Origin of the sequence: Pseudomonas sp. PDM25 (genome assembly GCF_019219045.1) — a bacterium.
Taxonomy (GTDB): Bacteria; Pseudomonadota; Gammaproteobacteria; order Pseudomonadales; family Pseudomonadaceae; genus Aquipseudomonas.
In genome coordinates this window covers 173,015-230,685 of record NZ_JAHUWL010000007.1, presented here as the reverse complement: position 1 = coordinate 230,685, position 57,671 = coordinate 173,015, and the positions used below count along the sequence as shown (strand labels likewise).

General features: G+C 60.3%; 42 protein-coding genes and 1 other RNA gene (2 of these 43 running past the window's edge). 25 read left to right on the top strand and 18 right to left on the bottom strand.

The features are described 5' to 3' along the window. From ccoG to KW848_RS15305, 8 genes are all read left to right on the top strand, one after another. Nucleotides 1-513 carry the 3' portion of a cytochrome c oxidase accessory protein CcoG gene (ccoG, locus tag KW848_RS15340; RefSeq protein ID WP_218537355.1) on the top strand. 903 nt of this gene lie to the left of the window's left edge, so the window shows 513 of its 1,416 coding nt (coding positions 904-1,416); its start codon lies beyond the left edge, outside the window; its stop codon occupies nt 511-513. A gap of 11 nt (nt 514-524) precedes the next feature. Continuing rightward, nucleotides 525-1,064: a FixH family protein gene (locus tag KW848_RS15335; protein ID WP_218537354.1), complete on the top strand. Its 540-nt coding sequence runs from the start codon at nt 525-527 to the stop codon at nt 1,062-1,064. Nucleotides 1,065-1,254: 190 nt separating this feature from the next. Next, nucleotides 1,255-3,705, top strand: coding sequence for a heavy metal translocating P-type ATPase (locus KW848_RS15330; RefSeq protein WP_218537353.1), 2,451 nt, complete (start codon nt 1,255-1,257; stop codon nt 3,703-3,705). 22 nt (nt 3,706-3,727) lie between these two features. Next, nucleotides 3,728-3,946 carry a cbb3-type cytochrome oxidase assembly protein CcoS gene (ccoS, locus tag KW848_RS15325; protein ID WP_111450612.1) on the top strand — a complete coding sequence of 73 codons (219 nt, stop codon included), beginning with the start codon at nt 3,728-3,730 and terminating at the stop codon, nt 3,944-3,946. Beyond that, entirely contained in the window at nt 3,939-4,622 is a 684-nt protein-coding gene (locus tag KW848_RS15320; RefSeq protein WP_033055657.1) for a sulfite exporter TauE/SafE family protein, read from the top strand. Before ccoS ends, KW848_RS15320 begins: the two co-directional genes overlap by 8 nt. Before the next feature lie 207 nt (nt 4,623-4,829). Then, nucleotides 4,830-6,212 (top strand): oxygen-independent coproporphyrinogen III oxidase, encoded by a 1,383-nt coding sequence (gene hemN / locus KW848_RS15315; RefSeq protein ID WP_192407584.1) that lies wholly within the window; start codon nt 4,830-4,832, stop codon nt 6,210-6,212. A gap of 131 nt (nt 6,213-6,343) precedes the next feature. Beyond that, a complete protein-coding gene (gene fnr, locus KW848_RS15310) occupies nt 6,344-7,078 on the top strand; it encodes a fumarate/nitrate reduction transcriptional regulator Fnr (protein ID WP_046047868.1) in 735 nt (244 codons plus the stop codon). A 79-nt stretch (nt 7,079-7,157) separates the two neighbouring features. Beyond that, entirely contained in the window at nt 7,158-7,706 is a 549-nt protein-coding gene (locus tag KW848_RS15305; RefSeq protein ID WP_111450613.1) for an adenine phosphoribosyltransferase, read from the top strand. Between the two features lie 140 nt (nt 7,707-7,846). On the opposite strand, the gene KW848_RS15300 is transcribed toward KW848_RS15305, so the two are convergent. The 5 genes from KW848_RS15300 to dnaX form a co-directional block, all read right to left on the bottom strand. Next, complete coding sequence (locus KW848_RS15300; protein ID WP_218537352.1) at nt 7,847-8,995, bottom strand: acyl-CoA dehydrogenase family protein; 1,149 nt, start codon at nt 8,993-8,995, stop codon at nt 7,847-7,849. A gap of 183 nt (nt 8,996-9,178) precedes the next feature. Then, nucleotides 9,179-9,781 carry a recombination mediator RecR gene (gene recR / locus KW848_RS15295; RefSeq protein WP_111450615.1) on the bottom strand — a complete coding sequence of 201 codons (603 nt, stop codon included), beginning with the start codon at nt 9,779-9,781 and terminating at the stop codon, nt 9,179-9,181. Nucleotides 9,782-9,846: 65 nt separating this feature from the next. After that, a complete protein-coding gene (locus KW848_RS15290; protein ID WP_218537351.1) occupies nt 9,847-10,881 on the bottom strand; it encodes an NADP-dependent oxidoreductase in 1,035 nt (344 codons plus the stop codon). Between the two features lie 309 nt (nt 10,882-11,190). Next, nucleotides 11,191-11,529, bottom strand: coding sequence for a YbaB/EbfC family nucleoid-associated protein (locus KW848_RS15285; protein ID WP_008028561.1), 339 nt, complete (start codon nt 11,527-11,529; stop codon nt 11,191-11,193). A gap of 67 nt (nt 11,530-11,596) precedes the next feature. Continuing rightward, nucleotides 11,597-13,690: a DNA polymerase III subunit gamma/tau gene (gene dnaX, locus KW848_RS15280; RefSeq protein ID WP_218537350.1), complete on the bottom strand. Its 2,094-nt coding sequence runs from the start codon at nt 13,688-13,690 to the stop codon at nt 11,597-11,599. Nucleotides 13,691-13,833: 143 nt separating this feature from the next. Between dnaX and KW848_RS15275 the strand changes: the two genes are divergently transcribed. Beyond that, nucleotides 13,834-14,583 (top strand): ABC transporter substrate-binding protein, encoded by a 750-nt coding sequence (locus tag KW848_RS15275; protein ID WP_218537349.1) that lies wholly within the window; start codon nt 13,834-13,836, stop codon nt 14,581-14,583. A gap of 142 nt (nt 14,584-14,725) precedes the next feature. On the opposite strand, the gene KW848_RS15270 is transcribed toward KW848_RS15275, so the two are convergent. Further along, on the bottom strand, nt 14,726-16,426 hold the full coding sequence (locus KW848_RS15270) for a bifunctional diguanylate cyclase/phosphodiesterase (protein WP_218537348.1): 1,701 nt from the start codon (nt 16,424-16,426) through the stop codon (nt 14,726-14,728). A gap of 283 nt (nt 16,427-16,709) precedes the next feature. Between KW848_RS15270 and KW848_RS15265 the strand changes: the two genes are divergently transcribed. Then, the gene (locus KW848_RS15265; RefSeq protein ID WP_008146799.1) at nt 16,710-17,024 is read left to right on the top strand and encodes a helix-turn-helix domain-containing protein; all 315 of its coding nucleotides are present in this window, start codon (nt 16,710-16,712) and stop codon (nt 17,022-17,024) included. A 182-nt stretch (nt 17,025-17,206) separates the two neighbouring features. On the opposite strand, the gene ffs is transcribed toward KW848_RS15265, so the two are convergent. From ffs to KW848_RS15235, 6 genes are all read right to left on the bottom strand, one after another. After that, nucleotides 17,207-17,303, bottom strand: an RNA gene (ffs, locus tag KW848_RS15260) — signal recognition particle sRNA small type. Nucleotides 17,304-17,449: 146 nt separating this feature from the next. Further along, entirely contained in the window at nt 17,450-18,616 is a 1,167-nt protein-coding gene (locus tag KW848_RS15255; RefSeq protein WP_218537347.1) for a putative zinc-binding metallopeptidase, read from the bottom strand. 172 nt (nt 18,617-18,788) lie between these two features. Continuing rightward, nucleotides 18,789-21,146: an NAD-dependent DNA ligase LigA gene (gene ligA, locus KW848_RS15250; protein ID WP_218537346.1), complete on the bottom strand. Its 2,358-nt coding sequence runs from the start codon at nt 21,144-21,146 to the stop codon at nt 18,789-18,791. A 183-nt stretch (nt 21,147-21,329) separates the two neighbouring features. Beyond that, nucleotides 21,330-22,184: a cell division protein ZipA gene (zipA, locus tag KW848_RS15245; RefSeq protein ID WP_111450622.1), complete on the bottom strand. Its 855-nt coding sequence runs from the start codon at nt 22,182-22,184 to the stop codon at nt 21,330-21,332. Between the two features lie 258 nt (nt 22,185-22,442). Continuing rightward, the gene (gene smc / locus KW848_RS15240) at nt 22,443-25,931 is read right to left on the bottom strand and encodes a chromosome segregation protein SMC (protein ID WP_218537345.1); all 3,489 of its coding nucleotides are present in this window, start codon (nt 25,929-25,931) and stop codon (nt 22,443-22,445) included. 2 nt (nt 25,932-25,933) lie between these two features. Further along, a complete protein-coding gene (locus KW848_RS15235; RefSeq protein ID WP_192407083.1) occupies nt 25,934-26,593 on the bottom strand; it encodes a GntR family transcriptional regulator in 660 nt (219 codons plus the stop codon). Between the two features lie 267 nt (nt 26,594-26,860). Between KW848_RS15235 and xdhA the strand changes: the two genes are divergently transcribed. The 4 genes from xdhA (at nt 26,861) to guaD (ending at nt 33,005) form a co-directional block, all read left to right on the top strand. Further along, nucleotides 26,861-28,315 (top strand): xanthine dehydrogenase small subunit, encoded by a 1,455-nt coding sequence (xdhA, locus tag KW848_RS15230; protein WP_218537344.1) that lies wholly within the window; start codon nt 26,861-26,863, stop codon nt 28,313-28,315. Next, nucleotides 28,308-30,707: a xanthine dehydrogenase molybdopterin binding subunit gene (gene xdhB, locus KW848_RS15225; protein ID WP_218537343.1), complete on the top strand. Its 2,400-nt coding sequence runs from the start codon at nt 28,308-28,310 to the stop codon at nt 30,705-30,707. Before xdhA ends, xdhB begins: the two co-directional genes overlap by 8 nt. Nucleotides 30,708-30,831: 124 nt before the next feature. Continuing rightward, complete coding sequence (xdhC, locus tag KW848_RS15220) at nt 30,832-31,677, top strand: xanthine dehydrogenase accessory protein XdhC (RefSeq protein WP_218537342.1); 846 nt, start codon at nt 30,832-30,834, stop codon at nt 31,675-31,677. Between the two features lie 23 nt (nt 31,678-31,700). Then, the gene (gene guaD, locus KW848_RS15215; protein ID WP_218537341.1) at nt 31,701-33,005 is read left to right on the top strand and encodes a guanine deaminase; all 1,305 of its coding nucleotides are present in this window, start codon (nt 31,701-31,703) and stop codon (nt 33,003-33,005) included. A gap of 177 nt (nt 33,006-33,182) precedes the next feature. Here the strand turns inward: guaD and KW848_RS15210 are convergent, their stop codons facing one another. Further along, nucleotides 33,183-33,947, bottom strand: coding sequence for a GntR family transcriptional regulator (locus KW848_RS15210; protein WP_008146364.1), 765 nt, complete (start codon nt 33,945-33,947; stop codon nt 33,183-33,185). Between the two features lie 359 nt (nt 33,948-34,306). On the opposite strand from KW848_RS15210, the gene KW848_RS15205 reads away from it, so the two are divergent. Continuing rightward, on the top strand, nt 34,307-35,500 hold the full coding sequence (locus tag KW848_RS15205; protein WP_192407075.1) for a benzoate/H(+) symporter BenE family transporter: 1,194 nt from the start codon (nt 34,307-34,309) through the stop codon (nt 35,498-35,500). 122 nt (nt 35,501-35,622) lie between these two features. On the opposite strand, the gene KW848_RS15200 is transcribed toward KW848_RS15205, so the two are convergent. Beyond that, nucleotides 35,623-35,967 (bottom strand): YggL family protein, encoded by a 345-nt coding sequence (locus KW848_RS15200; protein WP_007896965.1) that lies wholly within the window; start codon nt 35,965-35,967, stop codon nt 35,623-35,625. Nucleotides 35,968-36,200: 233 nt separating this feature from the next. On the opposite strand from KW848_RS15200, the gene dacB reads away from it, so the two are divergent. Further along, a complete protein-coding gene (dacB, locus tag KW848_RS15195) occupies nt 36,201-37,661 on the top strand; it encodes a D-alanyl-D-alanine carboxypeptidase/D-alanyl-D-alanine-endopeptidase (RefSeq protein WP_111450631.1) in 1,461 nt (486 codons plus the stop codon). A 133-nt stretch (nt 37,662-37,794) separates the two neighbouring features. Here the strand turns inward: dacB and KW848_RS15190 are convergent, their stop codons facing one another. Continuing rightward, on the bottom strand, nt 37,795-40,194 hold the full coding sequence (locus tag KW848_RS15190; protein ID WP_192407073.1) for a GGDEF domain-containing protein: 2,400 nt from the start codon (nt 40,192-40,194) through the stop codon (nt 37,795-37,797). Between the two features lie 142 nt (nt 40,195-40,336). Further along, the gene (gene rlmKL, locus KW848_RS15185) at nt 40,337-42,607 is read right to left on the bottom strand and encodes a bifunctional 23S rRNA (guanine(2069)-N(7))-methyltransferase RlmK/23S rRNA (guanine(2445)-N(2))-methyltransferase RlmL (protein WP_218537340.1); all 2,271 of its coding nucleotides are present in this window, start codon (nt 42,605-42,607) and stop codon (nt 40,337-40,339) included. Between the two features lie 530 nt (nt 42,608-43,137). Here rlmKL and rmf point away from each other — a divergent pair. Continuing rightward, complete coding sequence (rmf, locus tag KW848_RS15180; protein WP_003223300.1) at nt 43,138-43,353, top strand: ribosome modulation factor; 216 nt, start codon at nt 43,138-43,140, stop codon at nt 43,351-43,353. A 245-nt stretch (nt 43,354-43,598) separates the two neighbouring features. Here the strand turns inward: rmf and KW848_RS15175 are convergent, their stop codons facing one another. Further along, entirely contained in the window at nt 43,599-44,618 is a 1,020-nt protein-coding gene (locus KW848_RS15175) for a quinone-dependent dihydroorotate dehydrogenase (RefSeq protein ID WP_111450633.1), read from the bottom strand. A gap of 229 nt (nt 44,619-44,847) precedes the next feature. Between KW848_RS15175 and KW848_RS15170 the strand changes: the two genes are divergently transcribed. From KW848_RS15170 to cobA, 8 genes are all read left to right on the top strand, one after another. Then, nucleotides 44,848-46,059, top strand: a complete 1,212-nt coding sequence (locus KW848_RS15170) for a CmpA/NrtA family ABC transporter substrate-binding protein (RefSeq protein WP_218537339.1) — start codon at nt 44,848-44,850, stop codon at nt 46,057-46,059. A gap of 15 nt (nt 46,060-46,074) precedes the next feature. After that, nucleotides 46,075-46,650 (top strand): ANTAR domain-containing response regulator, encoded by a 576-nt coding sequence (locus tag KW848_RS15165; protein WP_074875038.1) that lies wholly within the window; start codon nt 46,075-46,077, stop codon nt 46,648-46,650. 341 nt (nt 46,651-46,991) lie between these two features. Then, nucleotides 46,992-48,203 (top strand): NarK/NasA family nitrate transporter, encoded by a 1,212-nt coding sequence (locus KW848_RS15160; RefSeq protein WP_111450635.1) that lies wholly within the window; start codon nt 46,992-46,994, stop codon nt 48,201-48,203. A gap of 7 nt (nt 48,204-48,210) precedes the next feature. After that, nucleotides 48,211-49,881 (top strand): bifunctional protein-serine/threonine kinase/phosphatase, encoded by a 1,671-nt coding sequence (locus tag KW848_RS15155; RefSeq protein WP_111450636.1) that lies wholly within the window; start codon nt 48,211-48,213, stop codon nt 49,879-49,881. 403 nt (nt 49,882-50,284) lie between these two features. Then, nucleotides 50,285-52,738, top strand: a complete 2,454-nt coding sequence (gene nirB / locus KW848_RS15150) for a nitrite reductase large subunit NirB (RefSeq protein WP_192407064.1) — start codon at nt 50,285-50,287, stop codon at nt 52,736-52,738. Beyond that, nucleotides 52,735-53,052: a nitrite reductase small subunit NirD gene (nirD, locus tag KW848_RS15145; RefSeq protein ID WP_074875030.1), complete on the top strand. Its 318-nt coding sequence runs from the start codon at nt 52,735-52,737 to the stop codon at nt 53,050-53,052. Before nirB ends, nirD begins: the two co-directional genes overlap by 4 nt. After that, the gene (locus KW848_RS15140; RefSeq protein ID WP_218537338.1) at nt 53,052-55,766 is read left to right on the top strand and encodes a nitrate reductase; all 2,715 of its coding nucleotides are present in this window, start codon (nt 53,052-53,054) and stop codon (nt 55,764-55,766) included. The genes nirD and KW848_RS15140 overlap by 1 nt, the downstream gene beginning before the upstream one ends. A gap of 10 nt (nt 55,767-55,776) precedes the next feature. Then, nucleotides 55,777-56,544: a uroporphyrinogen-III C-methyltransferase gene (gene cobA, locus KW848_RS15135; RefSeq protein ID WP_218537337.1), complete on the top strand. Its 768-nt coding sequence runs from the start codon at nt 55,777-55,779 to the stop codon at nt 56,542-56,544. A gap of 127 nt (nt 56,545-56,671) precedes the next feature. On the opposite strand, the gene KW848_RS15130 is transcribed toward cobA, so the two are convergent. Next, nucleotides 56,672-57,671, bottom strand: partial view of an OmpA family protein gene (locus KW848_RS15130; RefSeq protein WP_111450639.1) — the 3' portion only. The gene runs 35 nt beyond the window's last position; 1,000 of the gene's 1,035 nt are visible here — the last part of the coding sequence; its start codon lies off the right edge, out of view; it ends in the stop codon at nt 56,672-56,674.

Here is a 57,671-nt window from a genome sequence, read left to right as displayed (position 1 = left end):
GATGCCTGCGACAGCATCATGGACAAGATGGATTACCCGCGCGGCCTGATCAGCTACACCACCGAGCACAACCTGTCGGGGCAAAAAACCCATAAACTGCGCCCGCGCCTGATCGGCTATGCGCTGGTGCTGCTGACAATGATGGGATTGCTGGCGGGCGCGTTCTTCATGCGCTCATTGGTCGGATTCGACGTCAGCAAGGACCGCGTGCTGTACCGCGAGAACGCCGAAGGCCGGATCGAAAACGTCTACAGCCTGAAGATCATGAACAAAGACCAACGCGACCACACCTACGTGCTCGAAGCCGCTGGCCTGCCGGACCTCAAGCTGCAAGGCAAGCGCGAAATCAAAGTTGCCGCCGGGGAGATTTTCAGCCAGCCGGTTGAATTGTCCATCGCACCGGAAAAACTGCCGTCTAGCACCAACGAGGTGAAATTCATCCTCAAGGATGCCGACGACGACAGCATCCACGTTGAAGCCAAGAGCCGGTTCATCGGCCCACAAGTTCGTTGAGAGAAGTGATCATGCCCGCAGCAAATGCCGCAAGTCCCTGGTACAAGCACCTTTGGCCGTGGATCATCATCGCCATCCTGGCGTGCTCCGTGACCCTGACCTTGTCCATGGTGACGATCGCGGTGAACAACCCGGACAACCTGGTCAACGACAACTATTACGAGGCCGGCAAAGGCATCAACCGCTCCCTCGACCGTGAGCTGCTGGCGCAGACCCTGCTGCTGCGCGCCAGCGTTCATCTGGACGACGTGACCGGTGAAGTCGACCTGCGCCTGAGCGGCAACAGCCAACCGAAAACCCTGGAGCTGAACCTGATCTCGCCGACTCAGCCGGAGAAGGATCGCAAGATCACCCTGACACGCAGCGAAACCGAACAGGGCCGCTACATTGGCCAGTTGAACGACAAAGTCGACGGACGCCGTTTTGTAGAGCTGCTGGGCGTACAGGATGACAAGACCTGGCGCATGTTCGAAGAGGAACAGGTCAGCCATGACAAGGATCTGCTGCTGGGTGATGAACCGCTGCAAGGCGCCGAAGACCTGAAAAAATAAAGTCGCTATGTGGCGAGGGGATTTATCCCCGTTGGGCTGCGAAGCAGCCCCCTGCACTCTTCCAGTCATATTCTTGCTAACAGGTTTCACGACTGCTTCGCAGCCGAACGGGGTGGTGCGGCATTCCGATAAATCCCCTCGCCACAGAACCTGGCCCGGTTTTTACAATATTGTTTTCATGGCCACTTAGATGACCACCCAACTGACCTGCTACCACTGCGCCCTGCCCGTCCCGGCCGGCAGCCGCTTCACCGCTGCCGTCCTCGGTGAAACCCGCGAGTTCTGCTGCCCGGGTTGCCAGGCCGTGGCCGAAGCCATCGTGGCCGGCGGACTGGAAACCTATTACCAGCATCGCAGCGAGTCATCGGCCAACCCCGAAGCGCTGCCGGTGCAGTTGGTGGACGAACTGGCGCTGTACGACCGCGCCGACGTGCAAGCCCCCTTCGTCCGCCATGAAGGTGAACTGGCCGAAACCACCCTGTTGATGGAAGGCATCAGTTGCGCCGCCTGCGGCTGGCTGATCGAGAAACACCTGCGCGGCTTGCCAGCGGTGGCCGAAGCGCGCCTGAACCTGTCCAACCATCGCCTGCAGGTGCGTTGGGCCGATGCGCAACTGCCGCTGAGCCAGGTTCTCAGCGAATTGCGCCACATCGGTTACGCCGCGCACCCCTATCAGGCCGACCGCGCCAGCGAACAACTGGCCAGCGAAAACCGCCTGGCCCTGCGCCAACTCGGCGTGGCCGGGCTACTGTGGTTCCAGGCGATGATGGCGACCATGGCCACCTGGCCGGAATTCAACATCGACCTCAGCCCCGAGCTGCACACTATCCTGCGTTGGGTCGCGCTGTTTCTCACCACCCCGATCGTGTTCTACAGCTGCGCGCCCTTCTTCAAAGGCGCCATGCGCGACTTGCGCACCCGCCACCTGACCATGGACGTCTCGGTGTCGCTGGCCATTGGCAGCGCCTACATCGCCGGGATCTGGACCTCGATCACCGGCGTTGGTGAACTGTATTTCGATGCGGTCGGCATGTTCGCGCTGTTCCTGCTGGCCGGGCGTTATCTGGAACGTCGCGCCCGCGAACGTACCGCCGCCGCCACCGCACAGCTTGTAAACCTGCTGCCCGCCTCGTGCTTGCGCCTGAGTGCCGACGGCCAGAGCGAGCGGATCCTGCTCAGCGAACTGCGCGTCGGCGATCAGGTGCTGGTGCATCCCGGCGCGATCCTCCCGGCTGACGGCAAGATCCTCGACGGCCAGTCGAGCATCGACGAATCCCTGCTCACCGGCGAATACCTGCCGCAACCGCGCACGCCGGGTGATGCCGTCACCGCCGGCACCCTGAATGTCGAAGGTGCATTGACCGTGGAAGTCCTGGCGCTGGGTCAAGACACCCGACTGTCCGCCATCGTCCGCCTGCTGGACCGCGCCCAGGCCGAAAAGCCGCGACTGGCGGAAATTGCTGATCGCGCCGCGCAATGGTTCCTGCTGCTGTCGCTGATTGCCGCAGCCGTCATCGGCCTGATCTGGTGGGAACTGGATTCGGCACGGGCCTTCTGGATTGTGCTGGCGATGCTCGTTGCAACGTGCCCGTGCGCCTTGTCCCTGGCCACGCCGACCGCCCTCACCGCCGCCACCGGGACCCTGCACAAACTCGGTTTGCTGCTGACTCGCGGTCACGTGCTGGAAGGCCTCAATCAGATCGACACGGTGATTTTCGACAAGACCGGCACGTTGACGGAAGGTCGCCTGGCCTTGCGTTCGATTCGCCCGCTCGGCGCGCTCAACAGCGATCAATGCCTGAGCCTCGCCGCTGCACTGGAAAACCGTTCCGAACATCCGATCGCCCGGGCGTTTGGCCGGGCACCGCTGGCCGCCGAAGAAGTCCACAGCACGCCGGGGCTAGGACTTGAAGGGTTGGTCGGTGAACAACGCCTGCGCATCGGCCAACCGGGTTTTGTCTGTGAACTCAGTGGCGCTGCCGTACCATCGATGCCGGATGAAGCTGGCCAATGGTTGCTGCTCGGTAACAGCCAGGGGCCATTGGCATGGTTTGTTCTCGACGACCGTCTGCGTGCCGACGCACCTGCCCTGCTCGCCGCCTGCAAGGCCCGCGGCTGGCGAACATTGCTGCTGTCCGGTGACAGCTCGCCGATGGTCGTCAGTGTCGCTGCGGAACTGGGCATCGATGAAGCCCGAGGCGGCTTGCGTCCGGACGATAAATTGCAGGTCTTGCAACAGCTGCACAAGGAAGGCCGCAAGGTGTTGATGCTCGGTGACGGGGTCAACGACGTGCCCGTGCTGGCCGCCGCCGACATCAGTGTGGCGATGGGGTCGGCCACCGATCTGGCGAAAACCAGTGCTGACGCGGTATTGCTGTCGAACCGCCTCGACGCACTGGTCCAAGCCTTCAGCCTGGCGCGGCGCACCCGCCGAGTAATCATCGAGAACCTGCTGTGGGCCGGGCTGTACAATGGCCTCATGTTGCCGTTCGCCGCCCTCGGCTGGATCACTCCGGTATGGGCCGCGGTCGGCATGTCCATCAGTTCGTTGACCGTGGTGCTGAACGCCCTGCGCCTGACTCGCATGCCCAACACACCTGCGGTCAGCGCCACGCCAGAAACCCGTCCGCTGCCGGCCTGAGCCGCGCGGGCATGGAGTCAAGATGCCAGCTCTCTACGTGATGATCCCGGCCGCGCTGCTGATCGTGGCCATCGCCATTTACATCTTTTTCTGGGCAGTCGACAGCGGTCAGTACGACGACCTCGACGGCCCGGCCCACAGCATCCTGTTTGACGACCAGGACCCGAACCACAAGGCCGCGGTCGACGAAGCCAGCGGTCATCCGGTCAAACCGGACGACAAGGCGCCACCCCATGCTTGAGTTGGCACCGCTGCTGGTGTCTGCGGTGATCCTCGGTCTGCTCGGCGGCGGTCATTGCCTGGGCATGTGCGGCGGCTTGATGGGCGCCTTGACCCTGGCAATTCCCAAGGAGCAACGCAGCCGGCGTTTTCGACTGCTGCTGGCCTATAACCTGGGGCGAATTCTCAGCTATGCAACGGCCGGCCTGCTGATCGGTCTGGCCGGGTGGGCGGTGGCCAACAGCCCGGCGGCGATGTTCATGCGCGTCATCGCCGGTTTGCTGTTGGTCGCCATGGGCCTGTACCTCGCCGGTTGGTGGAGCGGCCTGACCCGCATCGAAAGCCTCGGTCGCGGCCTGTGGCGGCACATCCAGCCCGTGGCCAACAAACTGCTGCCGGTGTCGAGCGTCCCGCGCGCGCTGCTGCTGGGCGCGCTCTGGGGCTGGCTGCCGTGCGGGTTGGTTTACAGCACCCTGCTGTGGTCGGCGAGCCAGGGCAATGCGCTGGACAGTGCACTTTTGATGCTTGCGTTCGGGCTCGGCACCTGGCCGGTCTTGCTCGCCACGGGGTTGGCGGCTGAGCGGGTCACGGCGCTGTTGCGCAAACGTAGCGTGCGGATGACGGGCGGATTACTGGTGATCCTGTTCGGCATCTGGACCTTGCCCGGGCCGCATCAGCATTGGCTCATGGGCCATTAGATCGGCGGTGCTGCCTTCGCGAGCAAGTCGAATCGTCGCACCGCCGCTCCCACAGTTGACCGCGTTCCAATGTGGGAGCGGGCTTGCTCGCGAAGAGGCCCGCACCGACAACACAAATCCTGACCGTTGACGCAAATCAAGATGCCCCAGCGCCGCGCCCCCTAGACTCGCTGACATTGCCAGCCTATCCGGGGGAATGCCCGCATGATGCTCGACGCCATTCGTTGGGACACCGACCTGATCCGCCGTTACGACCTGGCGGGACCGCGCTACACCTCCTACCCGACCGCGGTGCAATTCGACGGTCAGATCGGCACGTTCGACCTGTTCCACGCCTTGCGTGACAGCCGTAAAGCCCTGCGCCCGTTATCGCTGTATGTGCACGTGCCGTTCTGCGCGAACATTTGCTACTACTGCGCCTGCAATAAAGTCATCACCAAGGACCGCGGCCGGGCCCAGCCCTATTTGCAGCGCCTTGAGCAGGAAATCCAGCTGATCGCCTGCCACCTCGATCCTGCACAGAAAGTCGAGCAACTGCACTTTGGCGGCGGTACTCCGACCTTTCTCAGTCACGATGAACTGCGCCAGTTGATGGCCCAGTTACGCAAGAACTTCAACTTGCTGGACGACGATTCCGGCGACTACGGCATCGAAATCGACCCTCGCGAAGCTGACTGGTCGACCATGGGCCTGCTCCGTGAACTGGGTTTCAACCGGGTCAGTATCGGCCTGCAAGACCTCGATCCGGCAGTGCAACGAGCAGTCAATCGCCTGCAAAGCCTGGAAGAAACCCGCGCGGTGATCGACGCTGCCCGCACGCTGCAGTTTCGCTCGATCAACATTGACCTGATCTATGGCTTGCCGAGGCAAACACCCGAGAGTTTCGCCCGCACGGTTGATGAAGTGATCAACCTGCAACCGGACCGCCTCTCGGTGTTCAACTACGCGCACCTGCCGGAACGCTTCATGTCGCAACGGCGCATCAACAGCGACGAACTGCCGACACCGGCGCAAAAACTGGAAATGCTCCAGGGCACCATCGAGCAGTTGACCAAGGCCGGCTACCGCTACATTGGCATGGACCACTTCGCGCTGCCCGACGATGAACTGGCGATTGCTCAGGAAGAATCGACCCTGCAACGCAACTTCCAGGGCTACACCACCCACGGTCATTGCGACCTGATTGGCCTGGGCGTGTCAGCCATCAGCCAGATCGGCGATCTGTATTGCCAGAACAACAGCGACCTGAATCAGTACCAGAACACGCTGGCCAGCTCTCAGCTGGCCACCAGCCGGGGCCTGCTGTGCAACGCCGATGACCGTCTGCGACGTGCGGTCATCCAGCAACTGATCTGCACGTTCAGCCTGGAGTTTGCCGCGATCGAACACGCCTTCAACATCGACTTTCAGGGTTACTTCGGTGAACTTTGGCCGCAGTTGCAGGGAATGGCCGACGACGGTCTGATCGAACTGGATAACGAACGGATCACCGTATTGCCCGCCGGACGATTGCTGGTGCGCTCGGTGTGCATGGTGTTCGACGCGTACCTGGAACAGCACAATCGCCAGCGGTTTTCACGGGTGATCTAGCCATCACCTCACTGGCCGGTCAGCGAAACGCTGACTTTACGACCCTGCGACAAAATCGCCGCGTGCCTGAATGTCCTCCCGTGGGTTACCCTTACGGCTTATGTGTGTTTTTTCCCACAAGGATTGAAGAAATGTCCGAGCCAGTAAAGCTGCGCGCTCATAGTCAGGCCCATTGCAAGGATTGCAGCCTGGCCCCTCTCTGTTTGCCACTTTCCTTGAATCTGGAAGACATGGATGCGCTGGACGAAATTGTTAAACGTGGCCGCCCGCTGAAAAAGGGCGAATTCCTGTTCCGCCAGGGCGACACCTTCGATTCTGTTTATGCAGTACGTTCTGGTGCCCTGAAGACCTTCAGCCTGAGCGATGGCGGCGAAGAACAACTCACCGGCTTCCACCTGCCGAGCGAACTGGTCGGCCTGTCGGGCATGGACACCGAAAAACACCCGGTCTCGGCGCAAGCCATGGAAACCACGTCGGTGTGTGAAATCCCTTTCGAACGCCTCGACGAACTGGCGCTGCAACTGCCGCAACTGCGCCGTCAGTTGATGCGCGTGATGAGTCGCGAGATTCGCGACGATCAACAAATGATGTTGCTGCTGTCGAAGAAAACCGCCGACGAGCGCATCGCCACGTTCCTGGTCAACCTGTCGGCCCGTTTCCGCGCCCGGGGTTTCTCGGCCAACCAGTTCCGCCTGAGCATGTCGCGCAACGAAATCGGCAATTACCTGGGCCTGGCAGTGGAAACCGTGTCCCGGGTGTTCACGCGCTTCCAGCAAAACGAACTGATTGCGGCTGAAGGCAAGGAAATCCATATCCTCGACCCGATCCAGCTCTGCGCCCTGGCCGGCGGCTCGCTGGACGGCTGATTTCGGCGATGGCGGCTGAGCGAAACGGTTCAGCCGCCGTTATACTGCGTCGTTTGCAGCCTGCCAGGACACCTCGACGATGGTCTTCGACTCCTTCGACATCAAATCCCTGATCCGCCCTGTGATCGACTTTCCCAAGCCGGGCGTGATCTTTCGCGACATTACCCCACTGTTCCAGTCGCCCACGGCCCTGCGCCTGGTGATGGACAGTTTCGCCCATCGTTATGTCGAGGCCGACTTCACCCACATCGGCGCGATGGACGCCCGTGGTTTTCTGATCGGTTCGATCCTGGCCTATCAGTTGAACAAGCCGCTGGTGCTGTTCCGCAAGCAAGGCAAACTGCCGGCCGACGTGCTGGCCGAGGGTTATGCGACCGAATACGGCGAAGCCTTCCTCGAAGTCCACGCCGACAGCCTGTGCGAGGGTGATTCGGTGGTGATGTTCGATGACCTGATCGCCACGGGCGGGACGCTGATTGCCGCGGCGAACCTGGTTCGACGCATGGGCGCGCGGGTTCATGAAGCGGCAGCGATCATTGATTTGCCGGAGTTGGGCGGGTCGCAGCGTTTGGAAGATATGGGGATTCCGACGTTTTGCCTGACGCAGTTTGCGTTGAGCGATAAATAAAGCAGCGCCTGGACTGACGCCTTCGCGAGCAAGCCCGCTCCCACATTGGCTCACTGTCAGACACAAGATTTGTGTACGCAGGAGATCCTATGTGGGAGCGGGCTTGCTCGCGAAGGCGTCAGCCGCAACACCGCAAAAACTCAAAGTCCCATCTGCTTACTGATGATCTCGTTCATCACTTCCCGCGTCCCGCCGCCGATCGACAAAATCCGGTTATCGCGATACAGCCGCTCCACCAGGCTCTCGCGCATGTAACCGAGGCCACCCAAAATCTGCACCGCATCCGTAGTAATCCGGTCAGCCGTGTCGGTAGCAAAATTCTTGGCCATGGAAATCTCTTTGATCACACTCTGCCCCGCCGCCATTTTCGCCGCCTGGCGGTAAGTGAATTCCCGTGACACCTCCAGCGCCGTGGCCATTTCGGCAAGGCGATGCTTGAGCACCTGAAACTTGCCGATGGGTTTACCGAAGGCTTCACGCTGGTGAGCCCATTTCAGGCTTTCTTCCAGCGCCAGTTGCGCGGTCATGTTGGCCATTAGCGCCAGCGCCAGGCGTTCGCTCTGGAAGTTGCCCATGATGCAGGCGAAGCCCATGTTTTCGGCACCGATCAGATTTCCTGCCGGCACCCGGCAATCGTCGAAGAATAGTTCGGCCGTGTCCGACGCCCACCAACCCATTTTCTTCAACTGACGGCCAACGGTGAAACCGGCCGTGCCCTTCTCGATCAACAGCAAGCTGATGCCAGCAAAACCCGGCGCACCGGTGCGCACCGCGACGGTGTAGAAATCCGCGCGGACGCCGCTGGTGATGAAGGTTTTGCTGCCGCTGACCCGGTAGACGTCGCCGTCACGCACGGCGCGGGTTTGCAGGTTGGCAACGTCGGAGCCCCCACTGGGCTCGGTCACGGCCAGGGCGCTGATTTTCTCGCCGGCGAGTACCTGAGGCACAACGCGATTGCGAACTTCGGGCCTGGCCCACTTGAGGATCGGCGGCAGGCCGATGTCCAGCGAGCCGAGCCCCGCCACCAAACCGCCGGAGCCGCAGCGCATCAGTTCTTCGCTGGCGGCGACCTTGGCGAACAGATCACCTTCATGGCTGCCACCCAGGGCTTCGGGATAACCGATCCCCAGAATCCCCGCCGCGCCGGCCTTGAGGTAAAGCTCGCGGGGAAAGCTTTCGGCTTCTTCCCACTGGTCGATGTCCGGCAAGATCTCACGCTCGACGAAACGTCTGACGCTGTCGCGGACCAATTGGTGGCTGGGGTCGAAGTATTCCTGAAAGGCAGGCATCGGCGGGCTCCACTGAAGGTTCAGCGAAGTTAACCGAGCGCTTGCTTGGTTTTCAACAGGATTGTGTGAATCAGGGAGACCGAAGCGCGCCCTTCGCGAGCAAGCCCGCTCCCACAGGGGTTTTGTGAACACCACAAATCCAATGTGGGAGCGGGCTTGCTCGCGAAGGCGTCAATTCAAACACTACAAAACGATCGGCTTACGCCCGGCAAACGAATGCGCCAGCGTCCCGCCATCCACCAATTCCAGCTCGCCACCCAATGGCACGCCATGGGCAATGCGTGAGGCGATCAGGCCTTTGTTGTTGAGCAACTGGGCAATGTAATGCGCTGTTGCCTCACCTTCCACGGTCGGGTTGGTCGCCAGAATGACTTCAGTGAACGTGCCCGCCTCTTCGATCCGCGCCAGCAGTTGCGGAATACCGATGGCTTCCGGCCCGAGTCCGTCGAGTGGCGACAGATGGCCCTTGAGCACAAAGTAGCGACCACGGAAGCCGGTCTGCTCCACCGCGTAGACGTCCATCGGCCCTTCCACCACGCAGAGCAAGGTGTCGTCGCGACGGGTATCGGCGCATTGCGGGCAGAGATCGTCTTCGGTCAGCGTGCGGCACAACCGGCAATGGCCCACCCCTTCCATGGCCTGGCTCAGTGCCGAGGCCAATCGTGAGCCGCCGCTGCGATCACGCTCGAGCAGCTGCAACGCCATGCGTTGGGCAGTTTTCTGACCCACACCTGGCAAAATTCGCAGGGCGTCGATCAGTTGGCGAATCAAAGGGCTGAAGCTCATGGGGAAAAGTCCGACAAAACAACGAGACGCGGTTTATACCCGCGCCTCTGTTTAGCGTCAATTACTCAGTCCTGGGCGACCCGCACAACCAGTTTGCCGAAGTTGCGCCCTTCCAGCAGACCGATGAACGCTTCAGGTGCCTGCTCCAGGCCATCGACCACGTCTTCGCGGAACTTCACCTTGCCGTCCCGCACCCACGGCGCCATGGCGCTGACGAATTCCGGCTGACGATCACCGTAGTCGTCGAACACGATAAAGCCCTGGATTCGCACGCGCTTGGTCAGCAGCGTGCGCTGCAATTGCGGCAGTCGATCCGGGCCGGTCGGTGCTTCGCGAGCGTTGTAGGACGCGATCAGACCGCAGAGTGGAATTCGCGCCTTGGGATTGAGCAGCGGCAGCACGGCATCGAACACCTTGCCGCCGACGTTTTCGTAATAGATGTCGATGCCCTCGGAGCACGCCTTGGCCAATTCATCGGCGAAATTCGGGCTCTTGTGGTCGATGCAGGCATCAAAACCCAACTCATCGACCACATAACGGCACTTGTCCACGCCACCGGCCACGCCGACCACGCGCAAGCCCTTGATCTTCGCTACCTGACCGACCACCGACCCCACCGCGCCGGATGCAGCCGCCACCACCAGGGTTTCGCCGGCCTTGGGCTGGCCGATATCCATCAGGCCCATATACGCGGTCATGCCGGGCATGCCCAACACGCCCAGCGCCATTGACGGGCTCGGCAGCCCGGACGGTACCGGAATGATGTCGCGACCATCGCTGAGGCTGTGGCTCTGCCAACCGGTAGAACCGACCACCAGATCACCTTCCTGAAACTTCGGATTCAGCGAGCGCTCGACCCGGCTGACAGCGCCACCGGTCATCACCTCACCGATCTCAACCGGTGCGGCGTAGGACGGCGCGTCGCTCATGCGTCCGCGCATGTAGGGATCGAGTGACAGGTAAAGGGTCTTGAGCAGCACCTGACCGTCGGCCAGGTCCGGCAGTGCAACGCGCTCCAGGCGGAAATTCTCCGGCGTCGGCGCGCCTGCCGGGCGGGACGCCAGGACGATACGTTGGTTGAGGGTCAATGCTTGTGGCATGTGAGCGTCTCCTTTGATCGATGAATTTGGCGGTATAGGGAGCAGACCGTTGTGACGATAGCGCGTTCGATGTTTCTTCAGCAGGACCGAGTCGACTTCTTCGCGAGCAAGTCGAATCGTCGCACCGCCGCTCCCACATTCGACCGAGTTCTCCCAGGGAAATGCGGTTAAAGGTGGGAGCGGCGGTGCGACGATTCGACTTGCTCGCGAAGACGGCCTCACTGCGACGCATTCCCATCAGCCAGAAACAAAAATGCCAGGCGCGATGCCTGGCATTTTTTTGTAGCCCATCCGAAGCGCTTTGGCGAATCAGAATGGCAGTTTCATACCCGGTGGCAGTTGCATGCCAGCGGTCATGCCGGACATTTTGTCCTGGCTGTTGGCTTCGATCTTGCGCACGGCATCGTTGACGGCGGCGGCGAACACGGCCTCCAGCATCTCTTTGTCGTCTTCGCTCAAGCCTTCGACCAGGCTTGGATCGATGGTCACGCGCTTGACGTCGTGACGACCGGTCATCACCACGGTGACCATATCGCCACCGGCTTTACCGGTGACTTCGGCGTTGGCCAGTTCTTCCTGCATCTTGGCCATTTTTTCCTGCATCTGCTGTGCCTGCTTCATCAGGCCGGCCATGCCACCTTTCATCATGGGAATCACCTCAAAAGTACTTGGATAAATACAGCGCCCGGCCCTTTCGGTCGAACACCTTCAGTTATTAGCCCTGAGTGACCAGGGTCTCGACAGGTTCAATAGTATCGTTACGGACCACCGCACCGAACTGCTGCATCATTTGCTGGATGAACGGATCACCGTGGATCGACTCTTCGGCCTCGCGCTGACGGTTCGCACGGCGACGGGATGCAGCCTGGGCCGGGGTTTCCTGCTCAGGCTTGATCAGCTCCATGCGCAGGGTCAGCGTACGCCCGTGAAACTGGTTCAACGCATCGTTCAGCCGACGCTGTTGAGTCGCGTTGAACAACGCGCTGTGGGCCGGGTCCAGGTGCATCAGCCAATTGTCACCCTCGACGGCGATCAGCGTGCAGTTGGCGGCGATGCTGCCGGTCATGCCGGAGATCGGCAGTTTCGGGAACAACTCCAGCCATTGCAACGCCAGACCGGTGGCCGGCATGGCGGCCGGCTCAGGCTCGGCTTCCGGTGCTGGCTCGGTGGTGTGTTCGCTGGCCAGTTCATCGAGGTAGCTGTAGGCCGACTCCATGTCCGGCTCGATGTAGTCCTCGTCCAGCGGCGGCTCGTCGTCCAGGTCCATGCCTGGCGTCGCGGCATCGACGTCGGCTACCGACGGCTCCGGAATCGGCGCAGCGGCCCACTCCGGCGCATCAGGGACCACGCTGTCTGGCGTTGGCATAGGCATCGGCGCCAATTCGGGTTGCTCGCTGGCAGTTTCCAGCACCGGCTCGACAGCAGGTAGCTGAACGCCTTCGGGTTCTATCGGATCGTTCCAGGGCAGATCGACAACGACTTCGACCGCTGCTGCTTCAACGACAGGCTCAGGCGCAACGACGGGCGCGACCGGCTCAGGCTCGGGCGCTTGTACTGGAGCAACCACCGTCGCAACCGGCACAGGCGCAACGGGCGCAACGGGTGCAACTGCCGCAGCGACTACCGGCGCAACAACGGGCGCGGCAGCCACTGAATTTGCGGAATCAACTGTGGCCTGGCTGATCCCCACTGTCTTTAGCGGTTGCCTCGGCGCGTCCGTGGTGTCTGCCGGGCGGAACGCGAGCATTCGCAGCAGGACCATTTCGAAACCACCGCGCGGGTCTGGCGCCAGGGGCAAGTCGCGGCGACCGATCAGGCCCATCTGGTAATAGAACTGCACGTCTTCGGCCGGCAACGCCTGGGCCAGCGCCAGCACCCGGTCACGGTCGCCATGACCGTTGTCGACGCCTTCAGGCAGGGCCTGGGCGATGGCGACACGGTGCAGCACGTTGAGAATTTCCGAGAGCACGCCGTTCCAGTCCGGGCCTTGTTCAGCCAAATGACGGACGGCTTCGAGCAAGGCCTTGGCGTCGCCTTCGATCAGCGCATGCAAGACATCGTAGACCTGACCGTGATCGAGTGTGCCGAGCATCGCCCGCACGTCGGCAGCCATGACTTTGCCTTCACCGAAGGCAATCGCCTGATCGGTCAGGCTCATGGCGTCGCGCATCGAACCGTCGGCAGCACGGCCCAGCAGCCACAGTGCGTCGTCTTCGAACGGCACGTTCTCGACACCCAGCACATGGGTCAAATGCTCGACCACACGCTCCGGCGTCATGTTCTTCAGAGAGAACTGCAGGCACCGCGAAAGAATCGTTGCGGGAAGTTTCTGCGGGTCGGTGGTCGCCAGGATGAACTTGACGTAGGGCGGCGGCTCTTCAAGGGTTTTCAACAGCGCATTGAAGGAATGGCTGGAGAGCATGTGCACTTCGTCGATCAGGTAGACCTTGAAGCGCCCACGGCTCGGCGCGTACTGCACGTTGTCGAGCAGTTCACGGGTGTCTTCGACCTTGGTCCGGCTCGCGGCGTCGATCTCGATCAAGTCGACAAAACGACCTTCATCGATCTCGCGGCACACCGAGCACTCGCCGCAAGGCGTTGAAGTGATACCTGTTTCACAGTTCAGGCACTTGGCGATGATCCGCGCGATGGTGGTCTTGCCGACCCCGCGGGTACCGGTAAACAGATAGGCGTGGTGCAGCCGCTGGCTGTCCAAGGCATTGATCAGAGCCTTGAGCACATGGGTCTGGCCGACCATTTCGCGGAACGAGCGCGGACGCCATTTACGTGCAAGAACCTGATAACTCATCGAAAACCGTCGCAACGAAGGAACAGAAGCAGCTAATGCTATCGGAGCAAGACCAAAATTGCATCCGGTGCGCTCGTCTAATCTGGCTAAGATGGTCTTCGGGGGCTTTTATCGGCTCGGGTTTTATCAGCACCGGAGCGTTTATGCGGCTGGCCTTGGGGGCACTGCTGTTGATCAGCCTGAATGTCGCTGGCGCCGAGCCGCCATTGCGCTTCGTGGTGCCCGACAGTTGGGCGATGCCGATGGTGCAACTGGACCGCGGCCGCCCTACCCAAGGCATCCTGCACGACGTGATGGTCAGCCTCGCGACCCAGGTCGGCGTGCCGGCCGAATTTCACGTGCTGCCTCGCACTCGGGTGCAAAACGCCATGGAACATGGCGAGGTCGATATCCGCTGCTATGCCGCGCAGTCCTGGCAGCCGAATCAGTCCGGGGACTACATCTGGAGCATTCCACTGTGGTTTCAGCGCGACATGCTGATCAGCCGGCCAGATCCGCTGACCTCAGTGATACCTGCGGACTTGTCGCGACAACCCATCGGCACGGTACTCGGCTACAGCTACCCGACCCTGCAACCGCTGTTTGACGCCGACCGACTGCATCGCGAAGACGCGCGCAATCAGGAGCAGGTGCTGGAAAAACTGCTGGCCGGACGCTATCACTACGCCGTAAGCAATCAATGGACGCTGGACTGGTTCAATCAGCGCCTGCTGCCTGGCCAGCAACTGCAAGGCGTGGCGGTTTTGCAGGAACAGAGTGTCGGTTGTTATGTGCGCAACGATCCCAAGGTGCCCGTGCAGCGCATTTTGCGCACCTTGGTGCGAATGAAAATGTCCGGGGAAATCGACGACATCATTCGACTGTATATCGGCTCGGAACCCGGCACACCTTAATAGATCTTTCTGATAGACACGTCCCCTTGTGGGAGCGGGCTTGCTCGCGAAAGCGGTGTATCAATCAAAATCAATGCTGAATGACACACCGCTTTCGCGAGCAAGCCCGCTCCCACAAGGGGCCGGTGTTGATCACAAAACTTCAGCCTGCTTGATCCAGCGCCTGCCATTGCACTGGCGCGACAAACCCCGCAACCCAACCCGGTACTTCTGCGGACGGCATCGGCCGGGCAATGAAACAGCCTTGAGCAACTTCGCAGCCCAGGCTCAGCAGCAATTCACCGTGCTCGATACTTTCCAGCCCTTCGGCGATCACCTGCCGGCCAAAGGCCCGCGCCAGGCCAATGACCGCCATGGTCAGGGCCAGATCATCACGATCATTAATGATGTCGCGCACGAACGACTTGTCGATCTTGATGGTTTGGGTTTGCAATCGCTTGAGGTTGCTCAGGGACGAATAACCGGTGCCGAAGCCCCCCAGTGAAAACTGCACCCCCAGCGCCTGACAGGCCTGTAAACAGGCGCTGACGTGCTGAATATTCTCAATCGCCACCGACTCGACGATTTCCAGATCGAGCATCTGCGGAGCCACCTGGGCATGCCGGGCGAGCACGTGTTTGAGCCGGCCGACAAAATCCGCGCGCTGGAAATGTCGTGCCGCAATATTAATGCTGACTGGCCAGCCCTGCCCCGCTTGCTGCCAATGGTGCAACTGCGACAGGACCTGATCCATTACCCACTCACCGATATCGATGATCAGGTCCGTTTCTTCCACCAGCGGCAAAAACTCCCTGGCCGGCATCATGCCGTGTTGCGGATGCTGCCAACGCAACAACGCCTCGAAGCCGACAACCTCCCCGCGACGCATGTTCACCTTGGGCTGGAAATGCACACGCAATTCACCGGCAGCCAGCGCCTGGCGCACTCGTTCGACCGTCTGGTGAGTGGCCTTGACCTCCTGATCCCGGGACACGTCGAACACATGAAAGCGATTGCGACCGCGTTGTTTCGCCACGTACATGGCCTGATCGGCATGACGCAGCAGGGTTTCGGCATCTTCATTGTCGAGGGGGAACAGGGTGACGCCGATACTGGCAAACACATTGACGCCCTTGCCATGCAGCGAGTACGGCGCCGAAATAGCGCCGAGCACCCGGTTCAACGCCGCACGCAGTTCCGGCAAATCCCGCACGTATCGCAACACCAGCACAAACTCGTCACCGGCCAGCCGCGCCACCACATCTTCGCCGCGAACAATGGTGCGCAAACGCTTGGCCACCTCGACCAACAGCTGATCGCCACTGGCATGCCCGTAGCCATCATTGACCGCTTTGAAGCCGTCAAGATCGAGCATGCACACCGCCAGCGGGATGTTTTCGTGACGGGAGAACTCCAGCGCCTGATCCAGCAAATCCGAGAGGAACGCGCGATTCGGCAGCCCGGTCAGCACGTCATGCCCCACCCGCCATTGCAGTGAATGCAGCAATTGGTGTTTTTCGCTGATGTCGAAACGAATCGAAAGGTAACGGTCAACCCGCCCGGTAGCGTCATCGAGCACCGGCACCATGGTGCTGTCGACCCAATACAGGCTGCCGTCCTTGGCGCGATTACAAATCTCGCCTTTCCAGACCTTGCCCAAGGCGATGGTGCGCCACATCGCCGCGAAGAAGTCGGCGGAGTGCAGACCCGAGTTGAGGAGACGATGGTTCTGCCCGAGCAGTTCTTCGCGGCTATAGCCGGACACGGCACAGAACTGATCATTGACGTGGGTGATCCGGCCGCTCAGATCAGTCTCGGAAAAAATCGCGGCGGCATCCACGGCCCTGCGGTATTTCTCATCCATGAGTCAGGCTCGCTGTGGCTAGCGGTGATACCGCTCGACCAGTGCAGGATGCCCGGAAGAGATGTTTTTATAGGTAATGCGCAGCAACACGTTATCACTCCATGAACAGCGGTTGATGGCCTCCTGACAGCTGAGATCAACTAACCTTAAAGGCCGCAAATACCCATTTTGAGCGGCGATTCTACGAAACGCATCACATTTTGCAAAGCAAGGTGATGGATCATGCAGTTGTCTAATGCAAAAATCTATCGTTAAGTTCTTGATTCTAAATGGGAATTAAGCGATGCAAATTTCAAGTTTGGGTGCGGCCATTCGGCGCTACCGCAAGGTCGCTGGGCTTACTCAGGCTGAACTCGGTGAAAAAACCGGTTTTGACCCCAAAACCATCAGCCGCTTCGAAACCGGTACCTACACCCCCAGCGTGGAAGCCTTGTTCCTGTTTGCTGATGTGTTGGGTGTAAAGCTGAAAGCCTTTTTCGCAGATTTAGGCGATGAAGATGAACAGCGGGCGTATCTGTTCGGTGTCATACATAAAGCCACCCCGAAGGATCTGGGAAAGCTGATTGCAGCGGTTGACCAGGCCTTGTCCAAGCCTTAGTGCCAGAAATAAAAAAGGAGGCCGAGCTGTCGCATTCGACAGCTCGGCCTCCTTTTATGTGTTCGCCCTGAAAACCGGAAACGAAAAAACACCGCCTGGACAAGATCCCTGGCAGAGCAACACGTATGTAATTTTTTAGACAGATAACGCGAGAGAGGACTCGCGGTGCGTTATGGAGGCAACCCCACCAGCCACACCCCGGCACACAATGTTCCCGCTGTGGCTGCTTCCTTCCGGATCTGACCAGGTTCACGGGTAATCGTTGCGGGGGGACCGATGGGATCACCATAACGACGTTCACCTGACGGCGAACGGCGCCATTGTACCTATCTGAGACGAAGTTACAACCGTTCGATCCAGATTAAAAATATGAATCAGGTCAAGGACATGCGCAGGGCGCGAAATACCACTGTCCGTAGCAGTTGCTACAAGTCCTGCAACACCTCATCCGCCCGGCCGCCCTCTTGCTGGATCACCAGGTGGATGAAGTGCAGCTTGGCGATCACTGCCGGCGGCAGGACGAACGGATAGAAATCCGGCTGCCCCATGCTGCGCGACAACTCATTCAGCATGCCGGCCAGTTCGATCCACGCATTGACGAACGACAGGAACGCCGCGCCGCCGGGATGCTGTGGATCGTAGAGGGTGCTTGGGGGAAACGGCTGATAGTCGAAATCCATCTCCCGGGCACTCATTCCGAACCCCAACGCCGTATCCACCGCATCCATCATGTGCAAGTAGTGAGCCCAGGTTTCGGCCCAATCCTCCCACGGGTGCATGGTCGCGTAGGCGCTGACGTAATGTTGCTGCCAGTCAAGCGGTGCGCCTTGCTCGTAATGCCGTTCGAGAGCGTCGGAGTAGCTGGCGCGTTCGTCGCCGAACAGGCCGCGGAACGGTTCCAGCCAATGGCTGTTGGCGATCAACCGATCCCAGTAGTAATGCCCGACCTCATGCCGAAAATGCCCGAGCAATGTGCGATAAGGTTCGTGCATCTGCACCCGAATCCGCTCGCGATGAGCGTCGTCGGCTTCTTTGATATCGAGGGTGATCAGACCGTTGGCGTGACCCGTGGTGGGCGGCTTGCCTTCGAGGTCGACACCAATGAAATCGAACGCCAGACCCGTCTCTTCGTCCACGGTTTTGGGAATCACCTGCAAACCCAGGCTGACCAACTGTGCGACCAGTCGCCGCTTGGCTGTTTCGACCTTGCGCCAGCGTTCGTGGTTTTCGGCAATCGACAGGTCGGGGATGGTGTGGTTCAGGCTGCAGGCGATGCATAACGCATCGTGGTCATTGGCGGGCAACAGCCAATTGCACGCGGCCGGGGAATCGAGGTTGGCGCAGCGGCGAAAGACACCCGCTTCGGGATCGGCGTCGAGCAACCAGGTATCAGCCTGCACGCCGGGCTGCAGCGACGACAGGCGACCCTGCTCCGGTTGATAACCCAACGCCGCCGAACATGCCAGACACTGGCTGTTGCGAAAAAACAGCGACTGCCCGCAACGGCACTGCCAGACCTTGCTGTTGCGCGAGCTTTCGCCGATGAAGGGCGTGGCGATGCGCGCACTGAGCTGTTCGAAAAAGCGGTACATGACGATCTCTCCCTGAGGCTTGCCAAGACTAGATCATCCCCGCGCAAAGATCGTTCCCGCTTTTTGCGCAACGGCAACTATCGCCTTCGCGAGCAAGCCCGCTCCCACATTTAACCCGGTTCTCCCGAAGGAATGCGATCGAATGTGGGAGCGGGCTTGCTCGCGAATGGCATCACACCAAAATATCGTGCTTACTCAGAAACTCGACAAACGCCTCTTCATCCAGAACCTTCAATCCCAGCTCATTAGCCTTCGTCAACTTGGAACCTGCACCCGGCCCGGCCACCACGCAATGAGTCTTGGCCGACACCGAGCCCGCCACCTTGGCACCGAGGCTTTCAAGTTTGTCCTTGGCGATGTCGCGGCTCATCAATTCCAGCGAACCGGTCAGCACCCAGGTCTGCCCGGCCAGCGGCAAGCCTTCGACGACTTTCTTCTCGCTCTGCCAGTGCATGCCGAAATCGCGCAGCTGTTTCTCGGCGGCTTCGGCAATCTGGCGATTTTGCGCAACCGCAAAGAACTCCCGAACCGAAGTGGCCTGTTTTTCCGGCAGCGCCTGGCGCATATCCAGCCAGTCGGCGCTGAAAACACCTTCAAGCGAACCAAACTTGTCCGCCAGCTTCTGCGCCCCACCCGGCCCGACCGAAGGGATGTGCAGCTTGTCGAGGAAGCCACCCAGCGTAGTGCTGGCGGCAAACTCGGCGCCCAGTTCACCCTGATCCTGAATTTGCATGCCGTGCTTGAGCAGATCCTTGATCACCTGCTGGTTATGCGCATCTTCGAAGAAGCTGTGAATCTCATGAGCCACTTCCAGGCCCACGTCCGGCAAGTACGTGAGTACCTGCGGCAATGCCTGCTGAACCCGCTCCAGAGAGCCGAGAGAACGCGCAAGCACCTTGGCCGTCTCTTCGCCGACATCGGGAATCCCGAGAGCGTAGATGAAGCGCGCCAGGCTCGGCTGCTTGCTGTCTTCGATGGCGCTGAGCAAGTTCTTGCTCGACAACTCGGCAAAGCCTTCCAGATCGACAATCTGTTCGAACGTCAGCGCGTACAAATCAGCTGGCGAACTCACCAGCCCTTCGTCCACCAGTTGCTCGACGCTCTTCTCGCCCAGGCCTTCGATGTCCATGGCGCGACGGGAGACGAAGTGAATGATTGCCTGCTTGAGTTGCGCACCGCAGGCCAGACGACCGACGCAGCGGTACACCGCGCCTTCGCTGACGGTCTCGCGACCTTTGCTGCGTTTGACCAGTTGCGTGCGCTCGACATGCGAGCCGCAGACTGGGCACTTCTCGGGAATCTGTACTGGCCGTGCGTTGTCCGGACGACGCTCGAGGACCACTTGCACCACCTGCGGAATCACATCGCCAGCGCGGCGAATGATTACCGTATCGCCAATCATCAGGCCCAGACGCGCCACTTCGTCCATATTGTGCAATGTCGCGTTGGCCACAGTCACACCGGCGACCTTGACCGGCTTCAAGCGCGCCACCGGCGTCACTGCACCGGTACGACCGACCTGGAATTCCACATCGAGCAATTCAGTGAGTTCTTCCATCGCCGGGAATTTGTGCGCGATCGCCCAGCGCGGTTCACGAGCACGGAAGCCCAGCTCACGCTGAGAGGCAATGCTGTTGACCTTGAACACCACGCCGTCGATTTCGTAAGGCAGCGAATTTCGGCGCTCACCGATGTCGCGGTAGTAATCCAGGCATTCAGCGATGCCGTGAGCCAGTTTCAACTCATGACTGATCGGCATTCCCCAAGCCTTGAGCTGCTTGAGATTGCCAATGTGCGTATCAGCTATATCGGCCGAAATCTGGCCGATGCCGTAGCAGCAAAATTCCAACGGGCGGTTGGCGGTGATCTTCGAATCGAGCTGGCGCAAACTGCCCGCCGCCGCGTTGCGCGGGTTAGCGAAGGTCTTGCCGCCGACTTCCAGCTGCGTAGCGTTGAGGCGTTCGAAACCGGCCTTGGACATGAACACTTCGCCGCGTACTTCCAGGGTTGCTGGCCAGCCCGTACCGTGCAACTTGAGCGGAATGTTGCGCACGGTACGGACGTTGACGCTGATGTCTTCGCCAGTGGTGCCGTCACCGCGAGTCGCGCCGCGCACCAGCACGCCGTCCTGATACAGCAAGCTGACCGCCAGGCCATCGAGTTTGGGTTCACAGCTGTATTCCACCGCCGCGCCGCCGCCGAACAAGTCGCCAACCGGCAGGTCGAGACCTTCGGTTACCCGGCGATCGAACTCGCGCATGTCGGTTTCTTCGAAGGCGTTGCCGAGGCTGAGCATCGGCACTTCGTGACGCACTTGTGTAAACGCCGACAGCGCCGCACTGCCGACGCGCTGGGTTGGCGAGTCGCTGGTGATCAGTTCGGGATGGGCCGCTTCGAGGGCCTTGAGCTCGTGGAACAACCGGTCGTATTCGGCGTCCGGAATGCTCGGCTCGTCCAGCACGTGGTAGCGATAGTTGTGCTGATCGAGTTCATCGCGCAGCTCTAGAATGCGGTTTTTGGCGGCGGTCATGGGTGTTCTCTCATAAAGCAAAAGAGCAGCCGAGGCTGCTCAATCTGTTAGTGCGGCACAAACTCATTGTAGGAGCACGGCTTGCCGGCGATGGCGTCCTTGAGATCGTCATCGCGAGCAAGCTCGGCTCCTACAGGGTTTGGTGATCCTGTAGGAGCTGGCACAGCTTGCGATGTTTTGACCTTAGCGTTTCTGGGTCAGGGCGCGACGTTCGAATTCAACGATGCGCTGACGGTAATGCTCAATCGTCTGGGCAGTCAGTACGCTGCGCTGATCGTCTTTCAGTTCGCCGTTCAACTCCTGGGACAGTTTGCGCGCCGCAGCCACCATCACGTCGAAGGCTTGCTTCGGATGACGCGGGCCTGGCAGACCGAGGAAGAAGCTCACTGCCGGTGTGCTGAAGTGGTCGATGTCGTCCAGATCGAAGACGCCCGGCTTGACCGCATTGGCCATCGAAAACAGGACTTCGCCATTGCCGGCCATGCTTTCGTGGCGGTGGAAGATGTCCATCTCGCCAAAACGCAGACCGCTTTCCAGAATGTTCTGCAACAGCGCCGGGCCTTTGAAGCCGGCGGCGTCGCGGCAGATCACGCTGATCACCAGCACTTCTTCGGCTTGCGGTTGTTCTTTGTCGCTGGCCGAACTCGAAGCCTTGGTGTCGTCCGGGAAATCGTCGTCCCGGCTGCTGAAGCTCGGGCCGCCGTCCAGATCCAGACTCAGGTTCATGTCGCCTTGCGAAGGCTCGCCATGGCCACGCTTGCCGCGCTTGGAACCCGACTCACGCGGCTCACGAGCAGGCATGCTCACCGACGGCAGATCGTGCTCGTCCAGTTGCGGCTCTTTATGCGTATCCAGCACACGGGGCGGGCCCAACAGCTCAGCGCTGGTGTCCTCGTCCGGTAAATTGGACAAACTTCGGTCGAGACGGAATTTCAGTTTCCCCTTGCCGCCGCGCATGCGACGCCAGCCATCAAAAAGAATACCGGCAATGACAATAATGCCGATGACGATCAGCCACTCGCGCAGACCGATTTCCATGTAATCCCGTGCCTCTATAAAAAATGCTGAAAAATAAGAGGTTTACAACTCGTAAACCGCTTTAAAACGTGGCGCCAACTCTATGTTCTGACAGGCGTTTTGCCCACGTATACGAAAAATTGACATTAAACTAGCACGACCAAAGGCAACTTTACACCGTCTGTCACAACGGCTTGCGCGAATATGTCGATTGGCCAGCAAGTCAAGGGAGGTAAATAAGTCCTACAACTTAAAAATACCTCTCCTACAAGCGCCGACTCAGGCATCCACCATCGCCATCGCCTCCTCGACATCCACTGCCACCAGACGCGAACAACCCGGCTCGTGCATCGTCACCCCCATCAGTTGCTCGGCCATTTCCATGGCGATCTTGTTGTGGGTGATATAGATGAACTGCACCGTCTGCGACATCTCTTTGACCAGCCGTGCGTAGCGTCCAACGTTAGCGTCATCCAATGGCGCGTCAACCTCATCGAGCATGCAGAACGGCGCCGGATTCAACTTGAAGATGGCAAAAACCAGAGCCAAGGCAGTCAGGGCTTTTTCGCCACCGGAGAGCAAATGGATGGTGCTGTTCTTCTTTCCTGGCGGCTGCGCCATGATCGTTACCCCTGTATCGAGTAGATCTTCGCCCGTCAGTTCCAAATAGGCGCGTCCTCCACCGAAAACTTTTGGGAAAAGGGCCTGTAAACCGCCATTGATCTGATCAAAGGTATCTTTGAAGCGGTTTCGGGTTTCCTTGTCGATCTTGCGAATCACATTCTCGAGCGTATCCAGCGCTTCCACCAGATCGTCGTTTTGCGCATCCAGATAACGTTTACGCTCGGATTGTTGCTGGTATTCGTCAATGGCCGCCAGGTTGATCGCACCCAGACGCTGAATCCGCGCGGAAATGCGTTCGAGTTCTTCTTCAGCGTCTTTCTCGTTGGCGTCGGCCACCAGGGTGGCGAGCACGCCGTGGAGATCATAGCCATCTTCCAGCAACTGATCTTCCAAGGTCTTGCGGCGCACGGTCAGGGCCTGCCATTCCATGCGCTGGGTTTCCATCTGCCCCCGAATCAACTGCGATTGCTGCTCGGCCTGGTTGCGACGTTTTTCCGCATCACGCAATTCACGGTCAGCGTCTTCCAGAGCGATCTGCGCCGTCTTGAGTTCTTCGTCGACGGTCATGCGTTTGTCGAGCAGCTCTTCGAGTTTGAGGCGCAACTCTTCCAGCGGCGCCTCGCCCTCCTCCAGATTGAGGCTGAGCTGTTCGCGCTTCTCGGTCAGGCGCTCGGATTGCATTTCCAGACGTTCCAGCGCCTGACGCGTCGAGTCGTGTTGTGCCTTGAGCGAACCCAGACGCACCGCCAGTTGATGCGCGTGATCCTTGTGTTGCCGAGCTTCCTGCCGCACCCGATCAAGTCGCTCGCGCAAGCTGTCGCGCTGGGCCAGCAGCAGCTCGCGCTGCTCGGTGTCCAGCGCCATGCTGTCGAGGGCTTCCTGCAATTGCAGACGCGCCTCGCCGATATTTTCGTGTTCCAGAGCGCGCTGCTCCGCCAACTCGGTGAGCTCTTCGTCCAGGCGTGTGCGGCGCAGGGTCAGTTGTTCGGCCTTGGCTTTGCCGGCGGACAACTGGGCTTTCAACTCACCTTGCTGACGCGCTTCGTCTTGCAGCAGACGGCGCAGATGTTCGCGACCGTTTTCCTGCTGACGCTGCTGCGCCCTGAGATTCTGAAGATGGGTTTCGAGGGTTTCAACCGTGGCTTCGCGCTCTTCGCGCTCGAGGCCCAGTCGCTGGATTTCCTGACCGCGAGCGAGCACGCCGCTTTCGGCTTCGCTGGCGCGACGTACGCGTAAAAAGTGCCGACCAACCCAGTAACCATCGCGGCTGATCAGACTCTGGCCGGCGGTCAATTGATTGCGCAGAGCCAAGGCCTGTTCGAGGCTGTCGACCGGTTTGACTTGCCCCAGCCATGGCGCCAGATCGATCTGCGCTTCAACTTTATCGAGCAAGCTGCCGGGCACGCGCACGCCATCGGTGGCCGGGCTGAGCAAGCGCAAATCGCCCTGGGTAAAACCGGCCAGATCGAAATCGCCGAAGTCATCTACCAGTACCGCTTGCAGGTCGGCGCCGAGCACGGTTTCCACCGCCAGCTCCCAACCGGCTTCGACTTTCAGGCCTTCGGCCAGGCGCGGGCGGTCGGCCAGATTCTGTTCACGCAACCATTCGGCGGTGCCGGTGCCCGGATCAAGCGCGGCTTGTTGCAAGGCTTCAAGGGAGGCGAGGCGACCGTTCAGACGCTGCAAATCACCTTGGGCCTGTTGCTGCGCCGTCAGCGCGTGCTGCAATTCCTGACGCAGTTGTTCAAGCTTTTCGACCTGAGCTTGTTCACTGGTCTGCAAATCCTCAAGTGTCGCTTCGGATTCAGCGAGCTGCTCGCTGAGTTCCATGATCGCCGCGTCTTCCGGGTCTGCCGAGAGCAACGCGCGCTCCTCGCCCAGCCGCTTCTGACGATCGGCCAGGCGCTCCATGCTCGTTTCCAGCTGCTGGATGCGCGACTGCTGAACTTCGGACTGGCGACGCGGTTCGGCGGCCGTCAGGTTGAAGGTGTCCCATTGCTCTTGCCAGGCGTGCATGGTGGTTTCGGATTCTTCCAGCGCAGCGGCAGCCTCTTCGGCGGCGGCGCTGGTGACTTCCTGTTCGGGGGTGAGCATGTCCAGCTCTTCGCCCAGCGTCAGCAGCAACGTACGGTCGTGACCCAGGTGCGACTCGGTTTCCAGACGCGCACGCTCGGCTTCTTTCAGATCGTCCTGCAGCTGACGTAGGCGTTGCTGACCATGCTGGATACTCTGCTCGACCCGGGCGATGTCGCCGCCGACCGAATAGAAGCGCCCCTGCACCAGATTGAAGCGCTCGGACAGGTCGTGGTGCCCGTCCCGCAAGCGTTCGATAGCCGCATCGGCATTCCGCTGCTCGGCTACCAGCGCTTCGAAGGTGACTTCCTGATTGCCGATGATCGCTTCGCGCTGACCGACCTGTTCATTCAACGCCTGCCAGCGCAGGGCCGACAGTTGGGCCTTGAGCTGACGCTCCTCGCCCTTGAATTCCTGATACTTCTTGGCGGCCTCGGCCTGGCGGTACAAGCGTTCAAGCTGACGCTCGAGTTCTTCGCGCAGGTCGGTCAGGCGGGCCAGGTTTTCGTGGGTGCGACGAATGCGGTTTTCGGTCTCGCGCCGGCGCTCCTTGTACTTGGAGATGCCCGCGGCTTCTTCAATGAAGTTGCGCAGGTCTTCGGGCTTTGACTCGATCAGCTTGGAGATCATCCCCTGCTCGATAATCGAGTAGCTGCGCGGGCCGAGGCCGGTGCCGAGGAAGATATCCGTGATATCGCGGCGGCGGCATTTGGTGCCGTTGAGGTAGTAAGTGGTCTGGCTGTCGCGGGTCACTTTGCGGCGAATGGAAATTTCCGCGTAGGCCGCGTATTCGCCAAGCAGGGTGCCGTCGGAGTTATCGAAGACCAGCTCGATGCTGGCCTGGCTCACCGGTTTACGGCTGGTCGAGCCGTTGAAGATGACGTCGGTCATCGACTCGCCGCGCAGGTTCTTGGCCGAACTCTCGCCCATCACCCAGCGGACGGCGTCGATGATGTTCGACTTGCCGCAACCATTGGGCCCGACCACCGCCGCCATGTTACTGGGGAAGTTCACCGTGGTCGGGTCGACGAAGGATTTGAACCCCGCCAGCTTGATGCACTTTAGCCGCACGCTCAGGCGTCCGTCAGGGCAGAAACCACCAGATCACTGCTGCGCTGGGCATACGCCGTCAGCACAATGCGGATCTGCGGAAAATCACGGGCCAGCACAGCGGCGAGCAAGCGTTCGAACAATTCGAGGAACTCGCTCATCGAGGCCTTGCGCTGTTCCAGGGCGAGGAAATACGCGCGGCTCATGGCCGGCTGCAGATTCTCGACGGTTTCCTGCAAGTACGGGTTGTTGGCGAACGGGTACGCGGCGCGCATCACACTGAAGCTGTCGTCGACAAAGGTGCGAATGTCCTGGCGCTCGTAGCTGGCGGTCAAGCGCTGCTGGATTTGTACGAACGGCGCCATGTCAGCCTGGACTTGCCAGCCGCTGGCCACGGCATTGCCCAGCAGGATGTAAAGCTCGCTCATCAGCGTGCACAGGCTCTGGACCTTGTGGGCCGTGAGCTCGGTCACATGGGCGCCACGGCGCGGCAGGATGGCGATCAGGTGGCGGCGCTCGAGGATCAGCAAGGCTTCACGGACCGAACCGCGGCTGACATTGAGGGCCAGCGTGACCTTCTGTTCCTGGATGCGCTCCCCGGGCTTCATTTCGCCACGAATGATGCGTTCGGCGAGGTGGTGAGCAATTTGCTCGGCGAGGCTGTCCGGCGCCTTGAACGTCATGGTTGTCCCTTCAAACTCTTCGATCTGCACAAGCGGCGCAGTGTACCGCACATAAAGGGTCATGGCGGAGTGCCCACTCGGCGGTTTTTGGCACGAATCCAGCAAAAAGCAGGCTATCCCGAGAGGGTCAATAATGAAGGAACGAGTCGTTGATCGACAAAATGCTATTTCCTGACCTTTAAGTCAGAAAATCATTGACCGCAAAGTCAGACCTGATAAATTCGGTTCAAGTCGGTTAACAACAATAATGAGTCTGCGAGGCCTTCCGTGATCCAGTTTTTACTTAACCAGGAACTCCGTAGCGAGCACGCCCTGGACCCAAACCTGACCGTGCTCAATTATCTGCGCGACCATGTGGGCAAACCCGGCACCAAAGAAGGCTGCGCCAGCGGTGACTGCGGCGCCTGCACTGTGGTGGTTGGCGAGCTGCAAACGGATGACGATGGCCGCGAACACATTCGCTATCGCAGCCTCAACTCGTGCCTGACGTTCGTTTCGTCACTGCACGGCAAACAACTGATCAGTGTCGAAGACCTCAAGCACCAAGGCGAACTGCACAGCGTGCAGAAAGCCATGGTCGAGTGCCACGGCTCGCAATGCGGTTTCTGCACACCCGGCTTCGTCATGTCGCTGTTCGCGCTGCAAAAGAACAGCGATCAACCGGATGCTCATAAAGCTCACGAAGCGCTGGCCGGCAACCTCTGCCGTTGCACCGGCTACCGGCCGATTCTGGCTGCCGCCGAACAATCCTGCTGCGGCAAGCAAACGGACCAGTTCGACGCCTGTGAGGCCGACACCATCGCTCGCCTGAAGGCCATCGCCCCTACCGATATCGGCGAACTCAACAGTGGCGACAAGCGCTGCCTGGTGCCGCTGACCGTTGCCGATCTGGCTGACCTCTATGACGCTTATCCACAGGCTCGCCTACTGGCCGGCGGCACGGATCTGGCGCTGGAAGTCACGCAGTTCCACCGCACCCTGCCGGTGATGATCTACGTCGGCAACGTCGCCGAGATGAAGCGCATCGAACGCTTTGACGATCGCCTGGAAATCGGTGCCGCCACCGCCCTCTCCGATTGCTACGAGGCCTTGAAAGCCGAGTACCCGGACTTCGGAGAACTGCTGCAACGCTTTGCTTCCCTGCAGATCCGCAACCAGGGCACCCTCGGCGGCAACATCGGCAATGCCTCGCCGATCGGTGACTCCCCGCCCCTGCTGATTGCGCTCGGCGCGCAGATCGTTTTGTGCAAAGGCGAAACCCGCCGCACGATGGCGCTGGAAGATTACTTCATCGATTACCGGGTCACCGCGCGTCAGGAAAGCGAGTTCATCGAAAAGATCATCGTGCCGCGTGCCAGCGCCGAACAACTGTTCCGCGCCTACAAAGTCTCCAAGCGTCTGGACGATGACATTTCCGCCGTCTGCGCCGCGTTCAACCTGCGCATCGACAACGGCGTGATCGCCGACGCTCGCGTCGCCTTCGGCGGCATGGCGGCAACGCCAAAACGCGCCAAGGCCTGCGAAGCCGTATTGCTCGGTGCCACCTGGAACAACGACACCGTCGAACGCGCCTGCGCCGCACTGGCCGAAGATTTCACGCCGCTCTCGGACTTCCGCGCCAGTAAGGAATACCGCCTGCTCAGCGCCCAGAACCTGTTGCGTAAATACTTCATCGAACTGCAAACACCGCACATCGAGACTCGGGTGACCGCTTATGTCTAATCATCACGCTGTAGAGAAGACCCAAGCCGAATTGGCTGAACTGTTCGCCAAGGACCTGACCACCGGTGTCGGCCGCAGCGTCAAGCACGACAGCGCCGCCAAGCACGTGTCCGGTGAAGCGCAGTACATCGACGACCGGCTGGAATTTCCGAACCAGTTGCATGTTTACGCACGCTTGTCGGACCGCGCTCACGCGAAAATCATCAGCATCGACACCCAGCCTTGCTACGCCTTCGAAGGCGTGCGCATCGCCATTACCCACGAAGACGTGCCGGGCCTGAAAGACATCGGCCCGTTGCTGCCGGGTGATCCGCTGCTGGCCATCGACGACGTGCAATTCGTCGGTCAACCGGTGCTCGCTGTTGCGGCGAAGGACCTGGAAACCGCGCGTAAAGCCGCGATGGCCGCGATCATCGAATACGAAGATCTGGAGCCAGTGCTGGACGTGGTTGAAGCGCTGCGCAAACGCCACTTTGTGCTCGACAGCCACACCCATCAGCGCGGTGATTCGGCCGGCGCCCTGGCCACCGCCGAACATCGTATCCAGGGCACGCTGCACATCGGCGGCCAGGAACACTTCTATCTGGAAACCCAGATCTCTTCGGTGATGCCGACTGAAGACGGCGGCATGATCGTCTACTGCTCGACGCAGAACCCCACCGAAGTGCAGAAGCTCGTCGCCGAAGTGCTCGATGTGTCGATGAACAAAATCGTCGTCGACATGCGCCGCATGGGCGGCGGTTTCGGCGGCAAGGAAACCCAGGCCGCGAGCCCGGCGTGCCTGTGCGCAGTAATCGCGCACCTCACCGGCCAGCCGACCAAAATGCGCCTGCCGCGCGTCGAAGACATGCTGATGACCGGCAAGCGTCACCCGTTCTACATCGAATACGACGTGGGCTTCGACAGCACCGGCCGGCTGCACGGCATTGCCCTGGAACTGGCCGGTAACTGCGGTTGTTCGCCGGACCTCTCGGCGTCGATTGTCGACCGTGCGATGTTCCACGCCGACAACTCGTACTACCTGGGCGACGCGACCATCAACGGTCACCGCTGCAAAACCAATACCGCGTCGAACACCGCTTACCGTGGTTTCGGTGGCCCGCAAGGCATGGTCGCTATCGAAGAAGTGATGGACGCCATCGCCCGCCATCTGGCCCTCGACCCGCTGGCGGTGCGCAAGGCCAACTACTACGGCAAGACCGAGCGCAACGTCACCCATTACTACCAGACCGTCGAGCACAACATGCTCGAGGAAATGACCGCCGAACTGGAAGAAAGCAGCCAGTACGCCGAGCGCCGCGAAGCGATTCGTCGCTACAACGCCAACAGCCCGATCCTGAAAAAAGGCCTGGCGTTGACCCCGGTGAAATTCGGTATTTCCTTCACCGCCAGCTTCCTCAACCAGGCCGGTGCGCTGATCCACGTCTACACCGATGGCAGCATCCACCTGAACCATGGCGGCACCGAAATGGGTCAGGGTTTGAATACCAAAGTCGCGCAGGTCGTGGCTGAAGTGTTCCAGGTGGAAATGGACCGCGTGCAGATCACCGCGACCAACACCGACAAGGTGCCAAACACCTCGCCGACCGCCGCTTCCAGTGGCGCCGACCTTAACGGTAAAGCCGCACAGAACGCGGCGGAGATCATCAAGAAACGCTTGGTTGAATTTGCCGCGCGGCAGTACAAGGTCAGCGAAGAAGACGTGGAATTCCACAACGGTCATGTACGCGTTCGCGATCACATCCTGACCTTCGAAGCGCTGGTCCAGCAGGCGTATTTCGCCCAGGTTTCGCTGTCGAGCACCGGGTTCTACAAGACCCCGAAAATCTTCTACGACCGCAGCCAGGCGCGGGGCCGGCCATTCTATTACTACGCCTTCGGCGCAGCGTGCTGCGAGGTGATCATCGACACCCTCACCGGCGAGTACAAAATGCTGCGCACCGACATCCTCCATGACGTCGGCGACTCACTGAACCCGGCGATCGACATCGGCCAGGTCGAAGGTGGTTTCATCCAGGGCATGGGGTGGCTGACCATGGAAGAACTGGTGTGGAACAACAAGGGCAAACTGATGACCAACGGCCCGGCCAGCTACAAGATCCCGGCGGTGGCGGACATGCCGCTGGACCTGCGGGTGAAGCTGGTGGAAAACCGTAAAAACCCGGAAGACACGGTGTTCCACTCCAAGGCAGTGGGCGAGCCGCCGTTCATGCTCGGCATCGCTGCGTGGTGTGCGATTAAGGACGCCGTGGCCAGTCTGGGCGATTACAAGCATCAACCGAAAATCGACGCGCCGGCGACGCCGGAGCGGGTGTTGTGGGGCTGTGAGCAGATGCGGCAGTTGAAGTCTTTGAAGCCTGTTGAGGCTGAAGTCGAGTTGGCTTCGCTGTAAGACCGAGGTGCGGCCTTCGCGAGCAAGCCCGCTCCCACAAGGGAATTGTGAACACCAATCCAATGTGGGAGCGGGCTTGCTCGCGAAGACGGCCGAACAGACAACAGAGATGTCGAGGTGAAACATGTACAACTGGATCGACGCCCTCGCCGACCTGCAATCCCGGGGTGAACCCTGCGTGTTGGTCACCATCATCGAAGAGCTCGGCTCGACGCCGCGTAACGCCGGCTCGAAGATGGTCATCAGCGCCAGCCAGACCTTCGACACCATCGGTGGCGGGCATCTGGAATACAAGGCCATGCAAATCGGCCGCGAGATGCTGGCCAGCGGCAAGCAGGACACGCACCTTGAACGCTTCAGCCTCGGCGCCAGCCTGGGACAATGCTGCGGCGGCGTGACCGTATTACTGTTCGAACCGATGGGCCAGGTTCAGGCGCAGGTCGCCGTGTTCGGTGCCGGCCACGTCGGCCGGGCGCTGGTGCCGCTGCTCGCCAGCCTGCCCTGCCGGGTGCGCTGGATCGATTCGCGGGAAGCCGAATTCCCGGAACAGATCCCCCACGGCATACGCAAAATCGTCACCGAAGAACCGGTGGACGAAATCGATGACCTGCCCGCTGGCAGCTACTGCATCGTCATGACCCACAATCACCAACTCGACCTCGAACTCACCGCTGCGATCCTCAAGCGCAACGACTTCGCCTACTTCGGCCTGATCGGTTCGAAGACCAAACGGGTGAAATTCGAACACCGTCTGCGGGACCGTGGTTTCGACAGCGCCGTGCTGCAACGCATGCGCTGCCCGATGGGCATCGGCGAAGTCAAAGGCAAGTTGCCTGTGGAAATCGCCATTTCCATCGCCGGCGAAATCATCGCCACCTATAACGCCAATTTCGGCCAGCACACCGCCAGCGCCGGATCATCGATCGCCAAACTGCTGCCTGCCTCACGCCGCAGCCACGCTTCGAACTAAAAAGCCACGAATTGAGAACAACAATGCCTCTGACTCGCAAAGCCTACCGCGCCGCCATTCTGCACAGCATCGCCGACCCCGCCGAAGTGGGCATCGAAGCCTCGTATGAGTATTTCGAAGACGGCTTGCTGGTGGTCGATAATGGCCAGATCAGCGCCCTCGGTCACGCCAGCGACTTGCTGCCGACCCTGCCGGCCGATATCGAAATCACCCATTATCAGGACGCGCTGATCACCCCTGGCTTCATCGACACCCACATTCACTTGCCGCAAACCGGTATGGTCGGCGCCTACGGCGAACAGCTGCTGGACTGGCTCAATACCTACACCTTCCCGTGCGAAAGCCAGTTCGCCGACAAGACTCACGCTGACCAAGTCGCGGACATTTTCATCAAGGAACTGCTGCGCAATGGCACCACCACCGCGCTGGTGTTCGGCAGCGTGCATCCACAGTCGGTGAACTCGTTCTTTGAAGCCGCCGAACAGCTGGACCTGCGGATGATCGCCGGCAAAGTGATGATGGACCGCAACGCGCCGGACTACCTGACCGACACCGCCGAATCCAGCTACGTCGAAAGCAAGGCGCTGATCGAGCGCTGGCACGGCAAGGGTCGCCTGCACTACGCGGTCACCCCGCGCTTCGCTCCGACCAGCACCCCGGAACAACTGACCCTCGCCGGCCAGTTGCTGAGTGAATTCCCTGACCTGTACATGCAGACTCACATCAGCGAAAACCTCAAGGAAATCGAGTGGGTCAAGGAACTGTTCCCGGAGCGCAAGGGCTACCTGGACGTCTACGACCACTACAAACTGCTCGGCGAACGTTCGGTATTCGCCCATGGCGTGCACCTGTGCGATGACGAGTGCGCGCGACTGGCGGAAACCGGCTCGGCGATCGCCTTCTGCCCGACGTCGAACTTCTTCCTCGGCAGCGGCCTGTTCAACCTGCCGATGGCCGAGAAGCACAAGTTGAATGTCGGCATCGGTACGGACGTCGGTGGCGGCACCAGTTTCTCGCTGCTGCAAACGTTGAACGAAGCGTACAAGGTCATGCAGCTGCAAGGTGCGCGACTGAGCCCGTTCAAATCGCTGTACCTGGCCACCCTCGGTGGCGCTCGCGCGCTGCGCCTGGAAGACAAGATCGGCACCCTGCAACCGGGCACTGATGCGGACTTCCTGGTACTGGACTACAACGCCACACCGCTGCTGAGCTATCGCTTGAAGCAGGCCAATAACATTGCCGAGACGTTGTTTGTATTGATGACGCTGGGGGATGACCGGACGGTGTTGCAGACCTATGCGGCGGGGAATCAGGTGCATCAGCGCTAGTTTTCTTCGGGCATAAAAAATCCCCCGTACTCTTCAGTCCGGGGGATTTTTATTGCCTGTCATATCGCCTTCGCGAGCAAGCCCGCTCCCACAGTAGATTTCTAGTGGACACAGGATTTGCGTTCAACACAAATCCAATGTGGGAGCGGGCTTGCTCGCGAAGGGCGCACAGCGGTATCAGAGCTTGGCAGCTGGCCGCCCTGGCTTCTTGGTCTGCAACAAATGCGAGAACACCGCATGCAAATCATCCGACGCGCTTTCTTCGTCCAGGTTGAGTTTGCTGTCGATGTGATCCATGTGATGCATCATCAGGTCCACCGCCAGCTCAGCGTTGCGCGCTTCGATGGCGTCGATCAGCTGGGTGTGCTCGTCGTAGGAACAGTGGGAGCGATTGCCGCTTTCATACTGGGCAATGATCAACGAAGTCTGGGACACCAGGCTGCGCTGGAAGCTGATCAGCGGCGCATTTTTTGCCGCTTCGGCCAGCTTCAAGTGAAACTCGCCCGACAGACGAATACCGGCGCCGCGATCGCCCCGGGAGAAGCTGTCGCGCTCGTCGTTGACCATCTGGCGCAACTCGGCAATCTGCTCGGCAGTGGCGTGCTGCACCGCCAACTCAGTGATCGCACGCTCCACCAGACGCCGGGCCATGAACACCTGGCGAGCCTCTTCGACACTCGGGCTGGCCACGACAGCGCCACGATTCGGACGCAGCAGCACGACGCCTTCATGGGCCAGGCGCGACAGCGCGCGGCGAATGATGGTGCGACTGACCCCGAAAATTTCCCCCAGCGCTTCTTCGCTCAACTTGGTACCGGGCGCCAGACGCTGTTCGAGGATGGCCTCGAAGATATGCGCGTAGACAATATCGTCCTGGGTACCGCTGCGGCCGGCTTTGCCTGCTCGCGGTTGTTTCTTGAGGGGTTGCAACTGTTCGTTCATGGGCACTCGAGTCGGAAGAACTGCGGCGAATTGACCGTGACTGTAATACGGCACAGTGGGTCGCTGGCAAGTATCGCGTAAAAAACACCGCGATTGTACACAATGGACAGTGGCAACACGACTGTACGGCTGTTTGTCACTTCCGCTGTATTGCAACGACTGGTTACTTTTGAGTTTAGGCTTGAACACAGAATCCGCCGCTTGAACACAATCCCCCTGTGGGAGCGGGCTTGCTCGCGAAAGCGGTGTGTCAGTCGACATTTGCTTCTACAGACTCACCGCTTTCGCGAGCAAGCCCGCTCCCACAATGGTTCTATGTTGTGGCGGACATCTTCATCTGTATAAGGAACACCGCCGTCATGAACGACGCCACGCACACGCAGATCCGCCCTTTTGCCGATACGTCGCCTTCTGCGATCGTCGCCGGCTTCATCGCGATGATGACCGGTTACACCAGCTCGCTGGTGCTGATGTTCCAGGCCGGGCAAGCGGCGGGTCTGACCAGCGCGCAGATTTCCTCGTGGATCTGGGCGATCTCGATTGGCATGGCGGTGTGTTCGATTGGCCTGTCTCTGCGTTACCGCACGCCGATCACCATCGCCTGGTCGACACCCGGCGCGGCGTTGCTGATCACCAGTCTGGGCGGCGTGACCTACGGCGAAGCCATCGGCGCCTACATTACCTGCGCGATTCTGGTGACCATTTGTGGTTTGACCGGCAGCTTCGAACGGCTGGTGAAAAAGATTCCGGCGTCATTGGCCGCTGCCCTGCTGGCGGGGATTCTGTTCAAGATCGGCAGCGAAATCTTCGTCGCCGCACAGCATCGCACTGCGCTGGTGTTGGGCATGTTCTTCACTTATCTGGTGGTCAAACGTCTGTCGCCGCGTTATGCCGTACTGGCCGCGCTGTTGATCGGGACGGCGCTGTCAGGGCTCATGGGCCTGCTGGACTTCAGCGGTTTTCATCTGGAAGTGGCGACGCCGGTCTGGACCACGCCGCACTTCTCCCTCGCCGCGACCATCAGCATCGGCATTCCGCTGTTTGTCGTGGCAATGACCTCACAGAACATGCCCGGCATCGCCGTGCTGCGCGCCGACGGTTACACCGTGCCGGCATCGCCGCTGATTACCACCACTGGCATCGCTTCGTTACTGCTGGCGCCGTTCGGTTCCCACGGGATCAACCTGGCGGCCATCAGCGCGGCGATTTGCACCGGGCCGCATGCCCATGAGGATCGCAACAAGCGCTACACGGCGGCCGTTTGGTGCGGGATCTTCTACGGGATTGCCGGGGTGTTCGGCGCGACACTGGCGGCGCTGTTTGCCGCATTACCGAAAGAATTGGTGCTGTCGATTGCGGCACTGGCGTTGTTCGGCTCGATCATCAATGGCTTGAGCATCGCCATGAATGAAGTGAAGGAACGTGAAGCGGCGCTGATTACCTTTATGGTCACGGCGTCGGGGCTGACGCTGTTTTCCATCGGTTCGGCATTCTGGGGAATTGTGGCGGGGGTTCTAACGATGGTGATTCTGAACTGGCGCAAGGCCCTGTAGGAGCGGGGGGACGCCCAGTCCTTGCCCGCGATGGCGATCTCAGGTGCGCTATCGCGGGCAAGCCTTGCTCCTACAACAGGCATAAAAAAACGGCGACCCTTGGGCCGCCGTTTTTTACAACATCAAGCTACCGGATTGATCGGCTTTTCCGGGTACCAGACGTCGATCAGCGGGCTGACAGTCGCTTCGGTCAATTCGCTGCGGCCTTTGAGCCAGGCTTCAACAGCGGCACGCTGCTCTTCGGACACCGAGCCACGCTTCTGCAGGCAAACCAGACCGAAGTCGTCGCCGCCAACATAGCCCAGACCGTTGGCTTCCATGGCTTCTTTCAGGAACGCGTCGAGGAAAGCATCAATGGCTTCATCAGCCAAATCTTCTTTGAAATCCAGGTTCAGTTCGAAACCCAGCTCTTGAAATTCATCGACGCACAGTTTTTTGCGCAGACGCTGGGAACGGTTAGTCGCCATTGGAACAATCCTCATAAGTAATAACGGGCGGCACTTTAGCAGTTTAAGGCGCCGAATGCCCGTCTCTCTGGGTTGCAAGCCCTACCGTCGGTAAAAAATAGCGGATTAGAAGGCCAGGGCACGGCACAAGCCACTACACCTTGGGGCATAATGCCGACACTTTCATGACCACTGAGGGAATTTATCTGTATGCCCTCGTCTTTTTCCCCCTCGGCTGTAGGGTTTTATTTCACATGATCAAATCTTTGCGTCCATTGTTGCTGGCCGGTTTTCTGCTCCCACTGGCCTTCTCCGTTTCCGCCGCCTCGATCAACACCGCGCTGTCGCCCAACGTTGAAAAAGCCCTCAAGGCCAGCAAGATGCAGGACAACGCCCTGTCGCTGGTGATGATCCCGCTCAACGGCCCTGGCACCCCGACGATTTTCAATGCTGACGTTTCTGTCAATCCGGCCTCGACCATGAAACTGGTCACCACGTACGCGGCGCTGGAAATGCTCGGCCCGAACCACCAGTGGAAAACCGAGTTCTACACCGATGGCACGCTCAGCGGCGGCATCCTCAACGGTAACCTCTACCTCAAGGGTGGCGGCGATCCGAAGCTGAACATGGAAAAACTCTGGTTGCTGATGCGTGACCTGCGCGCCAACGGTGTGACGCAAATCACCGGCGATCTGGTGCTGGACCGCAATTTCTTCGTACAGCCGCAATTGCCGCAGTTCAACGACGACGGCAATGACGATAACAAGCCGTTCCTGGTCAAACCTGACGCGCTGATGGTCAACCTCAAGGCCCTGCGCTTTGTGGCGCGCAACGACAACGGCCGGGTGCTGGTGTCGGTGGAACCGCCGATTGCCACCATTCGCATCGAAAACCAGGTCAAAGCCGTCAACTCCAAGCAATGCACCGGTGGCGTGCGTTACAACCCGGTGACCCAGGCCGATGGCAGCGTGACCGTGACGGTCGGCGGCCAGTTGGGCGAAGGCTGCAGTTCCCAGACTTACCTGTCGCTGCTCGACCACGCGACCTACACCGCAGGCGCCGTGCGAGCGATCTGGAAGGAACTGGGCGGCAGCATTCAGGGCGTGGACCGTTTGGCGCCAACCCCTAAAGACGCCAAGGTCCTGGCTCGGGCCTTCTCGCCGGACCTGGCGGAAATCATCCGCGACATCAACAAATACAGTAACAACACCATGGCCCAGCAGTTGTTCCTGAGCCTGGGTGCGCAGTTCCGCACCGAGGCCGACGGTGACGATGCCAAGGCTGCACAGCGCGTGGTGCGTCAGTGGCTGGCGAAGAAAGGCATCACCGCGCCGCACCTGGTGATGGAAAACGGTTCCGGCCTGTCCCGTGCGGAACGGGTGAGTGCGCGTGAAATGGCCGGCATGCTGCAAGCGGCCTGGAAAAGCCCGTATTCGGCCGAGTTCATCAGTTCGATGCCGATTGCCGGTACCGACGGCACCATGCGCAAACGCCTGAAAACCACGGCGATGCGCGGTGAAGCGCACATCAAGACCGGCACCCTGAATACGGTGCGGGCGATTGCCGGCTTCAGCCGCGACATCAACGGCAATACCTGGGCGGTAGTGGCGATCCTCAACGACAAGGCACCGTTTGGCGCGTCGTCGGTGCTGGATCAGGTGCTGCTGGACCTGTATCGCCAGCCGAAACTGCCGGAAACGGCTTCGGTGCTCTAACCCGATCTACAAACCACAGATCCAATTGTGGGAGCGGGCTTGCTCGCGAAGACGGTGTGACAGTCGACATCAATGTTGACTGACACACCGTCTTCGCGAGCAAGCCCGCTCCCACAGGGGTAAGCCCGCAGCTCTAGTTCATCTCTCCTTCTACCCGATCCCGTCCGGCCTGTTTCGCCGCATACACCCCCGAATCCGCCCGCAGCAGCAGCGCATCCGCGCCCTCCCCGACTCGCCAACTGGCAATCCCGAAACTGGCGGTCACTGTCCCGACGCCTTCGATCGGCGAACTGCGCAACCCTTGCCATAGCTGCAAGGCCAGGACATGGGCATGCTCGCCGCTGATGTCCGGGCAAAGCACCATGAACTCCTCGCCACCCAGGCGACAGAACACGTCGGTGCGCCGCAGCCGAAGGCCAATGCGTTCGCACACAATCTGCAACACCCGATCGCCGACCGCGTGGCCATGCTGGTCATTGATGCGTTTGAAATGGTCGATATCGAGCATGATCACCGACAGTTCGCCGCCACCGCGTTCGACCCGCGCCATTTCTGTGGTCAGGCGTTCCTGGAAATAGCGGCGATTGTGGATCCCGGTCAGGGAGTCGGTGATCGATAGCGCCCGCAGTTCTTCTTCCACCCGTTTCAAGTCGGAGATGTCCGAGACATAGCCGTGCCAGAGCACGCCACCACCGGGCAATTCCTCCGGCGTCGCCTCGCCACGAACCCAACGCAGGCCGCGCAGGGGCAGCTGCACGCGGTATTCTTCGCGCCAAGGGCTGAGGGTTTCCGCCGACGCCCGGATCGAAGCGCGGACCCGGGTGGTGTCCTGCGGATGAATCCGCGTGAAAATCGCTTCGGCGTTGAACAACAGGACATCCGGTTCAAGTTCGTAGATCTCGCGAATACCGTCGCTGGCGTAGATCACACTGAAGCGCCCATCGAACTCCATCTTGAATTGGTAGATCCCGCCGGGCACATGGGCGCTGAGTTTCTTCAACAACAGGTCCCGTGCCGCCAGGGCCTCGTGGACCCGCTTGCGTTCAGTGATGTCGATACAGATCGCCAGGTGCCCGACCCACAAACCTTGCTCGTCGAGGACCGGGGTCGCCAGCATGTTCACCGTCAAATGGCTGCCGTCGCTGCGCAGCAGCGTCCATTCCCGCGCTTCGTGACCGCCCCCCTCATCACCCTCGACCAACATCGCCTGGCAGGTCGGAATCGGTTTGCCATAGCGCGCGCTCAACTCCGCCGAACGTGCCAGGAGTTCTCGGGGCAGGTGCAGGTTTTCCAGGGTCATGTGGCCCACCACCTCGCTGCTGGTGTAACCGAGCATTTGCTCTGCCCCGGCATTAAAGGTGCGGATAACCCCGCGCAGGTCAGTGGCGATGATCGCCACCTGGGTCGCGGCATTCAGTACGCCACGCAACTGGCCGTGGGTGCCGCGCAACTCCTGCTCGCGGGCGCGCAGTTCCTGGGTCCGTTGCTCGACCATTTTCAGCGCCCGTTGACGCTGACTGACCAGCACATAGAGCAAGGCACTGAGCAACAGACTGAGCAACCCGCCCAGCACCACCAGGGTGTTCACCGATGAATGATTGGCTGTCAGGAAGGCATCGCTGGGCTGAATGTCGACTTGATAGTCATGGTCGGCAAGCCGTAACAGCCGGGTCGCGGCCAACTCACTGGGGGCTGGGGGGTTAGGGGACTCATAAAGCACTTCGTGCTGATCGTCTGTGGATAAGTCGAGGATGCGCACCGAAAGATAGTCACGGCCAGCCTCTGGCAACCCGTCCGCCAGCAACTGATGCATGCTGATCACCGCCATGACATAACCGAACGGTTTCACCCCAGCCGTAGCCGGACCATTGCGCAGCAACACCGGTGCGACCAGCAGCACGCCGCGCGCATAGGCCGGTTCGATATTGACCAGATGCATCGGCTGCGATACCGCCATACCGCCATGCTGATCGGCCCGTTCAAGGGTGGCGCGGCGCAAGGGTTGAGCCCACAAGTCATAGCCCAGCGGCGAGCCGAGTTTGCTTTGGGTCTGGCTATACAGCACCGCCACATACTCATCCCGTTCAGCCGCCAGTTGCAGTTGGCCGTCGGCATTGAGTTCGCGCAGGGTGAAGTCGGGTAAACCCTCTGCACGCACCTGGCGTTCAAATTCCGCCCGTTCGGCACCGGTTACCCGCTTGGCGAAGGAATAGGCCTGAGTCCGGTGCAGCAGCGGTTGGGTGTAACCGTCGAACTCCGCGCGGGAGACCGAATCGGAATTGGTAAAGAACCGGCGCAGGCCATCGAGGCGCTGCTCCTGATCTTCGAAGCGTTCTTCGATACGGCTGTAACGCTCACTGGCCAGCAGTTGGAAGCGTTGCCGTAATTGTTGGTGAAACAGATTCAGCGTCGACCATGCCAGCAATCCCGTGAGAATCCCGCCGACGATCAATACCAGCAGCGCGACCAGCCAGGCCGAGACATCTTCGCTGATAAAACCCAGGATCTTGGGGCGCACGGCGTGCAACGACATAGACGCAACTCAAAACGCCAGGTGCGGGAAAGCCCATTGGCCATTCGTTGAGTTATAGCTATTAGCCATCAATTTGACCAGCACAGAAAGAAGCCAAGAGCCTTTAAAAATCAAGGCTCTGTGGATCCAATCCCTTCAAGTGTCAACGAGCCGTGATTTTCCAGGCACGGTGGATTTTGCCATTACGGGCGAAATCCGGATCGATGGTCTGGGCGGTGATTTCCTCGACCGCATAACGCTCGGTGAGGTTTTCCTCGAGCTGGAACTTGCGGAAGTTGTTGGAGAAGTACAACACGCCGCCCGGGGCCAGACGCGCCATGGCCAGGTCGATCAATTGCACCTGGTCACGCTGCACGTCGAAGATCCCTTCCATGCGCTTGGAGTTGGAGAACGTCGGCGGATCGATGAAGATCAGGTCGTATTCGTCACGGCAGGCATCGAGCCAGGCCATCACGTCGCCCTGCTCCAATCGGTTCTTCTCGGAGAAACCGTTCAGCGACAGATTGCGACGCGCCCAGTCCAGATAGGTTTTCGACAGGTCGACGCTGGTGGTGCTGCGCGCGCCGCCCTTGGCTGCGTGAACACTGGCGGTTGCGGTGTAGCTATACAGGTTGAGGAAGCGCTTGCCGGCGGCCTCTTTCTGAATCCGCATGCGCATTGGCCGGTGATCGAGGAACAGCCCGGTGTCGAGGTAATCCGTGAGGTTGACCAGCAGCTTCACGCCGCCTTCGTTGACCTCGACGAACTTGCCCTGCGCCGCTTGGCGTTCGTACTGCTTGGTGCCGCTCTGACGCTCGCGACGCTTGACCACCACGCGGCTCTTGTCGATGTTCAGGGCCTGCGGAATGGCAGCCAGGGCATCGAACATGCGCGCCGAGGCTTTTTCCGGATCGATGGATTTCGGCGCGGCGTATTCCTGGACGTGGACCCAATCCTGATACAGGTCGATGGCCATCGAGTATTCCGGCATGTCGGCATCGTAGACGCGGTAGCAGTCGATGCCTTCACGCTTGACCCATTTGCCCAGGGCCTTGAGGTTCTTTTGCAGACGGTTGGCAAACATCTGCCCACCTTCGCTCAAGCGCGGCTGCTCGATCACCACTGGCGCCGGTTTGATCGGGTTGCCGTTCTTGTTGTACTTCTCGTACTTGCCCGGTGCCACGTCGTTGTCTGCGACTTCGACTTCGGCTTGCTCGCGCTCGACCTGACGCTGTTCCGGAGTGCGACGTTCGCCAGTGACGAACTGGTCTGGCGTGACTTTGATCAGCAGCAACTTGCACGGCAACGCGCCGTTCCAGAACGAATACTGTTTGTGGCTGCGGATGCCCATGCGCTTGCCCAGGTCCGGGGCGCCGGTGAATACCGCAGCTTCCCAGTTCAAGCAGGCCTGACGCAGACGTTCGCCGAGGTTCTGGTAGAGATAGAGCAAGCTCGCTTCATCACCCAGACGCTCACCGTACGGTGGGTTGCAGATCACCAGGCCTTTCTGGTTCTGGTCCGGACGTGGCTCAAACGTCCCGACTTCGCCCTGGTAGATCTTGATCCACTCGCTCAGGCCGGCACGTTCAACGTTGTTGCGGCCCGGTTGAATCAGGCGCGGATCGGCTTCGTAACCGCGAATCCACAGGGGTGGCTTGGCCAGACCGGCCGCGCAACGCTCAGTGGCTTCTTCGTGAAGCTTTTTCCACAGGGCCGGGACGTGACCGAGCCAGGCGGTGAAGCCCCACTGTTCGCGACGCAGGTTCGGCGCCATGTCGGCGGCGATCATCGCGGCTTCGACGAGGAACGTACCGACACCGCACATCGGGTCAGCCAGCGCGCCGCCATCGGCCGCGATGCGTGGCCAGCCGGAACGGATCAGGATCGCGGCCGCGAGGTTTTCCTTCAGCGGCGCCGCGCCCTGCTGCAAGCGATAGCCGCGCTGGTGCAGGCTGTGGCCGGAAAGGTCGAGGGACAGGATCGCTTCGCCACGGTCCAGGCGCAGGTGAATGCGCAGGTCCGGGTTGAGCTTGTCGATGGACGGACGATCGCCCTGTGGCGTGCGCAGTTTGTCGACGATGGCGTCCTTGACCTTCAAGGCGCCGAAGTGGGTGTTGTCGATGCCCGAGCCGTGACCGCTGAACTCAACGGCCAGGGTGCCATCGTTGAGCATGTGGTCTTGCCACTCGATATCCAGCACGCCGTGGTACAGGTCTTCGGCGTCCTTCATCGGGAAACGCTTGAGCACCAGCAGCACCCGGTTCGCCAGACGCGACCACAGGCACAGGCGATAAGCGGTTTCCATGGTGACCATGCCGCGCACGGCAGAGGTGTGCTCACGCGCTTCTTCAAGGCCAAGCCCGACGGCTTCCTCGATAAGCAGGCCTTCAAGGCCTTTAGGGCAAGTGAGGAAGATTTCGAATTGATCGGACATTGGAATTTCAGAGCCTTTAGCTAAGTGAACCGGCAACGCATTGCCGGCCCGGTTTTCAATCAGGCGCTTTTCTAAAAGAGCGCCCGCGTGGCACGAAGGTGTGCCGTCCCACCCCTGCAAGCTCGGGTTAAAAGAGCTTAGATGCAAAGACAGATAAAAAAGTTGATGCAACAAAATGTCATAAGTCGACCCTTCGTCGAATAATGCCCCACCACAACGCGAGCCATTCTCAGCAAAGGATTAACCCCATCATGCAGCGAGGGGCTGATCATACCGGGGTTTGGCCAATAAACACGGGCAAACATCGCGTTACTTATGGCCATACCATCTTTATCGTTACGTCCTTATGACAAAACGATCATTCCCTCGATGTGACGCATTGGTTAGAACTCAACACAGGTTGACGCCGCAATGACGTCAACACCTTGGCTCGCGACGCCGGCAGCGAGCCCCAACGGCAGGAGTTTTTCTGCCAGACCTCAATTGAGGTCGACGCGATAAATACAGTCAACAAGTGAGGGCAACACCCTATGAGAAGACTTAAGCGTGATCCGTTGGAAAGAGCATTTTTGCGCGGATATCAATATGGCGTTGGTGGCAAATCCCGTGAGCTTTGCCCATTTACTCTACCGTCGGTACGCCAAGCCTGGATTAACGGCTGGCGAGAAGGACGCGGCGACAACTGGGACGGTATGACCGGCACTGCGGGAATCCATAGACTCAACGAACTTCACGCCGTCGGCTAATACAGGGCACACACTCCGACACGACAATCTGAATACGTAACGACTTACCACGCACGCCCCATCCGGGCGGCGGGCTTCGGCCCAGGGGCTCCTTCGAGGAGCCCTTTTTTATGCCTGCCAAAACCCAATCTCGACCTGCACACCAATCAACTGTGGGAGCGGGCTTGCTCGCGAATGCGGTGTGTCAGTCGACATCAAAGCTGAATGACACACCGCTTTCGCGAGCAAGCCCGCTCCCACAGGGTTTAGCGCAGGGCTGCTATCGCGTCGACGGATTCACGAATCAGCGCCGGGCCTTTGTAGATGAAGCCGGAATAGAGCTGCACCAGGCTGGCACCCGCAGCGATTTTCTCAGCCGCGTGCTTGCCTTCGGTGATGCCGCCCACGGCGATGATCGGCAAGCGACCGGCCAACTCGGCCGCCAGCACCTTCACGGTGTGGGTGCTCTTGTCGCGAACCGGTGCGCCGGACAGACCGCCGGCCTCGTCACCATGCTCCATGCCTTCTACACCAACGCGGCTCAGAGTGGTGTTGGTGGCGATCACCGCGTCCATCCCGGTTTCGATCAGCGCTTGCGCGACCTGAGCGGTTTCTTCGTCGGTCATGTCCGGCGCAATCTTGATCGCCAGCGGTACGTGTTTGCCGTGGCGCAGCGCCAGTTCTGCGCGGCGCGTCGCCAGGTCGGCCAACAACTGCTTCAGCGAGTCGCCGAATTGCAGGCTGCGCAGGCCTGGGGTGTTCGGCGAGCTGACGTTGACTGTCACGTAGCTGGCGTGGGCGTAGACCTTGTCCAGGCAGATCAGGTAGTCGTCGACCGCCCGCTCAACCGGGGTATCGAAGTTTTTGCCGATATTGATGCCCAGCACGCCTTTGAACCTGGCCGCCGCCACTCGAGCCAGCAGGTGATCGACGCCGAGGTTGTTGAACCCCATGCGGTTGATGATCGCCTCGGCATCCGGCAGACGGAAAATGCGTGGCTTCGGGTTGCCCGGCTGCGGGCGCGGGGTGATGGTGCCGATTTCGACAAACCCAAAACCCAGTTGCGCAAAACCGTCGATGGCCGCGCCGTTCTTGTCCAGACCAGCCGCCAGCCCCACCGGGTTCGGGAAGTCCAGGCCCATGACGGTCACCGGCAATTTCGCTGGCGCCTTGCACAGCAAGCCGTTGAGGCCCAAACGCCCGCCCGCGCCGATCAGGTCCAGGGACAGATCGTGGGAGGTTTCCGGGGAAAGTTTGAACAACAGCTGACGGGCCAGGGTGTACATGGGCGGGTTTGACTCTGGGCTACGAAAAGTGGCGGCGATTATAGCCGGGCATCGGGGTTGCAGGCGAGGCGCGCGACAAAATCAGCGAGCGATGGCATATGCCTTGCACCGTCACTGACATCAGCACTCATGCCAACGGCGGGATGAGTCGAAAGACAAAGGCGTCGTCACTTGGCCTTGCCCTGGCAAGCAGCCCGGTCCGGCGCTTTTTTATGGAAGGTGTTTACTGATGATTGAAGTTCCAGCCAACCCTCTGGCCTGGGTCAACGGCAGCGATGCCCCGGAAAAGACCGAAATCAACCTCGGCTTCATGGCCCTGAGCGACTGCGCCTCGGTAGTGGTCGCGGCCACGCAGGGCTTCGCCCAACCTTATGGCCTGACCCTGAACCTCAAGCGCCAGTCGTCCTGGGCCAACCTGCGGGACAAACTGGTCAGTGGCGAACTCGACGCCGCCCACAGCCTGTACGGTTTGATCTACGCCGTGCATTTGGGCATCGGCGGTGTCGCGTCGACCGACATGGCAGTGCTTATGGGCCTGAATCAGAATGGCCAGAGCATCAACCTCTCCCATGGCTTGCAAGCGCTGGACGTGACCAGTCCTGAAGCACTGGAGCGGCACGTGCACCAAAGTCGCCCAAAACTCACCTTCGCCCAGACATTTCCTACGGGCACCCACGCCATGTGGCTGTATTACTGGCTCGCGAGTCAGGGAATCCACCCGTTGCAGGACGTCGACAGCGTGGTGGTCCCGCCGCCGCAAATGGTCGCGCACCTGCAAGCCGGGCGCATCGACGGCTTCTGCGTCGGCGAGCCATGGTCCGCCAGCGCGGTGCAGCAGAACCTGGGGTTCACGATGGCCACCACCCAGACCATCTGGCCCGATCACCCGGAAAAAGTCCTCGGCTGCACCCGCGCCTTTGTCGAGCAATACCCCAACACCGCACGGGCGCTGGTGATGGCGATTCTGGAGGCCAGCCGCTTCATTGAAGAAAGCACCGAGAATCGCCGCAGCACCGCGAAGCTGTTGAGTGCCCCGCAATACCTCGACGCACCGCTCGGCTGCATCGAACCGCGATTGCTCGGTGACTACGCCGATGGCCTGGGTCATCGCTGGCAAGACCCGCACGCGCTGCGCTTCCATGGTGATGGCGAGGTCAATCTGCCGTATCTGTCCGATGGCATGTGGTTCATGACCCAGTTCCGCCGCTGGGGTTTGTTGCGCGACGACCCGGACTACCTGGGCGTGGCCCGTCAGGTCCAGCAACTAGACTTGTATCGAGAGGCCGCCACCGCTGTAGGTGTGGCCGCGAGTGATCAGCCAATGCGCAGCAGCCAGTTGATCGACGGCAAGGTCTGGGATGGCCTGGACCCCACCGGCTATGCCCGCAGTTTCAAGCTGCACGCCATGAGCGACAGCTCGCCCCTTCTCGCCAGCCGCTGACAGGAGACTACGAATATGTTGCGTATCCTGCTGATCAACGACACCGCGAAGAAAGTCGGGCGCCTGAAGGCGGCCCTGACCGAAGCCGGGTTCGAGGTGATCGACGAGTCGGGCCTGACCATCGACTTGCCAGCGCGCGTCGAAACGGTGCGTCCGGACGTGATTTTGATCGATACCGAGTCACCGAGCCGCGATGTGATGGAGCAAGTGGTGCTGGTGAGTCGCGACCAACCACGGCCGATCGTGATGTTTACCGATGAACATGACCCCAATGTGATGCGTCAGGCGATCAAGTCCGGCGTCAGCGCCTACATCGTCGAAGGCATCCACGCACAGCGCTTGCAGCCGATTCTCGACGTGGCCATGGCGCGTTTTGAAAGCGACCAGGCCCTGCGCGCCCAACTCAACGCCCGTGACCAGCAACTGGCCGAGCGCAAGCGCATCGAGCTGGCCAAAGGGCTGCTGATGAAAATGAAGGACTGCAATGAGGAAGAGGCCTACACCCTGATGCGCCGCCAGGCCATGAGCCGGCAGCAGAAGCTGATACAGGTGGCGGAGCAGATCATTGCCATGAGTGAGCTGCTCGGCTGAAGCCCTGCGGTGAATGCCCTATCGCCTTCGCGAGCAAGCCCGCTCCCACAAGGGAATTGCGTCGTACACAAATCAACTGTGGGAGCGGGCTTGCTCGCGAATGGCCGCGACTCGGTCTCCCTTGTTGGCACAGATCTCGCAGAGTAATCACTACAGGTAACCAACGGCGGTTGCCCCACCTACGACAAAGACGTCGCTCACCTCATTTGCCCTTTGGCGAATCCGGTGGCGGCGTTTTTTTGTTTTGGCCCCACAGACCGGGGCCGGTGGTGCGGCCGATGCGGCGCCCCACCTGCAAGCTCATGACTCCTTCTCGAGACTCCTAACAGCTGAGGTGCGCGATGAATTCAAGCTTCTGGAAATCTGGCCATACCCCGACATTGTTCGCGGCCTTCCTCTATTTCGACCTGAGTTTCATGGTCTGGTACCTGCTCGGCCCACTGGCGGTGCAGATCGCCGCCGACCTGCACCTGACCACCCAACAGCGCGGGCTGGTGGTGGCCACGCCGATTCTGGCCGGGGCGGTATTGCGCTTTGTAATGGGCTTGCTGGCTGATCGCCTGTCGCCGAAAACCGCCGGGCTGATTGGCCAGGTGATCGTCATCTGCGCCCTGTTCGGTGCCTGGAAACTCGGCATTCACAGTTACGAACAAGCGTTGGTGCTGGGCCTGTTCCTCGGCATGGCCGGCGCATCCTTCGCCGTCGCCCTGCCGCTGGCCTCGCAATGGTATCCACCCCAGCACCAAGGCAAAGCTATGGGCATCGCCGGTGCCGGTAACTCGGGCACCGTGCTCGCTGCACTGATCGCCCCGGTGCTGGCCGCGGCATTTGGCTGGAGCAACGTGTTCGGCTTCGCCCTGATTCCGCTGATCCTGACCATCATCGTCTTCGCCTGGCTGGCCAAAAACTCGCCTGAGCGGCCAAAAGCCAAGTCCGTGTCCGACTACTTCAAGGCCTTGGGCGATCGCGACAGCTGGTGGTTCATGTTTTTCTACAGCGTGACCTTCGGTGGCTTCATCGGCCTGGCCAGCGCCCTGCCCGGCTATTTCAACGACCAATATGGCCTGAGCCCGGTGACCGCCGGCTACTACACCGCCGCCTGCGTGTTCGGCGGCAGTTTGATGCGTCCGTTGGGCGGCGCTCTAGCCGACCGCTTCGGTGGCATTCGTACCCTGCTGGGGATGTACTCGGTGGCGGCGGTCTGCATCGCAGCGGTGGGTTTCAATCTGCCGAGTTCCTACGCGGCACTGGCACTTTTCGTCTGCACCATGCTCGGTTTGGGTGCAGGTAATGGCGCCGTTTTCCAATTGGTGCCGCAGCGTTTTCGTCGAGAGATCGGTGTGATGACCGGTTTGATCGGCATGGCCGGCGGTATTGGTGGATTTGCACTGGCAGCGGGCATGGGCGCGATCAAGCAAAGCACCGGCAGCTATCAACTGGCCTTGTGGTTGTTCGCCAGCCTTGGCGTTCTGGCCTGGTTCGGTCTGCACGGCGTGAAACGTCGCTGGAGAACCACTTGGGGTTCGGCAGCCGTGACCGCTGCACGGGTCTGAAGCCTCAATGAGCCTGCAACTGAGTTTTGCCGAAGCGAGCGCCATTGGCCCTCGCGAGGAGAATCAGGACGCCCTGCGCCTGGTGACTCCAGCCCCGGCGCTGGCGGCGAGCAAGGGTTACCTATTCGCCATCGCCGATGGCGTCAGCCAATGCGCCGATGGTGGTCTCGCCGCCCGCTCGACGTTGCAGGCTCTTGCGCTGGATTACTACGCCACGCCAGAAACCTGGGGCGTCGCGCAGGCATTGGATCGCCTGCTACTGGCACAAAATCGCTGGTTGCAGGCCAATGGCGGTGGGCAACCGTTGCTCACCACCGTCAGTGCTTTGGTCATGCGCGGTAGGCGGTTTACCTTGGCCCATGTAGGCGATTGCCGGGTTTATCGCTGGCATGCCGACACCTTGCAACGGGTCAGCGAGGATCACGTCTGGGACCAGCCGGGCATGCAGCATGTGCTCAAACGGGCACTTGGGCTCGATCAGCATCTGGTGCTGGATTTTCTCGATGGCGAACTGCGGTTGAACGAAAGTTTCGTACTGCTCAGCGACGGCATTTGGGCCGTGCTGGGCGACACCGCGATTGCGGCAATTCTGCGCGATCAACCGGATTTGAACAGCGCTGCGCAGACCTTGGTCAGTGCGGCGCATCTGGCCGGCAGCCAGGACAACGCCAGCGCCTTGTTGGTGCGGGTCGATGCCCTCGGTGAAACGAGCATCGGCGATGCGTTGATTCATTTGCAGCAATGGCCGCTGCCGCCAGCGCTGAAACCGGGTCAGACCTTCGAGGGTTGGCAGGTTGAAGGAATACTCGGCCAGAGCCAGCAGTCGCTGCTCTATCGGGTGCGCGATGGGCAACAACAGCCTTGGCTGCTGAAAACCTTGCCGGGCGCGTTGCGTGACGATCACCTCGCAGGGCAGGCGTTGCTGTCGGAAGAATGGTTTCTCAAGCGCGTGGCCGGGCGGCATTTCCCTGAAGTCCATGCCGCCAGTCAGCGTCAGCATTTGTACTACGTGATGCGGGAATATTCCGGATCTACCTTGGCGGAGCTGCACGCCGATGTCGGACCGCTGCCTCTGCCGCAATGGCAAGATCTGGCTGAACGCCTGCTGCGCGCCGTTGGCATGCTGCATCGACGGCAGATTCTCCATCGCGATATCAAACCGGAGAACCTGCTACTGGGGGACGACGGCGAATTGCGCCTGCTGGACTTCGGCCTCGCCTACTGCCCTGGCCTGTCCGAAGATCAGCCTTCTGCCTTGCCTGGAACACCCAGCTATATCGCACCCGAAGCCTTTCGCGGGGAAGCGCCGACTCCGCAACAGGACTTATATGCCGTCGGCGTGACCTTGTATTTCCTGCTCACCGGGCATTATCCCTACGGCGAAATCGAAGCCTTCCAGCGCCCACGGTTCGGGGTTCCGGTCAGCGCCAGTCGCTATCGACCCGACCTGCCGGAATGGATTGCGCAAAGTCTGGAGCACGCCGTGGCGGCGGATCCGGATCAACGCTTTGAAACGGCGGAAGAATGGTTGCTGCTGCTGGAACAGGGCGAGCGGCGCAGTTTGAGCGTGCGACCCAGACCGTTGCTGGAGCGCGAACCGTTGAAGGTCTGGCGGACCTTGGCGCTGGTGTCCTTGCTGGTGAATCTGGTGCTGCTGGTTTTGTTGTTTCATGGTTGAGTTTTTCACTGCCCCCCTAAAGATCAAAAGATCGCAGCCTGCGCCAGCTCCTACGGGTGCCCACGATCTCCTGCAGGAGCTGCCGTAGGCTGCGATCTTTTGACTTTTCTGCTTCAAAACCGGGCATAGCGCATTGAACCGGTGCACGGAAATACCCTCCTCCTATGACAAGAGCCCATAAATTCGGCATTTGTGCGAGTTGGCACAACCACTGCATTACCTTTCTCACCATACATAAAGCCCAGCCTTCAACGATGAAGGATGCGCTGCCCGAGAGAACGGGACCAGGACAAAGGCGTCCTCGCTAGGCAACTAGCGGGACGCCTTTTTTTGTTTGCGCAAATTTTGTCGAGCAAGACCTGAAAGCCCTGATGAGGCGGGTCCGAGCTCCCCGGAGAACCTGATGAAAAAATTAAAACTGGTGATGATCGGCAACGGCATGGCCGGGGTTCGCACCCTGGAAGAGCTGCTCAAGCTGAGCAATGAGCTGTACGACATCACGGTCTTCGGCGCCGAACCTCATACCAACTACAACCGCATCCTGCTCTCGCCCGTACTGGCCGGCGAACAGACCTTCGAAGAGATCGTGCTGAACGATCTGGATTGGTACCTGGAAAACAACATCAAGCTGCTGCTCAACCGCAAAGTGGTAGAGATCGACCGGGTCAAACGCCGGGTGATCGCCGAAGACGGCACCGAGGCCGAATACGACCGCCTGCTGATTGCCACCGGCTCGACGCCGTTCATCCTGCCGATCCCTGGCAATACCTTGCAGGGCGTGATCGGCTACCGCGACATTGCCGACACCCAGGCAATGATCGACACCGCCAAGACCCACAAGCACGCCGTGGTCATCGGCGGCGGCCTGCTGGGTCTTGAAGCCGCCAACGGCCTGATGCTGCGCGGCATGCACGTCACCGTGGTGCACATCGGTGAATGGCTGCTGGAACGGCAACTGGACAAAACCAGCGGCCAGTTGCTGCAAACCGCCCTGGAAGCCCGCGGCCTGCACTTTCGTCTTTGCGAGCAAACCCAAGCCCTGCACGATGCCGGCAATGGCCGGGTCGGCTCGGTTGAGTTCAAGAATGGCGACATCATCCCCGCCGACCTGGTAGTGATGGCCGCCGGTATTCGACCCAACACCGAACTTGCGGAAAAATCCGGCATCCCCTGCAACCGCGGGATTTTGGTCAACGACACGATGCAAACCTACGACCCTCGGGTCTACGCCATCGGCGAATGCGCCAGCCACCGCGGCATCGCTTACGGCCTGGTGGCGCCGCTGTTCGAACAGGCCAAGGTCTGCGCCAACCACCTCGCCCAATTGGGCTTTGCCACCTACAAAGGCTCGGTGACGTCGACCAAATTGAAGGTCACCGGCATCGACCTGTTCTCCGCCGGCGACTTTATGGGCGGCGAAGGCACCGAAACCATCACCCTCTCCGACCCTATCGGCGGGGTCTACAAAAAACTGGTGATCAAGGATGACGTGCTGGTCGGGGCCTGTCTGTACGGCGATACGGCAGACGGCGGCTGGTATTTCCGGCAGATCCGTGAGAATCACGCCATCGATGAGATCCGCGATCACCTGATGTTCGGCGAAAACGCTTTAGGCGATGTAGGACATCAAGGCCAGGACAAAGCCATGAGCATGGCCGACACCGCCGAAGTCTGCGGCTGCAACGGCGTGTGCAAAGGCACCATCGTCAAGGCGATTCAGGAGCACGGGCTGTTCAGCGTCGACGACGTCAAGAAACACACCAAGGCTGCCAGCTCCTGCGGCTCCTGCGCAGGGTTGGTGGAACAGATCCTGATCAACACCGTGGGCGGCGCAGCAGACGTCAAACCGAAAAGCGAAAAAGCCATTTGCGGTTGCAGCGACTTGAATCACGGGCAAATCCGCCAGGCCATCCGCGACCAGCACCTGCTGACCATCGCGGGCACCCTGAGCTACCTGAACTGGCGCACCCCGAACGGTTGCGCCACGTGCCGTCCGGCGCTCAACTACTACCTGATTTCCACTTGGCCGGGCGAAGCCAAGGATGATCCACAATCGCGCCTGATCAACGAACGGGCCCACGCCAACATTCAGAAAGACGGCACTTACTCTGTAGTCCCACGGATGTGGGGCGGTGTGACCAATCCTTCGGAACTGCGGCGCATCGCCGACGTGGCCGACAAATACAACGTGCCGATGGTCAAGGTGACCGGCGGCCAGCGTATCGATTTGCTGGGGATCAAAAAGCAGGACCTGCCAGGCGTCTGGAAGGATCTCGACATGCCATCCGGCCACGCCTACGGCAAATCCATCCGCACCGTGAAGACCTGCGTCGGCAGCGAGTTCTGCCGCTTCGGTACGCAGAACTCCACGCAACTGGGCATCGAGCTTGAGCACGACCTGTTCAACATGTGGTCGCCGCACAAAGTGAAACTGGCCGTCTCCGGCTGCCCACGCAACTGCTCGGAAGCGGGGATCAAGGACGTCGGAATTATCGGCGTGGACTCGGGCTGGGAGATGTACATCGGCGGCAACGGCGGGATCAAAACCGAAGTCGCGGAATTCTTCGTCAAGCTCAAGACCGCCGAAGAAGTGCGTGAATACAACGGCGCTTTCCTGCAGCTCTATCGCGAAGAAGCGTTCTACCTCGAACGCACCGTGCACTACCTGCAACGGGTCGGCATGGAACACATCAAGAAAGCCGTGCTGGAAGACCCGCAGCGACGCAAAGCGCTCAACGATCGCCTGCAATTCTCCTTGTCGTTCGAACAGGACCCGTGGAAGGAACGCCTGGAGCAACCGCTGTTGAAGAAAGAATTCGACGTCATCACGGTGAAGAATCTGGAGGTGCCGGTATGAACTGGCTGGATATCTGCGCACTGGAAGAAATCAATGCCCTGGGCTCGCGGATCATTGCCGGCCCGAAAGGCGATATTGCGATTTTTCGTACCAGCGACGATGAGGTTTTCGCACTCGATGACCGCTGCCCGCACAAGGGCGGGCCACTGTCCCAGGGTCTGATCTATGGCAAACGGGTCGCCTGCCCACTGCATAACTGGCAGATCGATCTGGAAACCGGCGAAGCCCAGGCCCCGGACATCGGTTGTGCTCACCACCATTCAGCACGGGTCGAGAATGGCCGGGTGTTGCTGGCCCTGCGGGAAGCAAACTGATGAACCAGATCACCGCTTCCACCTGCTGCTATTGCGGGGTCGGCTGCGGCGTGCTGATCGAGCATGACGGCAAGCGCATTCTCGGCGTCAGCGGCGATCCGGCCCACCCGGCCAACTTCGGCAAACTGTGCAGCAAAGGCTCTACCTTGCACCTGACCGGTGACCTCGCAGCCAGGGCGTTGTATCCCGAACTGCGCCTGGGCAAAGGCCTGGCCCGCAGCCGCACCGACTGGGACACCGCCCTCGATCACGCCGCCAGCGTTTTTGCCGAGACCATTGCCGAACACGGCCCGGACAGCGTGGCGTTCTACATTTCCGGGCAATTGCTGACCGAGGATTACTACGCCTTCAACAAACTGGCGCGAGCGCTGGTGGGCACCAACAACATCGACAGCAATTCGCGCCTGTGCATGTCGTCGGCCGTGGTCGGTTACAAACGCAGCCTGGGCGCCGACGCACCGCCGTGCAGCTACGAAGACCTGGAATTGAGCGACTGCGTGATGATCGTCGGCAGTAACATGGCCTACGCCCACCCGATACTTTTCCGTCGCCTGGAGGAAGCAAAATCCCGCCGGCCGCAGATGAAAGTCATCGTCATCGACCCGCGTCGTACCGACACCTGCGATCTGGCTGACCTGCACCTGGCGATTCTGCCAGGCACCGATGTCGCCTTGCTCCATGGGATTTTGCACCTGCTGCTGTGGGAAGACTGGGTCGACCGCGACTTCATCAAGGCCCACACCGAAGGCTTGGCCGAACTGAAGAACCTGGTGCGCGATTACACGCCGCAGATGGTTTCGCAACTCTGCGGGATCAGCGTCGAGCAACTGCAGCAATGCGCCGAATGGGTTGGCACTTCACCGAGCTTCCTGTCGCTGTGGTGCATGGGCTTGAACCAGTCCACCGCCGGCAGCGCGAAAAACAGCGCACTGATCAACCTGCACCTGGCCACCGGGCAAATCGGCCGCCCCGGCGCAGGACCTTTCTCGCTGACCGGTCAGCCGAATGCCATGGGTGGCCGCGAAACCGGCAGCCTGTCGAACCTGCTGCCAGGCCATCGCGAGGCTGCCAATGCCGAGCATCGCGCGGAAGTGGCGGCGTATTGGGGCGTGGATCAACTGCCTGCAAACACCGGGCTCACCGCTATCGAATTGTTTGAGCAAGTGCGCAGCGGAAAAATCAAAGCACTGTGGATCGCCTGCACCAACCCCGCGCAATCAATGCCGGATCAAACCGCCGTGCGCGCAGCACTGCAAGCCTGCCCGTTCGTAGTGTTGCAGGAGGCCTTCCGCACCACCGAAACCGCAGCCTTCGCTGACCTGCTGCTGCCTGCCGCCAGTTGGGGCGAAAAGGACGGCACGGTGACCAACTCTGAACGGCGCATTTCCCACGTTCGCCGAGCCATCGTCGCGCCCGGCGAAGCCCGCCCGGACTGGGCGATCACGGTGGATTTCGCACAGCGCCTGGAGAAATATCTGCGTCCCGGGCAAAGCAGCCTGTTTGCCTTTGAAAACCCGGCGCAGGTCTTCGACGAGTACACGCAATTGACCCGCGGGCGTGATCTGGACTTGTCCGGCATCAGTCATGCACTGATCGACCGCCTCGGTCCGCAGCAATGGCCCTTCCCCACTGGCGCCAGCGAAGGCACAGCCCGGCTGTACCTGGACGGAATTTTCCCGACGGCCAGTGGACGTGCACAATTCGTGGCCGACCCGTACCGCGCCGCCAAGGAACAACGCGACGCACGCTTCCCGCTGACCCTGATCACCGGCCGCCTGCGGGACCAATGGCACGGCATGAGCCGCACCGGCACCGCCGCGCAGTTGTTCGGCCACGTCAGCGAAGCCGTGTTGAGTTTGCACCCCGATGAACTGCGTCGGCAGCGGCTGCAATCGGGCGACCTGGTCAACCTGAAAAGTCGCCGTGGCGAAGTGATTGTCGCCGTTGGAGGCGACGACAGCGTACGACCCGGTCAGGCCTTTCTGCCCATGCATTGGGGTGACCGCTTCCTCAAGGGTGGCGTCAATGCGCTCACCCAACCGGCTTTCGACCCTTTGTCGAAACAGCCCGAACTCAAACACAGTGGCGTGCGTCTCGAACCTGTAAATCTCCCATGGCAGCTATTCGCCCTGATCGAAGGCGATGTTCAACAGAATTTTGAGACGCTACGACCGCTCTGTGAGGCGTTTTCCTACGTCAGCCTCAGCCTCGCTGGTCGTGAACGCCCCGCGCTGCTGATACGCGCTGCCAGCGCCGTCGCGCCCGACCCGCAACTGCTGCGCGATATCGATCAATGCCTGGGACTCAACGACGGCCCCGTTTTGGCCTATGACGACCCACGGCGCTCCATCGGTAAACGGGTGCGGATCGAGAACGGCCGGATCACCGCGATTCGCCTGGCCGGTGAAACCCTTGCCCAACACTGGCTGCAAAGCCTGTGGCTGGAAGGTCGCGCTGACGAACAACTGCGGCGCTGGCTGCTGGCACCGCTGAGCGCACCGCCGGGCAACAGCAGTACGCCGGCCATCGGTAGCAAAACCCTGTGCAACTGCAAAAACGTCAGCCAAAGCGCGGTCTGCGCTGGCATTAACCGCGGTCTGGACCTGCAGGGTTTGAAACAAGAATTGGGCTGTGGCACGCAATGCGGCTCCTGCGTCCCGGAAATCAAGCGTTTGCTGGCCGCCACTGCGCAGCCGGTCGCCGTCACCTCGTGAGGAAAACACTATGAGCGCAAAAGTCTGGCTGGTGGGTGCGGGTCCTGGCGATCCGGAATTGTTGACCCTCAAGGCCGTGCGAGCGTTGAGCGAAGCGGATGTGGTGCTGATCGATGACCTGGTCAACGACGCGGTGCTGGAGCATTGCCCGCAGGCGCGGATCATTCCCGTGGGCAAGCGCGGCGGCTGTCGCTCTACACCTCAGGCATTCATTCATCGTCTGATGCTGCGTTATGCACGCCACGGAAAATGCGTGGTGCGCCTCAAGGGCGGTGATCCGTGCATTTTTGGCCGGGGCGGCGAAGAGGCGCAGTGGCTGCGTGAACATGGGGTCGAAGTGGAACTGGTCAACGGCATCACCGCCGGGCTTGCCGGCGCAACGCAATGCGATATTCCGTTGACCCTGCGGGGTGTTGCGCGTGGCGTGACGCTGGTCACCGCCCACACTCAGGATGGCAGCTGCCTGAACTGGCAAGCCCTGGCCCAAGGTGGTACGACGCTGGTGGTGTATATGGGTGTCGCAAAACTGAGCGAGATTCGCGAGCAACTGCTCGCCGGAGGAATGGCGGCGGATACACCGGTGGCAATGATTGAAAATGCTTCCCTGCCACACCAACGGGAATGTCGGAGCGATCTGACTGCGATGGAAGAAGATGCCTACGCCTTTGAGTTGAAAAGCCCGGCCATCCTGGTGATCGGAGCGGTCGCGGCCTGCAAAGAAAGTCAAAAGATCGCAGCCTGCGGCAACTCCTACACAGCTTCTGCGTTCAACCTGTAGGAGCTACCGAAGGTTAGGGCCGCGTTTCGGACGATCTTTTCACCGCAACGCAAATCTCCCGCTAAAACCCAAATCGCAGACAAAGAAAAGCCCGGCCTAAGCCGGGCTTTTCAGAGCTGCGAGCTAATTACTTAGCTGGAGCTTCAACCTGCGCTTCTACGCGACGGTTTACAGCGCGACCAGCTTCAGTTTTGTTGTCAGCAACTGGGCGGGATTCGCCGTAGCCAACAGACTGAACGCGGGACGATTCAACACCGTACTGGTTGGTCAGAACTTGCTTAACGGCGTTTGCACGACGCTCGGACAGTTTCTGGTTGTAAGCGTCAGGACCGACGGAGTCAGTGTGACCTTCAACAGTAGTAGTGGTGGATGGGTACTGTTTCATGAAGTCAGCGAGGTTTTTGATGTCGCCGTAGCTGTTAGGCTTGACTACCGACTTGTCGAAGTCGAACTTCACGTCCAGCTCAACACGAACAACTTCAGCAACTGCTGGGCAGCCATCAGCGTCAACAGTTACGTTGGCTGGGGTGTCCGGGCACTTGTCAACGTTGTCGCAAACGCCATCGTTGTCGCTGTCGGAGCAGACTTCAGCTGGTGCTGGAACTGGAGCAGCAGCAGGCTTGGAGCCGCCACCGAAGTTCACACCGATACCGACGCTTGGAGCCCACTCGGTGTCGCCCTGGTCGATGTTGTATTGAGCTTCAACGCCAGCACGGGCGTAGAAGTTATCGGTGAAGTACAGCTTGGCACCGCCGCCAACGTTGGCGAAGGTGGAACGGTTACGACCGCCACCGCCGTTCTGGCCAATGCTCTGGTCCGAGAAACCGGCAGAAACGTATGGACGGATCATGTCGCCTGGGTTGTTGAAGTGGTACAGAGCGTCCAGAGCGGTATCAGCGCCCTTAACGTTACGACCGTCATCGGAACGCACGTTGTGCACTTCGTCGTAAGCCAGACGCAGTTCAACGTCGTCGGTGATGAAGTAGCCTACGGAAGCGCCAAACAGGTTGCCATTGTTTTTGAAGTCACGATCGCTGTCGTACTGTTCTTTCTTGGCGAAGCCTTCGATTTCAACTGCGCCTTGGCCTTGTGCCAGTGCGCCGAACGTAGTGGCGGCAATCAAAGAA

Excerpts from the sequence above, each read along its gene's own strand:
- rmf (WP_003223300.1), top strand. The coding sequence starts at position 43,138 with ATGAGAAGACTTAAGCGTGATCCGTTGGAAAGAGCATTTTTGCGCGGA.
- KW848_RS15330 (WP_218537353.1), top strand. The coding sequence starts at position 1,255 with ATGACCACCCAACTGACCTGCTACCACTGCGCCCTGCCCGTCCCGGCC.
- KW848_RS15255 (WP_218537347.1), bottom strand. The coding sequence starts at position 18,616 with ATGTACCGCTTTTTCGAACAGCTCAGTGCGCGCATCGCCACGCCCTTC.
- dacB (WP_111450631.1), top strand. The coding sequence starts at position 36,201 with ATGATCAAATCTTTGCGTCCATTGTTGCTGGCCGGTTTTCTGCTCCCA.
- KW848_RS15285 (WP_008028561.1), bottom strand. The coding sequence starts at position 11,529 with ATGATGAAAGGTGGCATGGCCGGCCTGATGAAGCAGGCACAGCAGATG.
- KW848_RS15335 (WP_218537354.1), top strand. The coding sequence starts at position 525 with ATGCCCGCAGCAAATGCCGCAAGTCCCTGGTACAAGCACCTTTGGCCG.
- KW848_RS15290 (WP_218537351.1), bottom strand. The coding sequence starts at position 10,881 with ATGCCACAAGCATTGACCCTCAACCAACGTATCGTCCTGGCGTCCCGC.
- fnr (WP_046047868.1), top strand. The coding sequence starts at position 6,344 with ATGTCCGAGCCAGTAAAGCTGCGCGCTCATAGTCAGGCCCATTGCAAG.
- KW848_RS15170 (WP_218537339.1), top strand. The coding sequence starts at position 44,848 with ATGATTGAAGTTCCAGCCAACCCTCTGGCCTGGGTCAACGGCAGCGAT.
- KW848_RS15275 (WP_218537349.1), top strand. The coding sequence starts at position 13,834 with ATGCGGCTGGCCTTGGGGGCACTGCTGTTGATCAGCCTGAATGTCGCT.
- KW848_RS15300 (WP_218537352.1), bottom strand. The coding sequence starts at position 8,995 with ATGCCTGCCTTTCAGGAATACTTCGACCCCAGCCACCAATTGGTCCGC.
- nirB (WP_192407064.1), top strand. The coding sequence starts at position 50,285 with ATGAAAAAATTAAAACTGGTGATGATCGGCAACGGCATGGCCGGGGTT.
- KW848_RS15190 (WP_192407073.1), bottom strand. The coding sequence starts at position 40,194 with ATGTCGTTGCACGCCGTGCGCCCCAAGATCCTGGGTTTTATCAGCGAA.
- hemN (WP_192407584.1), top strand. The coding sequence starts at position 4,830 with ATGCTCGACGCCATTCGTTGGGACACCGACCTGATCCGCCGTTACGAC.
- recR (WP_111450615.1), bottom strand. The coding sequence starts at position 9,781 with ATGAGCTTCAGCCCTTTGATTCGCCAACTGATCGACGCCCTGCGAATT.
- zipA (WP_111450622.1), bottom strand. The coding sequence starts at position 22,184 with ATGGAAATCGGTCTGCGCGAGTGGCTGATCGTCATCGGCATTATTGTC.
- KW848_RS15265 (WP_008146799.1), top strand. The coding sequence starts at position 16,710 with ATGCAAATTTCAAGTTTGGGTGCGGCCATTCGGCGCTACCGCAAGGTC.
- KW848_RS15200 (WP_007896965.1), bottom strand. The coding sequence starts at position 35,967 with ATGGCGACTAACCGTTCCCAGCGTCTGCGCAAAAAACTGTGCGTCGAT.
- KW848_RS15270 (WP_218537348.1), bottom strand. The coding sequence starts at position 16,426 with ATGGATGAGAAATACCGCAGGGCCGTGGATGCCGCCGCGATTTTTTCC.
- KW848_RS15155 (WP_111450636.1), top strand. The coding sequence starts at position 48,211 with ATGAGCCTGCAACTGAGTTTTGCCGAAGCGAGCGCCATTGGCCCTCGC.
- KW848_RS15320 (WP_033055657.1), top strand. The coding sequence starts at position 3,939 with ATGCTTGAGTTGGCACCGCTGCTGGTGTCTGCGGTGATCCTCGGTCTG.
- ligA (WP_218537346.1), bottom strand. The coding sequence starts at position 21,146 with ATGACCGCCGCCAAAAACCGCATTCTAGAGCTGCGCGATGAACTCGAT.
- KW848_RS15235 (WP_192407083.1), bottom strand. The coding sequence starts at position 26,593 with ATGACGTTCAAGGCGCCGGACAGCCTCGCCGAGCAAATTGCTCACCAC.
- KW848_RS15210 (WP_008146364.1), bottom strand. The coding sequence starts at position 33,947 with ATGAACGAACAGTTGCAACCCCTCAAGAAACAACCGCGAGCAGGCAAA.
- KW848_RS15165 (WP_074875038.1), top strand. The coding sequence starts at position 46,075 with ATGTTGCGTATCCTGCTGATCAACGACACCGCGAAGAAAGTCGGGCGC.
- guaD (WP_218537341.1), top strand. The coding sequence starts at position 31,701 with ATGCCTCTGACTCGCAAAGCCTACCGCGCCGCCATTCTGCACAGCATC.
- nirD (WP_074875030.1), top strand. The coding sequence starts at position 52,735 with ATGAACTGGCTGGATATCTGCGCACTGGAAGAAATCAATGCCCTGGGC.
- KW848_RS15140 (WP_218537338.1), top strand. The coding sequence starts at position 53,052 with ATGAACCAGATCACCGCTTCCACCTGCTGCTATTGCGGGGTCGGCTGC.
- KW848_RS15205 (WP_192407075.1), top strand. The coding sequence starts at position 34,307 with ATGAACGACGCCACGCACACGCAGATCCGCCCTTTTGCCGATACGTCG.
- KW848_RS15175 (WP_111450633.1), bottom strand. The coding sequence starts at position 44,618 with ATGTACACCCTGGCCCGTCAGCTGTTGTTCAAACTTTCCCCGGAAACC.
- dnaX (WP_218537350.1), bottom strand. The coding sequence starts at position 13,690 with ATGAGTTATCAGGTTCTTGCACGTAAATGGCGTCCGCGCTCGTTCCGC.
- cobA (WP_218537337.1), top strand. The coding sequence starts at position 55,777 with ATGAGCGCAAAAGTCTGGCTGGTGGGTGCGGGTCCTGGCGATCCGGAA.
- KW848_RS15305 (WP_111450613.1), top strand. The coding sequence starts at position 7,158 with ATGGTCTTCGACTCCTTCGACATCAAATCCCTGATCCGCCCTGTGATC.
- rlmKL (WP_218537340.1), bottom strand. The coding sequence starts at position 42,607 with ATGTCCGATCAATTCGAAATCTTCCTCACTTGCCCTAAAGGCCTTGAA.
- xdhB (WP_218537343.1), top strand. The coding sequence starts at position 28,308 with ATGTCTAATCATCACGCTGTAGAGAAGACCCAAGCCGAATTGGCTGAA.
- KW848_RS15160 (WP_111450635.1), top strand. The coding sequence starts at position 46,992 with ATGAATTCAAGCTTCTGGAAATCTGGCCATACCCCGACATTGTTCGCG.
- ccoS (WP_111450612.1), top strand. The coding sequence starts at position 3,728 with ATGCCAGCTCTCTACGTGATGATCCCGGCCGCGCTGCTGATCGTGGCC.
- xdhC (WP_218537342.1), top strand. The coding sequence starts at position 30,832 with ATGTACAACTGGATCGACGCCCTCGCCGACCTGCAATCCCGGGGTGAA.